51 protein-coding genes, 3 tRNA genes and 1 pseudogene are annotated in these 55,161 nt (G+C 69.3%); 29 read left to right on the top strand and 26 right to left on the bottom strand.

Translation table 11 applies throughout. The features are described from left to right. The 8 genes from AB1K54_RS15285 to AB1K54_RS15250 all read left to right on the top strand — a co-directional run. A partial coding sequence (locus AB1K54_RS15285; protein WP_371203617.1) for an integrase core domain-containing protein occupies window positions 1-127 on the top strand: 127 nt, incomplete at its 5' end. 229 nt (window positions 128-356) lie between these two features. After that, window positions 357-845, top strand: coding sequence for a hypothetical protein (locus tag AB1K54_RS15280; protein ID WP_371203615.1), 489 nt, complete (start codon window positions 357-359; stop codon window positions 843-845). Window positions 846-914: 69 nt separating this feature from the next. Next, complete coding sequence (locus tag AB1K54_RS15275; RefSeq protein WP_371203614.1) at window positions 915-1,148, top strand: AbrB/MazE/SpoVT family DNA-binding domain-containing protein; 234 nt, start codon at window positions 915-917, stop codon at window positions 1,146-1,148. Then, the gene (locus tag AB1K54_RS15270) at window positions 1,132-1,548 is read left to right on the top strand and encodes a PIN domain-containing protein (protein ID WP_371203613.1); all 417 of its coding nucleotides are present in this window, start codon (window positions 1,132-1,134) and stop codon (window positions 1,546-1,548) included. Before AB1K54_RS15275 ends, AB1K54_RS15270 begins: the two co-directional genes overlap by 17 nt. Before the next feature lie 51 nt (window positions 1,549-1,599). Next, complete coding sequence (locus AB1K54_RS15265; protein ID WP_371203612.1) at window positions 1,600-2,280, top strand: TetR/AcrR family transcriptional regulator; 681 nt, start codon at window positions 1,600-1,602, stop codon at window positions 2,278-2,280. Next, a complete protein-coding gene (locus AB1K54_RS15260; protein WP_371203611.1) occupies window positions 2,277-3,110 on the top strand; it encodes a hypothetical protein in 834 nt (277 codons plus the stop codon). The genes AB1K54_RS15265 and AB1K54_RS15260 overlap by 4 nt, the downstream gene beginning before the upstream one ends. Continuing rightward, window positions 3,107-4,918 carry a YhgE/Pip family protein gene (locus AB1K54_RS15255; protein ID WP_371203610.1) on the top strand — a complete coding sequence of 604 codons (1,812 nt, stop codon included), beginning with the start codon at window positions 3,107-3,109 and terminating at the stop codon, window positions 4,916-4,918. Before AB1K54_RS15260 ends, AB1K54_RS15255 begins: the two co-directional genes overlap by 4 nt. 272 nt (window positions 4,919-5,190) lie before the next feature. After that, on the top strand, window positions 5,191-7,881 hold the full coding sequence (locus AB1K54_RS15250; RefSeq protein WP_371203609.1) for a penicillin acylase family protein: 2,691 nt from the start codon (window positions 5,191-5,193) through the stop codon (window positions 7,879-7,881). A gap of 64 nt (window positions 7,882-7,945) precedes the next feature. Here the strand turns inward: AB1K54_RS15250 and mnhG are convergent, their stop codons facing one another. The 6 genes from mnhG to AB1K54_RS15220 are packed head-to-tail and all read right to left on the bottom strand — an operon-like array spanning window position 7,946 to window position 14,165. Further along, window positions 7,946-8,302: a monovalent cation/H(+) antiporter subunit G gene (gene mnhG, locus AB1K54_RS15245; protein ID WP_371203608.1), complete on the bottom strand. Its 357-nt coding sequence runs from the start codon at window positions 8,300-8,302 to the stop codon at window positions 7,946-7,948. Further along, complete coding sequence (locus AB1K54_RS15240; RefSeq protein ID WP_371203607.1) at window positions 8,299-8,568, bottom strand: monovalent cation/H+ antiporter complex subunit F; 270 nt, start codon at window positions 8,566-8,568, stop codon at window positions 8,299-8,301. The genes mnhG and AB1K54_RS15240 overlap by 4 nt, the downstream gene beginning before the upstream one ends. Further along, window positions 8,565-9,149 carry a Na+/H+ antiporter subunit E gene (locus tag AB1K54_RS15235; RefSeq protein WP_371203606.1) on the bottom strand — a complete coding sequence of 195 codons (585 nt, stop codon included), beginning with the start codon at window positions 9,147-9,149 and terminating at the stop codon, window positions 8,565-8,567. The genes AB1K54_RS15240 and AB1K54_RS15235 overlap by 4 nt, the downstream gene beginning before the upstream one ends. After that, on the bottom strand, window positions 9,146-10,702 hold the full coding sequence (locus tag AB1K54_RS15230; RefSeq protein ID WP_371203605.1) for a Na+/H+ antiporter subunit D: 1,557 nt from the start codon (window positions 10,700-10,702) through the stop codon (window positions 9,146-9,148). The genes AB1K54_RS15235 and AB1K54_RS15230 overlap by 4 nt, the downstream gene beginning before the upstream one ends. Next, window positions 10,699-11,235: a Na(+)/H(+) antiporter subunit C gene (locus AB1K54_RS15225; protein WP_371203604.1), complete on the bottom strand. Its 537-nt coding sequence runs from the start codon at window positions 11,233-11,235 to the stop codon at window positions 10,699-10,701. The genes AB1K54_RS15230 and AB1K54_RS15225 overlap by 4 nt, the downstream gene beginning before the upstream one ends. Next, window positions 11,232-14,165, bottom strand: a complete 2,934-nt coding sequence (locus tag AB1K54_RS15220) for a Na+/H+ antiporter subunit A (protein ID WP_371203616.1) — start codon at window positions 14,163-14,165, stop codon at window positions 11,232-11,234. Before AB1K54_RS15220 ends, AB1K54_RS15225 begins: the two co-directional genes overlap by 4 nt. Window positions 14,166-14,318: 153 nt before the next feature. On the opposite strand from AB1K54_RS15220, the gene AB1K54_RS15215 reads away from it, so the two are divergent. Then, window positions 14,319-15,884 carry a hypothetical protein gene (locus AB1K54_RS15215; protein WP_371203603.1) on the top strand — a complete coding sequence of 522 codons (1,566 nt, stop codon included), beginning with the start codon at window positions 14,319-14,321 and terminating at the stop codon, window positions 15,882-15,884. On the opposite strand, the gene AB1K54_RS15210 is transcribed toward AB1K54_RS15215, so the two are convergent. After that, complete coding sequence (locus tag AB1K54_RS15210) at window positions 15,879-16,946, bottom strand: substrate-binding domain-containing protein (protein ID WP_371203602.1); 1,068 nt, start codon at window positions 16,944-16,946, stop codon at window positions 15,879-15,881. The two genes, AB1K54_RS15215 and AB1K54_RS15210, sit on opposite strands and share 6 nt — an antisense overlap. 61 nt (window positions 16,947-17,007) lie before the next feature. Between AB1K54_RS15210 and AB1K54_RS15205 the strand changes: the two genes are divergently transcribed. From AB1K54_RS15205 to AB1K54_RS15175, 7 genes and pseudogenes are all read left to right on the top strand, one after another. Further along, on the top strand, window positions 17,008-18,243 hold the full coding sequence (locus tag AB1K54_RS15205; RefSeq protein WP_371203601.1) for an MFS transporter: 1,236 nt from the start codon (window positions 17,008-17,010) through the stop codon (window positions 18,241-18,243). Between the two features lie 109 nt (window positions 18,244-18,352). Further along, window positions 18,353-19,117, top strand: a complete 765-nt coding sequence (locus AB1K54_RS15200) for an endonuclease (RefSeq protein ID WP_371203600.1) — start codon at window positions 18,353-18,355, stop codon at window positions 19,115-19,117. 132 nt (window positions 19,118-19,249) lie between these two features. Continuing rightward, window positions 19,250-19,582, top strand: coding sequence for a hypothetical protein (locus AB1K54_RS15195; RefSeq protein WP_371203599.1), 333 nt, complete (start codon window positions 19,250-19,252; stop codon window positions 19,580-19,582). 3 nt (window positions 19,583-19,585) lie between these two features. Continuing rightward, window positions 19,586-19,792 (top strand): annotated as a pseudogene (locus AB1K54_RS15190) (endonuclease NucS domain-containing protein); the annotation flags it as partial. A 213-nt stretch (window positions 19,793-20,005) separates the two neighbouring features. Continuing rightward, a complete protein-coding gene (locus AB1K54_RS15185; protein WP_371203598.1) occupies window positions 20,006-20,707 on the top strand; it encodes an HAD hydrolase-like protein in 702 nt (233 codons plus the stop codon). Next, on the top strand, window positions 20,700-21,953 hold the full coding sequence (locus tag AB1K54_RS15180; RefSeq protein ID WP_371203597.1) for a hypothetical protein: 1,254 nt from the start codon (window positions 20,700-20,702) through the stop codon (window positions 21,951-21,953). The genes AB1K54_RS15185 and AB1K54_RS15180 overlap by 8 nt, the downstream gene beginning before the upstream one ends. Before the next feature lie 34 nt (window positions 21,954-21,987). After that, window positions 21,988-24,066: a bifunctional lysylphosphatidylglycerol flippase/synthetase MprF gene (locus AB1K54_RS15175; RefSeq protein ID WP_371203596.1), complete on the top strand. Its 2,079-nt coding sequence runs from the start codon at window positions 21,988-21,990 to the stop codon at window positions 24,064-24,066. Window positions 24,067-24,149: 83 nt separating this feature from the next. On the opposite strand, the gene AB1K54_RS15170 is transcribed toward AB1K54_RS15175, so the two are convergent. After that, window positions 24,150-24,356, bottom strand: a complete 207-nt coding sequence (locus AB1K54_RS15170) for a cold-shock protein (RefSeq protein WP_109208752.1) — start codon at window positions 24,354-24,356, stop codon at window positions 24,150-24,152. Window positions 24,357-24,678: 322 nt separating this feature from the next. On the opposite strand from AB1K54_RS15170, the gene AB1K54_RS15165 reads away from it, so the two are divergent. Then, entirely contained in the window at window positions 24,679-25,320 is a 642-nt protein-coding gene (locus tag AB1K54_RS15165; RefSeq protein WP_371203595.1) for a GntR family transcriptional regulator, read from the top strand. 497 nt (window positions 25,321-25,817) lie between these two features. On the opposite strand, the gene AB1K54_RS15160 is transcribed toward AB1K54_RS15165, so the two are convergent. Then, window positions 25,818-25,901 (bottom strand) — tRNA-Leu (locus tag AB1K54_RS15160). 164 nt (window positions 25,902-26,065) lie between these two features. On the opposite strand from AB1K54_RS15160, the gene AB1K54_RS15155 reads away from it, so the two are divergent. From AB1K54_RS15155 to pknB, 7 genes are all read left to right on the top strand, one after another. After that, window positions 26,066-26,812 carry an FhaA domain-containing protein gene (locus AB1K54_RS15155; protein ID WP_371203594.1) on the top strand — a complete coding sequence of 249 codons (747 nt, stop codon included), beginning with the start codon at window positions 26,066-26,068 and terminating at the stop codon, window positions 26,810-26,812. Continuing rightward, entirely contained in the window at window positions 26,809-27,351 is a 543-nt protein-coding gene (locus tag AB1K54_RS15150) for an FHA domain-containing protein (RefSeq protein ID WP_371203593.1), read from the top strand. The genes AB1K54_RS15155 and AB1K54_RS15150 overlap by 4 nt, the downstream gene beginning before the upstream one ends. Before the next feature lie 15 nt (window positions 27,352-27,366). Further along, window positions 27,367-28,599 (top strand): PP2C family serine/threonine-protein phosphatase, encoded by a 1,233-nt coding sequence (locus AB1K54_RS15145; RefSeq protein ID WP_371203592.1) that lies wholly within the window; start codon window positions 27,367-27,369, stop codon window positions 28,597-28,599. Further along, entirely contained in the window at window positions 28,596-29,990 is a 1,395-nt protein-coding gene (locus AB1K54_RS15140; protein ID WP_371203591.1) for an FtsW/RodA/SpoVE family cell cycle protein, read from the top strand. The genes AB1K54_RS15145 and AB1K54_RS15140 overlap by 4 nt, the downstream gene beginning before the upstream one ends. Further along, a complete protein-coding gene (locus AB1K54_RS15135) occupies window positions 29,987-31,444 on the top strand; it encodes a peptidoglycan D,D-transpeptidase FtsI family protein (RefSeq protein ID WP_371203590.1) in 1,458 nt (485 codons plus the stop codon). The genes AB1K54_RS15140 and AB1K54_RS15135 overlap by 4 nt, the downstream gene beginning before the upstream one ends. Then, a complete protein-coding gene (locus AB1K54_RS15130; protein WP_371203589.1) occupies window positions 31,441-33,177 on the top strand; it encodes a serine/threonine-protein kinase in 1,737 nt (578 codons plus the stop codon). Before AB1K54_RS15135 ends, AB1K54_RS15130 begins: the two co-directional genes overlap by 4 nt. Before the next feature lie 93 nt (window positions 33,178-33,270). After that, entirely contained in the window at window positions 33,271-34,977 is a 1,707-nt protein-coding gene (pknB, locus tag AB1K54_RS15125; RefSeq protein ID WP_371203588.1) for a Stk1 family PASTA domain-containing Ser/Thr kinase, read from the top strand. Between the two features lie 20 nt (window positions 34,978-34,997). Here the strand turns inward: pknB and AB1K54_RS15120 are convergent, their stop codons facing one another. From AB1K54_RS15120 to AB1K54_RS15110, 3 genes are read right to left on the bottom strand one after another with little or no spacing between them, the layout of a single operon-like run. Then, the gene (locus AB1K54_RS15120) at window positions 34,998-35,657 is read right to left on the bottom strand and encodes a gamma-glutamyl-gamma-aminobutyrate hydrolase family protein (RefSeq protein WP_371203587.1); all 660 of its coding nucleotides are present in this window, start codon (window positions 35,655-35,657) and stop codon (window positions 34,998-35,000) included. Further along, window positions 35,657-35,812, bottom strand: a complete 156-nt coding sequence (locus AB1K54_RS15115) for a hypothetical protein (RefSeq protein WP_371203586.1) — start codon at window positions 35,810-35,812, stop codon at window positions 35,657-35,659. Before AB1K54_RS15115 ends, AB1K54_RS15120 begins: the two co-directional genes overlap by 1 nt. Further along, window positions 35,812-36,633 (bottom strand): class E sortase, encoded by an 822-nt coding sequence (locus AB1K54_RS15110; RefSeq protein WP_371203585.1) that lies wholly within the window; start codon window positions 36,631-36,633, stop codon window positions 35,812-35,814. Before AB1K54_RS15110 ends, AB1K54_RS15115 begins: the two co-directional genes overlap by 1 nt. A gap of 53 nt (window positions 36,634-36,686) precedes the next feature. Here AB1K54_RS15110 and AB1K54_RS15105 point away from each other — a divergent pair, with 53 nt between their 5' ends. Continuing rightward, window positions 36,687-36,929: a cell division protein CrgA gene (locus AB1K54_RS15105; protein WP_371203584.1), complete on the top strand. Its 243-nt coding sequence runs from the start codon at window positions 36,687-36,689 to the stop codon at window positions 36,927-36,929. Window positions 36,930-37,079: 150 nt separating this feature from the next. Here the strand turns inward: AB1K54_RS15105 and AB1K54_RS15100 are convergent, their stop codons facing one another. The 3 genes from AB1K54_RS15100 to AB1K54_RS15090 form a co-directional block, all read right to left on the bottom strand. Beyond that, the gene (locus AB1K54_RS15100; protein WP_371203583.1) at window positions 37,080-38,006 is read right to left on the bottom strand and encodes a rhomboid family intramembrane serine protease; all 927 of its coding nucleotides are present in this window, start codon (window positions 38,004-38,006) and stop codon (window positions 37,080-37,082) included. Between the two features lie 44 nt (window positions 38,007-38,050). Next, window positions 38,051-39,289: a hypothetical protein gene (locus AB1K54_RS15095; RefSeq protein ID WP_371203582.1), complete on the bottom strand. Its 1,239-nt coding sequence runs from the start codon at window positions 39,287-39,289 to the stop codon at window positions 38,051-38,053. 173 nt (window positions 39,290-39,462) lie between these two features. Continuing rightward, complete coding sequence (locus AB1K54_RS15090; protein ID WP_371203581.1) at window positions 39,463-40,020, bottom strand: peptidylprolyl isomerase; 558 nt, start codon at window positions 40,018-40,020, stop codon at window positions 39,463-39,465. Window positions 40,021-40,113: 93 nt separating this feature from the next. On the opposite strand from AB1K54_RS15090, the gene AB1K54_RS15085 reads away from it, so the two are divergent. After that, complete coding sequence (locus AB1K54_RS15085; RefSeq protein WP_371203580.1) at window positions 40,114-40,701, top strand: DNA helicase; 588 nt, start codon at window positions 40,114-40,116, stop codon at window positions 40,699-40,701. Continuing rightward, window positions 40,698-41,183: an aminoacyl-tRNA deacylase gene (locus AB1K54_RS15080; protein ID WP_371203579.1), complete on the top strand. Its 486-nt coding sequence runs from the start codon at window positions 40,698-40,700 to the stop codon at window positions 41,181-41,183. Before AB1K54_RS15085 ends, AB1K54_RS15080 begins: the two co-directional genes overlap by 4 nt. A gap of 6 nt (window positions 41,184-41,189) precedes the next feature. Here AB1K54_RS15080 and AB1K54_RS15075 read toward each other — a convergent pair whose 3' ends face one another. After that, on the bottom strand, window positions 41,190-41,615 hold the full coding sequence (locus AB1K54_RS15075) for an NUDIX hydrolase (RefSeq protein WP_371203578.1): 426 nt from the start codon (window positions 41,613-41,615) through the stop codon (window positions 41,190-41,192). Between the two features lie 231 nt (window positions 41,616-41,846). On the opposite strand from AB1K54_RS15075, the gene AB1K54_RS15070 reads away from it, so the two are divergent. Further along, the gene (locus AB1K54_RS15070) at window positions 41,847-42,557 is read left to right on the top strand and encodes a lysostaphin resistance A-like protein (protein WP_371203577.1); all 711 of its coding nucleotides are present in this window, start codon (window positions 41,847-41,849) and stop codon (window positions 42,555-42,557) included. 84 nt (window positions 42,558-42,641) lie between these two features. Here AB1K54_RS15070 and AB1K54_RS15065 read toward each other — a convergent pair whose 3' ends face one another. Further along, a complete protein-coding gene (locus AB1K54_RS15065; protein ID WP_371203576.1) occupies window positions 42,642-44,288 on the bottom strand; it encodes a family 20 glycosylhydrolase in 1,647 nt (548 codons plus the stop codon). A 4-nt stretch (window positions 44,289-44,292) separates the two neighbouring features. After that, window positions 44,293-45,558, bottom strand: a complete 1,266-nt coding sequence (locus tag AB1K54_RS15060; protein ID WP_371203575.1) for an MFS transporter — start codon at window positions 45,556-45,558, stop codon at window positions 44,293-44,295. A 141-nt stretch (window positions 45,559-45,699) separates the two neighbouring features. Here AB1K54_RS15060 and AB1K54_RS15055 point away from each other — a divergent pair, with 141 nt between their 5' ends. Then, the gene (locus AB1K54_RS15055; RefSeq protein WP_371203574.1) at window positions 45,700-46,275 is read left to right on the top strand and encodes a TetR/AcrR family transcriptional regulator; all 576 of its coding nucleotides are present in this window, start codon (window positions 45,700-45,702) and stop codon (window positions 46,273-46,275) included. Window positions 46,276-46,510: 235 nt separating this feature from the next. Here AB1K54_RS15055 and AB1K54_RS15050 read toward each other — a convergent pair. The 8 genes from AB1K54_RS15050 to dnaN all read right to left on the bottom strand — a co-directional run bounded on the left by AB1K54_RS15050 (window position 46,511) and on the right by dnaN (window position 54,997). Continuing rightward, window positions 46,511-46,583, bottom strand: a tRNA-Ala gene (locus tag AB1K54_RS15050). Window positions 46,584-46,598: 15 nt separating this feature from the next. Further along, window positions 46,599-46,672, bottom strand: a tRNA-Ile gene (locus AB1K54_RS15045). 82 nt (window positions 46,673-46,754) lie between these two features. After that, window positions 46,755-47,159, bottom strand: coding sequence for a DUF3566 domain-containing protein (locus tag AB1K54_RS15040; RefSeq protein ID WP_371203573.1), 405 nt, complete (start codon window positions 47,157-47,159; stop codon window positions 46,755-46,757). Continuing rightward, window positions 47,156-49,792, bottom strand: coding sequence for a DNA gyrase subunit A (gene gyrA, locus AB1K54_RS15035; RefSeq protein ID WP_371203572.1), 2,637 nt, complete (start codon window positions 49,790-49,792; stop codon window positions 47,156-47,158). Before gyrA ends, AB1K54_RS15040 begins: the two co-directional genes overlap by 4 nt. A 40-nt stretch (window positions 49,793-49,832) precedes the next feature. Then, complete coding sequence (gene gyrB, locus AB1K54_RS15030) at window positions 49,833-51,878, bottom strand: DNA topoisomerase (ATP-hydrolyzing) subunit B (RefSeq protein WP_371203571.1); 2,046 nt, start codon at window positions 51,876-51,878, stop codon at window positions 49,833-49,835. A gap of 122 nt (window positions 51,879-52,000) precedes the next feature. Continuing rightward, window positions 52,001-52,522 carry a DUF721 domain-containing protein gene (locus AB1K54_RS15025; protein WP_371203570.1) on the bottom strand — a complete coding sequence of 174 codons (522 nt, stop codon included), beginning with the start codon at window positions 52,520-52,522 and terminating at the stop codon, window positions 52,001-52,003. Next, window positions 52,515-53,708 carry a DNA replication/repair protein RecF gene (gene recF / locus AB1K54_RS15020; protein ID WP_371203569.1) on the bottom strand — a complete coding sequence of 398 codons (1,194 nt, stop codon included), beginning with the start codon at window positions 53,706-53,708 and terminating at the stop codon, window positions 52,515-52,517. Before recF ends, AB1K54_RS15025 begins: the two co-directional genes overlap by 8 nt. Before the next feature lie 140 nt (window positions 53,709-53,848). Then, entirely contained in the window at window positions 53,849-54,997 is a 1,149-nt protein-coding gene (gene dnaN, locus AB1K54_RS15015) for a DNA polymerase III subunit beta (RefSeq protein ID WP_371203568.1), read from the bottom strand. Between the last annotated feature and the right edge of the window lie 164 nt (window positions 54,998-55,161).

Genomic DNA, 55,161 nt, shown 5'->3' with positions numbered 1-55,161 from the left:
AGACCAGCAGCGAGCCGCAAGCTACCCCGCCTGGCTGCACCACTACAATCACCATCGACCCCACACCGGCATCGGAGGCCAAGCACCCATCGACCGCGTCCACAACGTCAATGGGAAGAACAGTTAGAGCGCCGCTCCGCGGCTCTGGTGGGAACGCTACCTGGATTCGTGCCCGAGCCCCACGACACCTGGAGTTGTGACGGGTAGACGCGTAAGGAACCGCTGTGCGTCGTCATGCTGGTGGGCGCCGCGGGCGCGGTGGGGTGGTCCGGGGCATCCGTGTCGGATGGGTGGGGTGAAGTCGCTCCCGTAGCGTGGAGCTGTTCGTCAGGCGACGTGTGAGGGACCATGTTCGTATGCGACGGATCACCACGATCACCGCGGGCTGGTTGTGGTTGGTCGCCGCATACCTGCTGCCAGTCCTCGTCGGCGCAGTGTCGTACCTGGCCTACTACACCGCCGGGTGCCAGGACACCGCTCACGCGATCACACCCTCGCTCCAGGGCCTCTGCGCCGCGGGCGGCGCGGCTGACACCGTCCGGTGGGGAACGCTTGTCGTGCTGCTGCTGATCTGGAGCGGAGGCCTCATCCTGAGCTTGGTGACGGCGATCAGGAACCTTCGCGCGCCACAGGCCTGGGCGCTCCTGGCTACCGCCGCCATAGCGACAGCACTCGCGGTCATCGTCGGGGCCCGCGCGCAGCGCCTCGACACGTTCATCGTGCTCATCTCGGCGACTGCCGCGAGTATCTGCATCCTCGTCGTGGGCCCATTGGGTGGCGGCGTCGCGAAGTACGTCACTCATCACCGCGAGCGCCGTCGAGACGAGTTGCGCGAGACCCCCTGAGGTCCGGACTGGAGCCTCGGGTCCTGGCCGTGCGTGTGACGTGTGATGTGCACATGGTATTCTGATGCCATGCAGTCAACCATCGACAAGGCAGGTCGCGTGATCATCCCCGCCGCCGTGCGAGCGCGGCTGGGGCTCGTGCCGGGGCCGGTCGACATCGTCGTCGAAGGCACCGGCGTGCGCATCGAGGCCGTCGCGCCCGACAACCTCGCCGAGCGCGACGGCCGACTGGTGATCGCGGGGGACGGACCCTCGATCAGCGCCGACGACATCCGTGAGCTGCGCCTTGCCGACCAGCGCTGACCTGCTGCTCGACACGAGCGCGGCAATCGCCCTCGTGACGCCGACCGCCGAGACTCACGATGCCCTCACCGCTCGGACGCGTGGCGCCGTGTTGGGCCTCGCGGGGCACGCGGCGTTCGAGACGTACTCCGTGTTGACCCGCCTGCCCGGTGCCCTGCGGCTCAGCGCCACAGGCGCACGCCGGGTCATCGACGCGAACTTCCCGAGGAGCGTGTTCCTGCCGCCCCGCGACGCCGCGCGCGCACTCGCCACGCTCTCGGAGGCCGGCATCGCCGGGGGCGCGGTCTACGACGGGCTCGTGGCGCTGGCTGCGACATCCGCTCGCCTTCCTCTTCTCTCGTGCGACCGGCGCGCGCAGTCGACGTACGCAGCGCTGTCGGTGCCGGTGGAGCTGCTGTGAATCCACTCGACTAACTTGCACAGTGATGTGCAAGTTGCATAGCCTGGATGCATGACCCCCGAGACCGAAGTCCGCCGCCCGCGCCGCGATGCGGTCGAGAACCGGGCCGGCATCCTGGCTGCGGCGCACGTCGCTCTCGCCAACGATCCGCGCGCGTCGGTCGACGCCATCGCGCGGCAGGCGGGCCTCTCGCGCCGAGCGCTGTACGGACACTTCGACGACCGCGACGCCCTCGTGCGCGAACTGGTCGCGCAGGGCGCGGAACGCTTCAACGCCATCGCGACCGGCATCGACGACACTGACGCGCGCATCGCGCTCGCGCGGCTGGCCGCACGCCTGTTGGACGCGGCCGCGCACGTGCAGGTGCTCGCGGCCATCGCCCTCGACGACGCGCACGTCGCCGAGACGGCCGACGCGCTCGCCCCGCTGCGACGCACCGTCGCGCGGATCGTCCACGACGGGCAGGGCGAGCACGTGCTGCGCGAAGACGTCGCCGCCCCCACGCTCGCGCGCCTGGTCGAAGAGACCGCGCGCACGGTCATCACACGAATGGATGCCTCGGCCCCCGAAGCCGGGCTACTCGCGGTGCGAGCGGTGCTGAGCATCGCCGGCCTCTCGTGGCGCGAGTCCGAAGAGCTGCTCGGCGCGCATCCCGAGGTGCTCGAGTCGGCCAGCGCCCAGGCCGAGGCGCCCGAGGCGGCAGCCGCGCCGGTCGAGGCGGCGAGCGCGTGAAGGTCGTTCTCGACGGCGTCGCCAAGGGCCGCCGCGCGCACGCGCTGCCGGCGACCTCGCTCGCGTTCGAGTCCGGACGCGCCACCCTCGTCACCGCCGAGACCGACCAGCGGCCGACCGTGCTCGGGCTCATCGCCGCGGGACGCATGCGCCCGAGCGTGGGCCGGGTCGAGGTCGACGGGCGGGCGGATGATCTCGATACGCGTCGGCGCGTTGCGCGCGTCGGCGCACTCGATCCGGCGGCCGCGGCGATGCGCCGCCGCATCGCGCTGGTCGACGCCCCCGGCGTGTCCGATCCCGAGCCGAACGTGACGCTCGCCGGCGTCGTCGCCGAAGAGCTGATGTTCGCCGGACGCCGGTCGGACCCCGTGGCCGTGCGCCGCTGGCTCGACGAGCAGGGACTCGGCGGCGAGGCATCCGTCCCCGTCTCGAACGTTGCGCCCGCCGCACGCGTTCGTGCCCTGTGCGAGCTTGCGGTGCTGCGCCCGGGCGTCGAGGGCGTCGTGCTCGTGTCACCCGACCGACACGGGGGCGAGCCCGGCGACTGGTGGACGATCGCCGAGTCGCTGGCGGCGCACGGGTACGCGGTGCTCGTGATCGCGGGGCGGGCATCGCAGTCGGTGCTCGAGACCACGCCCCGTCGAGACCGCGGTTCCTCGCCGAGCGACCACGCCACCACCGCGAACGACACGGTCGTTCGGCGAGAAACTGCGGTCTCGGCATCCGTCCGCACGCCCGACCACCCAAGGCCGAGCCGCGTGCGGCTGCGCCGCGCGACCGCCAGGCCCACCGCCCGCACGACCGCCCGCACGAAGGGCGGCCGCGCATGAAGGTCCCCCAGATGATCCTCGCCGAGCTGCGCCGGCTCACCTCGACGCGCATGTCGGTCCTCGCCCTCGTCGCGCTGATCGCCGTGCCGATCCTGTACGGCGGACTGTACCTGTGGGCGAACCGCGACCCCTACGGCCAGCTCGACCAGGTGCCCGTCGCTCTCGTCGTCGCCGACACCGGCGCAGAGCTCAACGGCACCGACCGCAACCTCGGCGACGAGGTCGCGCAGGAGCTCATCGAAGACGGCACGTTCGACTGGCACCGCACGACCGCCGACGCGGCCGACGCGGGCCTCGACGACGGCGCGTACGACTTCGCCGTCGAGGTGCCCGCCGACTTCACGGCATCCATCGCCTCGCTCACCACCGCCGCTCCGCACACCGCCGACATCGTGCTGCACACGAGCGACGCCAACAACTACCTCGCCTCGACGATCGGCACGCAGGCGGTCGAGAAGATCCGCGCGACGGTCACCGAGAAGGTGGTCGCCGAGGCGGGTCTCACGATGCTCGATGCCCTCGACACGATCCGGGTGCAGTTGACGGATGCCGCAACCGGCGCCTCGCAGCTGGTCGACGGTCTCGCGCAGGCGGGCAGCGGCGCGTCCCAGCTCGCGTCGGGCTCGGCCGCCCTCGCCGACGGCACAGCCCAGCTGCGCGACGGAGCCGCGCAGCTCGCCGGAGGCGCCGCCCAGGTGGCAGACGGCACGGCGCAGCTCGACGCCGTCGCCGATCGTGTGGGCGCGGCATCCGCTCAGGCCATCGGCGCGCTGCCGCAGGCGCGCGCCGACATCGCGGCCAAGCTCGCTGCCGCTGGCCTCGACCAGACGCAGATCGACGAGGTGCTCGCGACGCTCAACCCCGTCGGCGACCGACTGCGCACGGTCGATCAGCGCGTGCAGGACGCCGTCGCGCAGGTCGACCAGCTCGACGACGGCGCCCACCAGGTCGCCGCGGGTTCGGCCACGCTCGCATCGGGCACCACGGCCGCCGCCGACGGCGCCGCGCAGCTGCGCGACGGTGCGGCCGCGCTAGGTGGCGGTCTCACGCAGCTCGAAGACGGGGCGACGCAGCTGCGCGACGGCCTCGCCGACGGGGCGGCCGAGCTTCCCGCGTTCGACGCCGACACACGCCGCGCGCAGGCCGACACCCTCGCGGCGCCGGTCGAGGTCGAGCGCTCGTCGCTCACGCAGGCGCAGAACTACGGCGCGGGGCTCGCGCCGTTCTTCGCCGCCCTGGCCGGATGGATCGGCATCTACGCGCTGTTCCTCATCGTCAAGCCCGTCTCGAAGCGCGCCGTCACAGCGCTGCACTCCCCCATCCGCATCACACTGGCGGGGTGGGCGACGCCGGCCCTCCTGGGCGGCGTGCAGATGATCGGCCTGTTCGGCGTGCTGTCGCTCGCGCTCGGCTTCTCGTTCGCGCATCCGCTCGCGACGCTCGGAATCCTGCTGCTCGCCTCGGCGACGTATGCCGCGATCGTGCTCGCGCTGAACGTGTGGCTCGGCTCGGTCGGACAATTCCTCGGACTCGTGCTCATGGTGCTGCAGCTCGTGACCGCGGGCGGCACGTTCCCGTGGCAGACACTGCCGGCCCCGCTCGCGGCCCTGCACCACGTGTTGCCGATGGGCTACGTCGTCGATGCGATGCGCCAGGTGATGTACGGCGGCAGCACCGGCCGGCTGTGGCTCGACCTGTCAGTCCTCGCCGTGTGGCTCGTCGGCGCGGGCGCCGTGGCGGCGGTCGGCGTCACCCGCATGACGCACTTCCGCACGCTGCGCGACCTGCAACCGAGCATCATCGGGTGACCGATGCCCGCCCCGCGGCCCCGCGGGATCGGTCACCGAATCAGGTGATTTCACCGGCTTAGGCCCCCGCCACCCCACCGCGTCATACCCCCGGTGAACTCACCCGACGACGAGCGGATGCCGCGACTCGCGCCCACACCCAGCTTTTTGGCGCCGGTGGGGCGCCGGGTTAGGATCCCCGGACAGTGCTCTCGCGCGACCGAACGCGCGACACCGAGGATCGCGGTGCCTGGCATCGAGTTCCTCCGCCGAAACTGGAAAGGACTTCGATGATGAAGACCGTACCCTCACCCGACGCCGGACAGAGCGCTCCGGCCGAAGCCGAGCGCCCGCGCAAGCGCACCGTTGGCCGTACGATCGGCCTCGCCGTGTACGGCATCGTCGCGGGCGTCGTGGCGATCGCGCTGATCGCCGTCGGCGCCATCGCCTTCACCGTGCAGCGCTCGTTCCCGCAGCTCGGCGGCGAAGCCGCCCTGGCCGGACTGAACGCGCCGGTGACCGTACAGCGCGATGCGCTCGGCATCCCCACCATCACGGCGACCGACACGCACGACCTGTTCTTCGCGCAGGGCTTCGTGCACGCGCAGGACCGCTTCTGGGAGATGGACTTCCGCCGGCACCTCACAAGCGGCCGACTGTCAGAGCTGTTCGGCCAGTCGCAGCTCGGCACCGACCAGTTCCTGCGCACGCTCGGCTGGCACGACATCGCCGAGCAGGAGTACGAGCTGCTCGACGACACCACGAGGAACTACTACGATGCGTACGCCGAGGGCGTCAACGCGTATCTCGCCGACCACCAGGGAGCGGATGCCTCGCTCGAGTACGCCGTCCTCGGCTTGCAGAACTCCGACTACGAGATCGAGCCCTGGACCCCTGCCGACTCGATCGCCTGGCTGAAAGCCATGGCCTGGGACCTGCGCACCAACGTCAAGGAAGAGACCGAGCGCGCGATCGCCGCCGAGACGTTCACCGAGTCCGAGATGGCGGAGCTGTACCCCCGCTACCCGTTCGACACGAACCCGGTCATCGTCCCGAAGGTCACCACCGACGCGCCCCCGCCGACCGCGAGCGCGGAACCGGCTGAGGCCGGCACCGGCGACCTCGCCTCGGGCGACACCGCGGGCGGCGGGGATGCCGCAGGTGTGGGTGCCGACGCCGTCACCGCGACCGCTTCGGTGGACTGGCATGAGGTCTCGGGTGTCGTGGCCGCCGTCGACGCCCTCCTGGGCGCCGCGGGCGAGGGCATCGGCTCGAACTCATGGGTCATCTCGGGCAAGCTCAGCGAGACCGGAGAGCCCCTGCTGTCGAACGACCCGCACCTCGGGGCGGCTCTGCCGAGCGTGTGGTACCAGGTGCAGCTCACGTGCGCGAACGTCGGCGCGGACTGCCCGTTCGACGTGGCCGGCTTCAGCTTCTCGGGCCTTCCGGGGGTGGTCATGGGCCACAACGACCGTATCGCGTGGGGCTTCACCAACCTCAGGGCCGACGTCACCGACCTGTACCTCGAGAAGGTCGAGGGCGACCAGTACTGGCGCGACGGCGCACTCGTTCCGCTCGACGAGCGCACCGAGACGATCAAGGTGGCTGGTGGCGACGACGTGCCGCTGACCATCCGCTCGACCGCCAACGGCCCGATCGTGTCCGGCCTCACGGGCGAGTTCACCACGATCGCCGACGATCCGTACGTCGGCACCAGCGGCCTCATCGCCGAGCCCGCGAACCCGCCGACCGGCGAGTACGCCGTGAGCCTCAAGTGGACCGCGCTCACCCCCGGCATGGCCCCTGCGGCCCTTCTCGCCATCGACCGCGCGCAGAGCTTCGCGGACTTCCGTGCCGCGGCGGCGCTGTTCGAAGTGCCCGCGCAGAACCTCATCTACGCCGACGTCGACGGCAACATCGGGTATCAGACGCCCGGCAAGCTGCCGATCCGCGGCGCCGGCGACGGCTCGATGCCGCAGCCCGGCTGGGATTCGGCCTACGACTGGCAGGGGTACATCCCGTTCGAGGCGCTTCCGGTGGTCTACAACCCCGAGAGCGGGTACATCGTCACCGCGAACAACGCCGTCATCGCCGACGATGACTCTGACCTCCGCACGCCGGACTGGGACATCGGCTGGCGTGCGGCGCGCATCGCCGACCTGATCGAGCGCCGTTCGGCGAACGGAAAGCTGACCGCCGACGACATGCGTGACATCCAGGCCGACAATGAGTTGTGGATCGGCAAGCGCCTGGCTGCCGCGTACGCGCAGATCAAGACGGGCGATGACAAGACGGATGCCGCCCTCGCGCTGCTCCACGACTGGGATGCGCAGAACGACTCCGACTCCCCCGCTGCCGCGTACGCGAACGTCCTGTGGGACACGCTCGCGCAGAGCATCTTCGTCGAGGGTCGCGACCGCCCCGCCTCGGTCTCGGGCCAGGCGCGCCTGTTCCTGGTGGTCGATCGGCTGCTTGAGAACCCCGACTCCGACTGGTGGAAGAATCCGGCGATCTCGGTGACCGGCCAGCAGGAGATGCTCGTGCACGCGGCGCGCACCGCCTACGACCGGCTGGCCGCGCTGCAGGGCGCGAGCCCGTCGAATTGGAAGTGGGGCACGCTGCACGCGCTCACGCTGCGCAACGGCAGCTTCGGCGAGTCGGGCATCGCGCCGATCGAATGGCTCTTCAACCGCGGCCCGTACCCGGTGGGGGGCGGGGCGTCGATCCCGAACGCGACGGGCTGGGAGATCGGCACGGACTTCTCGACCGTCACCGTGCCGTCGATGCGCATGATCGTCGACCTGTCCGACTTCGACGCCTCTGGGTGGAACCACCTCACCGGAGCCAGCGGCCACGCGTTCCACCCGAACTACGTCGACCAGACCGCGACATGGCAGGCGGCAGACACGACGCCGTGGGCCTACTCGGCCGACGCGGTCGCCGCGGCCACGACCGACACGCTGACGCTCGTTCCGGCATCCTGACCCCCTGGGGCGTGTCCCACTTCTTCGGCTGAGTGCGCCCGTCCAGCCGAAGAAGTGGGACGCGCTACCCGCCGGAGGCCGGAGGGGTGCGGCGGGACTCCGCGAGCTCGTCGACGAGCAGCGAGCGGGACTCGATCGTGCCGTTGCGGTAGGCCTGCCGCGCGACCATGTGCGCCGACAGCGGCGCGGCCGCGAACTGGATCAGCACGACCGGAACGAGAAACGCGACCACCGGCCACGACCGCAGCGAGAGCGCGATCGCGCTGCAGATGAGCAGGACCCCGAGAACCTGCGGCTTGGTCCCCGCGTGCAGGCGCGACGGCACGTCGCGGAACCGCAGCAGGCCGATCGCGGCGGTCAGGCACAGCAGCGCGCCCGCGAGGATCAGCACGAGCACGACGACGTCGATCCAGTCGTTCATTTGTCCTGCGCGTCCCTTCTCGCCACGAACCGCGCGATCGCGATCGAGCCGAACACGCCGATCGCCGCGATGATCAGCAGCACCGGCAAGGTCTTGGTGTGGTGATTGATCGCCATATCGGCGCCCAGCACGCACATCACCTCGGTGAGCAGCACATCCGATGCCACGGCCCGGTCGAGAATCGAAGGGCCGACGACCACGCGCCACAGCGTCAGCAGCGCGGCCGCTGTGAACACGGCGTACACGACGATCAGCAGAATGCTCATGCGGCCCGCCTCTCGGATCGGATGCGCTCGAGCTGGGCGCGCGAGCCGACCGCACGCACGATGCGCGCCTCCCACCGCAGCACGCTCGCACGCTGCTTCTCGATGTCGGCGCGGTCGCGCACCCCGATCACATGCAGGTAGAGGATGCGCCGGTCGCGGTCGGCCTCGAGAATCAGCGACCCCGGGATCAGCGACGCGGTGACGGCGGTGTGGGTCATGATGAGGTCGTCGTCGATGTGCATGTGGACGGCGATGACGGCACTGCGCGGCGGACGGCGGGGGTCGAGCACGAGCCATGCCACCGAGAGGGCGCCGTGTACGACCGCGCCCAGGAACGCCAGCACGAACACCAGTCCCCACCACAGGTTCACGCGCCCCGAGAGCTCGACCGGCGGAAGCCGGAACACGCGAGTCACCGCGACTGCGGCGATGAGTCCGGTGAAGAACGCGGTCCACGTGAACTGCCCCCACAGCATCATCCACAGCAGGATCAGCCACACGAAGAACGGCAGCTGACGCCACACTCGCACGAGGGCGATGCGCGCACGCTCGGCGGGCGTGGCATCCGGAGCAGGGCTCATGACGCCACCTCCTCTTCGAGCTGCACCAGCGTGACCCGCTCGAACAGCGCCTCGCCGATGCGCGCGCACAGGTGGAACAACGGCCCGGCGAACAGCGTGAGCGCGATGGTCACGGCGACCATGCCGGCAGTCGCGGCGGTCATGATGCGCGGGATCATGCGCCGCTCGGTCTGCACCGCGGCGGCGGGGGCGGCGCCGAGGTATTCGATGCGCGCCTCGGTCTCGGCCGAGTCGTCCTCTTCGCGCCAGAACGACAGGTTCCACGCGCGCATGAGCGCGTAGAGGGTGAGCAGGCTGGTCACCACGCCGCCGACGATCAGCACGATCATGATGGGCGTGCCGACGGATGCCGCGGCTTCGAAGAGCGCGAATTTTCCGATGAACCCCGAGAAGGGCGGGAGCCCCCCGAGGTTCACCGCGGGAATGAAGTAGAGCACGGCGATCACCGGGGCCGCGCGCATGAGGCCCTTCACCCGCAGGATCGAGGTGCTGCCCGCGCGGCGCTCGACGAGCCCCACCGCCAGGAACAGCGTGGTCTGCACCACGATGTGGTGGACCATGTAGTAGATCGTCGCGCCGATGGCCGCGGGCGTGCCGATCGCGAGTCCGAAGATCATGTACCCGATGTGGCTGACGAGCGTGAACGACAGGATGCGCTTGAGCTCGGCCTGCGCGACCGCGCCCAGCACACCGACGATCATCGTCGCGAGCGCGGCGATCATCAGCACGAAGTTGACGTCGTTGCCTTGGAACAGCTGGGTCTCGGTGCGGATGATGGCGTATACGCCGACCTTGGTCAGCAAGCCGGCGAAGACGGCCGTGACCGGCGCAGGCGCGGTCGGGTACGAGTCGGGCAGCCAGAACGACAGCGGGAAGACCGCCGCCTTGATGCTGAACGCGAGCAGCAGCGTGACGTGCAGCACGAACTGGGTCTGCTGCGGCAGCTCGACCATGCGCTCAGAGATCTGCACCATGTTCACTGTGCCCAGCGCCCCGTAGATCATCGCGATCGCCGACAGGAACAGCACCGACGACACAAGTGACACGACGATGTAGACGACGCCGGTGCGGATACGCGACTCCGTGCCCCCGAGCGTGATGAGCACGAAAGAGGCGACCAGCAGGATCTCGAACCCGACGTACAGGTTGAACAGGTCGCCGGCGATGAACGCGTCGAAGATGCCCGCCGCGAGGATCAGGTACGACGGGTGGAAGATCGACACCGGAGTGTCGTCGTCTCCGTCTGCGGCACCCTGCCCGACCGAGAAGAGCAGGACCGCGAGCAGCACGATGCTCGAGACGACCACCAGCAGCGCCGCGAGCCGGTCGACGTAGAGCACGATGCCCACCGGCACGGGCCATCCGCCCACCGACACCGCGAACGGGACGCCCCCGTTGTCGACCGCGAACAGCAGCACCGCCGCGATCACGCAGACGACGCTCAGCGTGATGATCGACACCACGATCTGGGCGCGGCGGTGCCGACCTGCGATCAGCGCGATCGCCGCGCCCAGCAGGGGCAGCACCACCAGCAGCGGTACGAGCGCGTTCATGAGCCCCCACCCCCGTCTCGCGGCTCGTCGCGGTCGTCGGTGGGCGCCTCGTCGCGCAGCCCGGGCACGTCACGGGCGTGCAGCACCACGATCGGGGCGGTTTCGACGCCGACGAAGTCGGTCGTCGCGTCGTCGTCGGCGTCTTCGATCTCGGTCTCGTCGTCCATGGTCACTTCGACGGTGCGGGCGCGCAGCGCGACATCCTCTTCGTCGTCCTCGACGGTGTCGGCCTGGCCCAGCTGCCACGACCGGTAGATCAGGGCCAGCAGGAACGCCGAGATCGCGAACGTGATGACGATCGCCGTGAGCGTCAGCGCCTGCGGCAGCGGATCGGACATGTCTTCGGGGGAGGCCTCGCCGAAGAAGGGCGCGGGCCCGGGCTGTCCCATCACGATGAGCAGCAGCAGGTTGGTCGCGTTGCCGAGCAGCAGAAAGCCGATCAGCACACGCGTGAGGCTGCGCTCGAGCATGGCGTACACGCCGCATGCGAACAGCACCGCCATGACGACGATGAGCACGAGCGACACGTTCATGCGCTGACCTCCCGCTCCCGCGAAGGGGTCGGGGATTCAGTCGTCTGCCGATCGACCTCGGCGCCGAGGCTGCGCAGCACGTCGAGCACGAGCCCGATGACCACGAGGTACACGCCGATGTCGAACACCGTCGACGTCACGAACTCGACGTGGCCGAGCAGCGCGACCTCGCCCTCCCACGAGTAGCTCGTGAGCGGCGGGTCGCCGAGGAACACCGGCAGCACCGCGCACGCGACGGCGATCGACATGCCCACTCCGAGGAGGCGCCCCGCGTCGGTGGGCGCGGCTGCGCCCAGCTCGTACCGGCCGCCGGCGATGTAGCGCATGACCAGCGCCATGCCCGCGACCAGTCCCCCGGCGAACCCGCCGCCGGGCAGGTTGTGGCCTGCGAACAGCAGATAGAGCGACACGACGATGATCGTGTGAAAGAGGATCCGCACGACCACCTCGAGCATGATCGAACGGTTCTCGGGCCGCACGCGGCGCCCGCCCACAAGCCACGCCATGCGTGCGCCGGGGGCTTCGCGCCGCGTCTTGAGCCCGTCGTCGGTCTCGACCAGCGGCGCCCGCGCGCGCCCCGCACTCCTCGGGAGGGCCGCCGTGCCCGAGAGCGTGTCGGCGCGATGGGTCACGAAGACGAGGGATGCCACGCCCGTCGCCGCGAGGATCAGCACCGACAGCTCACCCATCGTGTCCCACCCGCGCAGATCGACGAGAGCCACGTTCACGACGTTGCGGCCGTGACCGAGGTGATACGCCAGATCGGGGAACGCGATCGAGTCGGACTGATCCTGCCGAGCGGAGGTGGCCACGATGGCCACGATCGCCATCGTGACACCAACCGCTCCGGCCAAGATCGCGCGTCCGATGGGCGCGGCCGATCCGTTGTGCTCACCGAGTCGCGAGGGGATCCGGCGCAGCACGAGCGCGAAGGCCACCAGGGTCACCGTCTCGACGAGGATCTGCGTGAGGGCGAGATCGGGTGCGCCGCTCGTCGCAAACAGCAGCACCATGCCCAGGCCCGTCACCGACACGAGCACCACGCCGGTGTAGCGCTTGCGCGCGCGCACCGCGATGAAGCCGGCGAGGATCATCACGGGCGCGACCGCGAGCTGCACCGGCGTCTGGTAGGCATCGAGCGCGGCCTTCCACTCCGAGCCCGCCAAGATCACGGTGCCTTCGGCGGCGATCAGCACGACGAAGATCGTCCCGACGTACACCGGCAGCGAACCGCGCTGCGTCAGGCTCGTCGTCACCACCGAGGCCCGCGCGATGCCACGCAGCATCGTGTTGTACACGTCGCTCGCGGTGAACGGCAGCATGCGCTTTGCCCACGAGCGCATCGCGGTGAGCCAGAAGACGCCGAACCCGACGACGATCGCGGTGAGCGAGATCCACAGGGCCGGCTCGAACCCGTGCCACAGCGCGAGGTGCGCCGCGTGACCGGGAGCGGGCACGCCCGCCGACGCGGCCGGCGCGGTGTCGGCGTACGGCGCCAACGCGGTGTCCAGCAGCGGAGCGCACAGCCCCGCGATCAGGCCGAGCGACGACAGCACGACCGGCGCGGCGACGAATCCGATCGGCGGATCGGGCCACGCGGTCGCGGTGCGCGCGACGCCCGAATCCTTCTTCGTCCAGAACGCGCCCCACAGGAACCGGATGCCGTACGCGGCGGTGAGCACGGACCCCAGCGCCACTCCCGAGACCGCCACGATGCCCCACGGCGCGCCGTGCTGCGCCTCGTAGAGCAGCGCGGCGAGGGCTGACTCCTTCGCGACGAACCCGATGGTGGGGATGATGCCGGCCATCGAGGCGACAGCGAGGAACGAGAAGGTCGCCAGCACCGGCGCCTGGCGGCCGACGCCGCTGAGCTCGCCGATGTCGCGCGTCGAGAGCTGCCGGTCGATCACGCCGACGACCAGGAACAGTGCGGACTTGAACAGCGCGTGGCCGACCAGCAGCGCCAGGCCCGCGAGGGCCGCATCGCGCGTGCCGTAGCCGAGAACGACCGCCAGCAGGCCCAGTTGGCTCACCGTGCCGAAGGCCAGGATGCGCTTGAGATCGGCCTCGCGCAGCGCCTGCAGCCCGCCGAGGAGCATGGTGAACACACCCAGCGAGATCACGATCGGCCGCCAGGTCGGCGCGACGGCGAACACCGGCGCCAGACGCGCGATGAGGTAGATGCCCGCCTTCACCATCGCGGCCGCGTGCAGGTAGGCGCTGACCGGCGTGGGCGCCGCCATGGCGCCGGGAAGCCAGAAATGGAACGGGAAGATCGCCGACTTGCTGAGCGCGCCGACGAGGATCAGGACGAGTGCCGCATCCACCACCGGTCCGGTGGGAGCCTCGGCGAGGATCGTCGAGAGGCTCGACGTGCCGGCGTCGACGACGAGCAGCACCACCCCGATCAGCATCACGAGCCCGCCGAGCGTGGTCACCAACAGCGCCTGAAGCGCCGCACGGCGGCTCGCGGCGCGGCGATGGTAATACCCGATGAGCAGGTAAGACAGCACGCTCGTGATCTCCCAGAACATCACCAGCACGATGAGGTCGTCGGTGAGCACGAGCCCGTACATCGCGCCCGCGAAGGCGAGCAGCACCGCCGAGAACTGCCCGACTCCCTCGGTCTTGTCGGCGAAGTACCAGCGGCAGTAGACCATCACGAGCGCGCCGACGCCGGTGACGATGATCGCCATGACCCAGCCGAGGGCGTCCATGCGCATCGACAGAGAGACGCCGAGGGCGGGGATCCAGTTGTATTCCTCGAACGGAATCTGCCCCGACAGCACCTGCGGGGTCAGCATCACGGCGTGAACGAACGCGGCCAGCGGAACGACCGCCCCGACGAAGAACGCGCGAGCGCCGATGCGCGACACCAGCCATGGCAGCGCGAGCGGGAGGATCGCGAACGCTGCAAGGACGGCCAGCATCATCGGGCCTCCTCGAGAGTCGTCGCAGCGCGGGGGTCGCTGTGCGGGCGGTCGGGGTCGTCCGGACGAGTCTAGCGGTCGGTCAGACCCGCCGAAGCGCCAGATGTCACGACCTTCGCGTCTCTCGCGCTGCGCGCGTGCCAGAGTGGTGCCGTGGTCGCAGCATCCGCTCTGGGCCTGCCGCGATGGGCGAGGGAATGCGTCGCGGGCGCGGTCGCGACGGCGCTCGCGGTGATCGTGGTGGGCGCACTCGCGGCAGGCGATCGGGCAGAGGTGCTCTTTCGCGACGCCGATTCGCTGTTCCCCGCGCTGCTGGTGAACTCCCTCGCCGCAGGCCAGCCCCAGGACTGGGCACTGTCGCCCGCCTTCTTCATTCCCGAGGTCGCCCTCTTCGCCATGCTGAGGCTCATCGCCGCGCCGCTGGGAGTGGGGCTCGAGGGCACGCTCGCCATCAACGGGGTCGTGAACCTGGTCGCGCTGTACGGCGCGATGCGGATCGCCTCGGGCTCTGCTCGCGTCGCACGCGCCCCCGTGGCCGGCGCGCTTCTCGCCTTCGGCGCGTTCGCGCTGCTCGCCATCACCGAGACCACCGCGGTGCGCGACTCGTTCCAGTTCGCGTCGATGGTCGCCTTCACGACGTACTACAGCGCGACCGCGATCGGCGCGGTGGCGGTCGTGGGCCTCGCGCGGCGCGCACTCGATCGCATCACCACCGGATCACGGATGCCCCTCCCCCACCTGCTCGTGATCGGGGCGGTGGCCGCGGCATCCGTCTTCAGCAACCCGCTGTTCGCGGTCTGGGCGACCTTTCCGGTCACCGTGCTCGCACTGGGCGTCGCCTTCTGGAGACGTATGCCGCACCAGTTATGGATCGTCGTGGCCGTCGTCGGCGGCTCGGGCGCCGGGTATCTGCTGCGCTACACGGTTGCCCGCTGGATCGCCCCGACCACGGCGCCCTACGCCGAGCCGGACCGCTGGCGGGACACGATCGGCTATCTCGGCGGGCTCCTCGGCGACCGCGCGACCGCTCCGTGGGGCTGGGCCGGCGCTCTGCTCGTCGTCGCGATGCTCGCGACCGGTGTGGTCGCCACGGTCGTGCTGGTGCGTCGCCGGAGCACCGGCACCGCGTTCGTCGCGGCCTACGCGTGGACGGCGCCGCTGCTGATCGCCGTCGGGGCCGTCGCCGTCGGCACGCACGCGGCCCGCTACCTGCAGCCCTTCGCGTTCGCCTCAGCCCTCGCGCTCACGGTGCTTCCCGACCTCGTCGCGGCACCGGTTCTGCGCCGCAGTTCCGCGGCGATCGCCGCCACCACCGGGGGAGTGGCGCTCGCTGTGCTCGCCGGGTTCGGCGTCGTCGGCCTCACCGGCGAGGCCGACCGGCCCGACGCCGATCTGGCGTGCGTCGTCTCGTGGGTCGAGGCCTCCGGTCGCACGGGTGCGGGGCAGTTCTGGACCGTCCGGCTGCCGAAGACACACCTCTCCGACCCCCGGGCGCTCGTGCAGGTCGATCACCGGCTCAACGGGTACGCCTGGATCGTCAACCGCGACGACTTCACCGTCGGCGAGGTGTCGTTCCTGGTGCTCGACGACCAGTCCGTGCCCTTCGACCTTCCCGGCGGGCGCACTCTCGACGAAGCCGGCCTGGTCTCGTGCGGCCGCTACACGATCGCGGACTTCGGCGCCGGAGGCGCCGTGCCACTCGGCCCGCAGCGGTCATAACGTCGGCACGGATGCCGTCGTATTGCCCTCCCGGAATATGCACGTGAAGCGAACGGAATCGGCCTCTTCCTCGGCGAGCATCGCCGCCACCGCGGCGCCCGCGGCGCGACCCTTCTCGGTGGCCGGCTGCACGAGCGTGGTGAGTTCGTACGGCGCGAGACCGTCCACCACGATCCCGTCGAACCCGGTCACGCTGACGTCGACTGGCACGCGCAGCCCCGCCTCCTCGGCCGCACGCACGACCCCGGCGGCGAGCAGGTCGCTCTGCGCGATCACCGCGGTCGGACGGCGCCGCGGGTCGGCGAACAGCTCGCGGCCGGCCGCGAGGCCCTCGTCGATGAAGCTTCCGGCGGCAGCGTAGGCCGGGGCATCCGGATATATGTCGCGCACCCCCGCGAGGCGCTCGCGCGTCACCTCGACGCTGATCGTGCGCTCGTCGGCCTCGCTCATGAGCCCCCGGCGCCATCCTGCGCGCGTGGGCAACGTGACCGTCGCGACCCTGGTGTGCCCGAGCGAGCGCACATGCTCGGCCGCGCGTCGCTGCGCCTCGCGGTTGTCGAGTTCGATGCGGGGCACGCCCTCGCCCGCGTCGCCCTCGATGACGACCACCGGTATGTGCCGCGCGCGCACCGCGTCGAGCGACTCGCGCAGCACGCCGCTGCAGCCGATGAGCACGGCCGCGTCGAGGGGAGCGGTCATGAGCGACGGCGCGGGCTCGCTGACGGCCGAGGTCGGGTTCTGGTCGCGCAGCAGGAGCAGCCCCGCGCCGAGAGGGGCGACAGCTTCGGCGAGGCCGTCCATCATGAGCGTCTTCACCGGGTCGAGGAACGCCGTTCCGAGGTGCTCCTCGAACACGACGCCGACGATCCCCGACCGCCCGCGGCGCAGCGAAGCCGCGCGAGGATCGGGACCGGTGTAGCCGAGGTGCGCCGCGGCGTCGAGCACGCGTCGGCGCGTGGCATCCGAGACCGGCGTCTTGCCGCTGAACACGACGGAGGCCGTCGACGGCGAGACTCGCGCCTCGCGCGCGACGTCCGAAATGGTGGCTCGGCGCAGGCTCATCCCGTAGATCGTAACCTGTCTGTGTTCCCGCCGGTCGAATCGATTCGGTAGGCTGGCCCGCATGGTGTCTTCGCTCGCGCGATCCCAGCTCGTGCGCTGGCGGAGCGCCATCTTCGCGATCTTCCTCGCGAGCGGCCTGAGCATCGCCACGTGGGCCTCGCGCGTGCCCGCCATCAAAGACGCGATCGGCGTGGATCGCACGCAGCTGGGCCTCATGCTGCTGGTCGGCGGCCTCGCCTCGATCGTCGGCCTCTCGCTGAGCTCGCTCGTGCTCACGCGCTGGGGAGCACGGCGCGGCATGCTCACCATGATGATCGTGTTCGCGATCGGGGTCGCCACGATCGGGGTGGGCTCCGACGTCCTGCGGTCATTCGGCGTCGTGACCGTGGGGCTCGTGCTGTGGGGCTTCGGCAACGGATGCCTCGACGTGATGATGAACGTCGAGGGCGCGGCCATCGAGACGCACATGCACAAGACGATCCTTCCGCTGTTCCACGCCTTCTTCAGCTTCGGCACCGTCATCGGCGCGGGGCTCGGCTGGCTCGCGATCCACGTCGGCCTGAACGTGCTCATGCACCTCGTGATCGTGGCAGTGCTGATCCTCGTGGTCGCCTTCGTCAGCGTCGCGAACGTCCCCGCAGACGAGGCGATAGACCCCGCGACGCCCACGCAGAAGGCGGGGTGGCGCGACCGTCTATCGCTGGCACTGTCGGCGTGGAAGGAGCCGCGCACCTATGCGTTGGGCATCGTCATGCTCGGGATGTCGTTCGCCGAAGGCGGCGCGAACGACTGGCTCGCGCTCGGGATCGTCGAGGGCCACGGCGCCGAAGAGGCGTACGGCGCGGCGGGCCTGGCGGTCTTCTCGGTGAGCATGACGGTCGTCCGCGTGCTCGGCAGCCCCCTCGTGGACCGCTTCGGCCGCGTCGCGACCCTGCGCGTGCTCTCGGTCACGGCCACGGCGGGCCTGCTGCTGTTCATCCTGGCGCCGACCATTCCGCTCGTCTTCGTCGGCGCGGCGCTGTGGGGCGCAGGCGTCTCGCTCGGCTTCCCGCTGGGCATGTCGGCCGCCGCCGACGACCCCGCGAAGGCCGCGGCGCGCGTGAGCGCCGCGGCGACCATCGGCTACGTCGCGTTCCTCGCCGGCCCGCCGGTGCTCGGCTTCATCAGCGAGCAGATCGGCCTGCTGAACACGCTGTACATCCTGGTCGCGCTGATCGTGGCATCCGGAATCGCGTCCTCTGCCGCCAAGCCGCTGCCCGGCTCGCACGTCGGCGTCGGCACGGGGCGCGCCCAGTGAAACCCCTCTCACAAGCTCCTCGACGAGCCAAGACACGCCGACCCGAGGAGCGTGCGCACGGCACGTCTGGACGCGTCGTACCGCGGCCTGCCGCCGGTAGGCTCGTCGGATGCGTCTTGTCATCGCCCGCTGCTCGGTCGACTACACCGGCCGACTGACCGCGCACCTGCCGCTCGCGACCCGGCTGCTCATGCACAAGGGCGACGGCAGCCTGCTGGTGCACTCCGACGGCGGCTCGTACAAGCCGCTGAACTGGATGTCTCCGCCCTGCCGCCTCGACGTCGAGGAGCCCGACGCCGACTCTGCCGCCGCGGGCGTGGTCGAGCACTGGCGCGTGACCCACGCCAAGACGGGGGATGCTCTGCTGGTGCGCATCTACGAGGTGCTCCACGACTCGTCGCACGAGCTGGGCGTCGACCCGGGGCTGCAGAAGGACGGCGTCGAGGCCGACCTGCAGCGCCTGCTCGCCGAGCAGGTCGGGGTGATCGGCGAGAACCTCACCCTCGTGCGCCGCGAGTTCCCCACCGCGATCGGCCCGGTGGACCTGCTGCTGCGCGATCCGGCAGGCGGCACGATCGCCGTCGAGGTCAAGCCGCGCGGCGACATCGACGGCTCGATCTCTTCTACGCCTGTTCCCGGCCACGTGGCCGTCGAGGTCAAGCGCAAGGCCGGGATCGACGCTGTCGAGCAGCTGACTCGATACCTTGATCTGCTGAACCGCGATCCGCACCTTCGCCCGGTCAAAGGCGTGCTCGCCGCGCAGTCCTTCGCACCGCAGGCACGCACGCTGGCCGCCGACCGCGGGATCGACTGCGTCGTCCTCGACTACGACGCGATGAAGGGCGTCGACAGCGGGTTGCCGACGCTCTTCTAGAATCCAGGCGTGCTGATCACATCGCGTTCCGGGGACGTCATCGAGCTGCGCATCACCGCGTACCAGTAAGGCAAGTCGCCGTCGGCACCGGCGGGCGGATGGGACGAGAACTGGCTCAACGTGGCTGGGCGAGTGAAGTACGGCGAAGAGTCCTGGACGTTCCACGAGCCATGCCTGACCTCTTGGGAAGCACAGGAGTTGCTGACGTGGCTGCGACACGTCGGTCAGCAGACTCCGAGCGAGGTCGAGTTCACAGAGCCGAACCTCGCATTCGCCGCGCGCCCGGATGCCGAGGGCGGGACGACGATTGTCGTCACGCTCCAGGGCGAGTCAGCTCCGCCCGATACCTCCGACGCGGACCGCTGGGGCGCGGGCCGGGAGATCTCGTTCCGCGTCTCCGCGGACGCCCTCGTCGCTGCCGCTGAGGCCTGGGAACGTGACCTGACGGAGTTCCCTATCCGGTGAAGCGGCGACATCGACGGCGTCGAGCAGCTCACCCGCTACCTGGAGCTGCTCGGCCGCGACCCGCACCTCACGCCGGTGACGGGTGTGTTCGCCGCGCAGGAGATCAAGCCGCAGGCCAAGGTGCTCGCCGCGGATCGCGGCATCCGCTGCGACACCCTCGACTACGACGAGATGAAGGGCGTCGAGTCCGGCGCGCCGCGCCTTTTCTGACGCGCTCCGGGTCAGTGCGAAGCCTTGATGCCGAGCGCGGGCGAGATCGATTGCCGGCGCGCAGCGTGGTGTATCGAGACCCGGGCAATGGCCACACCACACCGCGGGACTTGACCGCTGCCGTTCCCTCTCTTCGCGCCCGCACGCCCCGGCTGATCACGCCAACGCGGCCGCACCGAGATCATCGACGGATCGAGGCTTAGGCTGGTGCCCATGTCGAGTCGATCGCCGTGGACGTGTGTGCTGTGGGACGTCGACGGCACGATCGTGGATGCCTCCGACGGCATCCTGCGTCGGCTCACGATCACCCTCGAGCACTTCGGCAGGCAGGCGCCCACCCGTGCCGAGCTGGTGCACTGGATCGGCCCGCCGATGTTCGAGTCGTTCCAAGTCACCGGAGGAATGACCCCCGACGGGGCGGCCGAGGCGGTCGCGTTCTACCGGGCACTCGGCAAGGCCGACGGGTACACGACGGGCGCTCGCCTGTTCGACGGCGTCGGCGGGCTCATCGAAGAGCTCGCCGCGGCGGGCGTCCCGCAGGCGACGGCGAGCTCGAAGCCTGAGCGGCAGGTTCTCGCGCTCATGGAGCACTTCGGCCTCGCGCCGTGCTTCGCGGCGATCGCGGGCGCCACCGACGACGAGCGCACGCTCGCCGGAAAGGCGCAGATCATCGCCGAGGCGCTGCGACGCCTCGAGGCGCTCGGCATCGACACGAGCCGGCCGGTGCTCGTCGGCGACCGGCACCACGACATCGACGGTGCGGCCGAGCACGGCATCCCGACCATCTTCGTGCGGTGGGGCTTCAGCTGGCCGCACGAGTCCGAGGGCGCCCAGGCCGCGGTCGACACGGTCGCGCAGCTGCGCGATCTGCTGCTGGTGACCGATGCCGCGCCCGAGGTCCCTGCCGATGGCTGAGCTCTTCGGCCGGATCCTTCCCGCGCTCGTCATCTTCGGGGTCACCGCACTGGGGGTCGCCGCGCTCGCGTGGGCGATCCACCGCGCCCGACGCTCGCCCCGGGCGCGCGCGGCCGCCGAGGCGGTGCGCCAGCGCGCCGGCTCGGCCCTCGTGCGTCTCGATGACGCACTCGACGAGCTCGAGATCGAGGTCGGCCTCTCGGGGGCGCTCTACGGGGGAGATGCCCCGACCTCGCTGCGCCGCGCGCGCATCACCGCGCAGCACGTGCGCGACGCCGCGTTCGAGCAGTTCCACCAGATCTCGACACCCAGCGCCCTCCCCGTCGACATCCGGCACACGTCCACGCAGATAGAGCGTCGATGCGACGAGGCGATGGCCACCATCGACCGCGCCCGCACCGAGCACCGTGCGTGGATGACGACGAACGTGTCGGCCGCCGCGCAGGTGGCCGCTGCGCGGGCACGCCGCGACGCGCTGCGCACTTCGATGGGCGACACCGCCGCGCTCGTGTCAGACCTCTCGGCCCGCTTCGCCGACGACGAGTGGCGCGAGGCGTCGCGCGCGGCACGCGCAGCCGGCGACGCGCTGCACAAGGCCGACGCGATCCTCGCCGAGGCCGCCGCGCACGCCGCCGACCCCTCGCGCACGGCGCTTCCCGAGCTCGCACGCGCCGAGCGCCTGCTGCGCACGGCCGAAGTCGAGTCCCGCGTGCTCGAAGAGCAGCATCGCCTCGTGACCCAGGCGGCGCTGGCGGTCCCGGGCGAGGTCGAGTCCGCCCGCGCCGCGCTGCAGCAGGCCGTCCTCATCCGCGAGCACCTCGAACCGGTCGACGCCGAGCGGCTGGGTGCCGAGCTGCGGGCGATCGACGGCGCGCTCACCGCGATCGAGACGGATGCCGCGCGCCACCCGACCCGCACGATCGACGCCCTCGCACGCGTGCGCAGCCGCCTCGACCTCGCCCTGGGCGACGCCCGCACCGCGCAGCAGCGACTGCGCGGAGCACGCACGGCACTGCCCGGAACCCTCGCCGCCGCGCGCGCCGCGGTCGCGCAGGCCGAAGCATCCGTCGCCCTCTCGCGAGCCGGTGCCGACGCCCGCTCGCGGCTGCTCTCGGCGCAGCGCGAGCTCGCCTCGGCACGGCAGTCGCAGGACCCCGTCGAGGCGCTCGACGCCGCGCGCCGCGCGATGCGCGACGCCGAAGACGCGAAGGCGCTCGTCGACTACGCCCAGCTCGGACGGGTCTAGTAGCGGTCACGACCCCGTCACTATCGTGAGGGGCATGACGACGGATGCCGCCACCCGCCCCCGCAGCGCGTTCGTGGTCGTCGTCGGGAGGCTGCCGGCGACGCTGTCGATGATCGTCGCGATCCTCGTCGTCGGTGTCGCGAGTGCGGGACTGTGGTCGCCGTTCACCCAGAGCCCGCTGTGGGATGCCGTGGCCTACGGTCTTCCCGCGCTCGAAGCCGGAAGGTGGTGGACGCCGTTCACCGGCACGTTCTTCGTGAACGAGCCGTGGGTGTTCATCCCGACGATCATCGGCTTCTTCGGCATGGCCTACCTGGAGTGGAAGCGGCGCTGGGTCGTGGCGCTAGCCTACTACTGGATCGGGCAGCTGTTCGCGGTGCTCGCGACGGCCCTGCTGCTGTGGGGGCTGTCGCAGTTCGAGTGGCAGTGGGCGCAGACCCAGGCCGCCGCCCTCGACGTCGGCGCGTCGGGCGGCACGATGGCCTGCATCGCGGCGGCGGTGGGGCTGTTCGTGGCCCCGTGGCGGGTGCGCGGCTGGCTGGTGCTGCTGTCGTTCGTGTTCGTGACGATGCTGTTCTGGGGCTCGCTCGACGACATCGAGCACCTGGTGGCGGTGCTGCTCATCTTGTTCGTCGACCGTTCGCTGCACGTCCAGCGCACTACCGTGCGAGAGCAGCGCCTCATCGCGTTCATCGCGATCGTCGTGCTCGGCCTGATCCAGATCATCACCGCGCTGGTGCCGACCGATGGGCCTTTCGGGCCCACCGATCCCGCGTCGGGCGGCGCGCTGGACATCGCCATCGACACGGTGGTGATCGCGGTCGTCGCGAACGGTCTGCGCCGCGGGCGGTTCTGGGCGTGGGTCGTCTCGGTCGTGATCGCGTCGCTCAACCTGGTGTGGGGCGCGTTCATCCTGGCGCTCATCTCCGCGTTCAGTCAGGTCGCCGTAGAGCAACGGATCGACGGCGAGACCGAGCTCGCCCTCGCGAGCGCGGCGCTGTGGGCGGTGATGCTCATCTATCTGATCTGGGTGCGGCGCGCGTTCCGCGCCAAGCGCCGCTCGACGCTCGGGCACGAGCCCGTGCCGACGGTCGCCGATGTCAAGGCGGCCCTCCACGCGCACGGCGGCGGCACGCTGTCGTGGATGACGACGTGGGACGGAAACGAGTACGCGCGCGCGGGGGAGGGCATCGTCGCCTACCAGCGACGCGCCGGCGTCGCCCTCGCTCTGGCTGACCCCATCGGTGCGGAGGCGTCGCGCGAGGCATCCGTGCGCGAGTTCATCCGCAACGCGGAATCGGCGGGGCTCGTGCCCTGCTTCTTCAGCGCCGACGAGGCGACCCGCGCGGCGGTGCCGTCGACGTGGCGCAGCATGATCGTCGCCGACGACACGATCGTCGACCTGCCGGGGCTCGAGTTCACCGGCAAGCGCTGGAACTCTGTGCGCACCGCGCTCAATCGCGCCGGACGCGAGGAGATGACGTTCCGGATGACGCGACTGACCGACGAGACGTGGGGGATCAAGGCGCAGCTGCGCGGGATCTCGGAGATGTGGGTCGGCGACAAGGGCCTGCCCGAGATGGGATTCACCCTCGGCACCCTCACCGAAGCCGCCGACCCCGAGGTGCGCCTCGCCCTCGCGATCTCGCCCGATGGCGACGTCGACGGGTTCCTGTCGTGGCTGCCCGTCTACGGCGAGGGCGGCCGCGTGCGCGGCTGGACGCTCGACCTCATGCGCCGCCGCGAGGGCGGCTTCGGACCCGTGATGGAGTTTCTGATCGGCTCATCGGCACGCCAGTTCTCAGACGAGGGCGCCGACTTCGCGTCGCTGTCCGGCGCGCCGCTCGCGCACGACTACCCACCCGATGCGGGCATGATCGCCGCGCTCAGCGACAGGCTCGCCGAAGCGCTCGAGCCGGTGTACGGCTTCCGCTCGCTCCACCGCTTCAAGGAGAAGTTCCACCCACGGTACGAGACGCTGTACCTGCTCTACCGCGACGAGGCCGATCTCACACGCATCGGCGCGGGACTGACGCGCGCATTCCTTCCGGATGCCACGCTGCGCCAGTTCGCCGAAGCCGGGATCGGCCTCGCGCGCGGCGAACACGATTGACACGCGTTCCCTCGACCCCCGAGTGAACGCGTGGGTCGCGGCATCCGCCTCATGTGGCGAGCAGATGCCGCGGGCCGCGCTGCTTACAGCGGGCGGATGTTCTCGGCCTGGAGGCCCTTGGGGCCCTGTGCGATCTCGAACTCGACGCGCTGGTTCTCTTCGAGCGAGCGGTAGCCGCCCGACTGGATCGCGCTGTAGTGCGCGAAGACGTCTGCGCCACCCTCATCGGGAGCGATGAAGCCGAAGCCCTTCTCGGAGTTGAACCACTTGACAGTGCCCTGCGTGCTCATGAAATGCCGTTCTTTGCTTGCCCGCGCCACCTGCACGAGTCCTGACCCACGCTAGTGCGCGAGCATGGCCGGGGGCGAGAGTCATTTCGGATGGTGACAGAAATGTTGCACGGGACGTGATACGGCGCCTCGACGCGACGCCGGCCCATCGTACGCCCGGGCCGAGCGAACTCGAGGCCCGGGCGTCGACGGATCCCCCCGGATAGGCCACGCCATGCGTGACAGCGTCACTTTACCGAGATTCACGAGCCGAGGCGAGAGGAGTCTCCTGCCAACGAGACTCCGTTCGGCCAGAGGGTGGGTGTGTGCTTATAATCCGCGCGTGCCAGAAACGCGGACGACGGCGAAGGATGCCACATCCCGCGCACTCGGCGACGACATCCACACCCTGATCGGCGAGGCGATCCTCGACGGACGCCTGCCCGAAGGGGAGCGTCTGCGCGACCACGAGCTCGCCAAGCGCCTCGGCGTCTCCCGCACGCCGGTGCGCGAAGCGCTGCAGCGGCTCGAGGTCATCGGCCTGGTCGAGGTCGCTCCGCACCGCTACACGCGCGTGTCGAGTCCGACCGCCCACGCGAAGGCTGAGACCGAGGTGTTCGTCGTGCTCACGATGGGAAACGCCTCGCTGCTCGCCGCCCGGCGCGCCGACGACGCCGCCCTCGCGAGAATCGTCGCACTAGCCGATCGGCTGGTGGAGGCATCCCGCGCCGACGATCCGGCGGCCGTGCTCGAGGTCGGCTACCCGCTCTTCGCCCTGATCACTCGCGCCGCCGCCAACCCGGTCATCTCACGCGTGATGCGCGAGGCGAAGTTCGCGCTGCGGCGCAACCTCGTCGGGTGGAGGTTCCCGGTCACCGACCGCGACGAGCGGACGTCACGGTTCGAGCAGTTCCGTGACGCCTTGGCCGCACGCGACGGCGCCGCGGCCGAGCTCGCGCTGCGACAGGCCAACGGCTTCGCCTGAGCATCCGGCCCATCCTCAGGCGGCCAGTCTCTGCCATCTCAGCCCCGTCCAGGCGAGCCCTCTTCTCCTGCGGATGCGCGACCGCGCTGTGCTCGAACCGCACGGTGAGAAGCGGGGCGCGCGGTACCTGTTGCCGGGGACATGAACGCTCTGTTCGCTGCGCGGTGGAGGAATCCGCCGCTTCGCATAGAGTCCTGGCGCCGAGACCGCCGCTGAGTACCGCGGAGACAGGCGTGTTCGCCTTCGTCGACCGCAATGGCCGCATCGATGTCGTCCGCATCCTCCACCAGCGAATGGACCCAACGCGTCTCACGTGAGCCCGGCCTCGCCCCCGTCGAAGGCCTCTGGCAAAGATCAGGATGGGCGGGATGAGGATGACACGCCCGAACCCATCCACTCTTTGGCCGATGACCCGTAGCACACAGATCAGCACGTCGCACCGGAAACGACTGAGCCCCCGGCCGGTAAATACCTGGTCAGGGGCTCAAATCGTTCTGTGCGCGAGGGGGGAGTTGAACCCCCACGCCCTTTCGGGCACTGGCACCTGAAGCCAGCGCGTCTGCCTATTCCGCCACTCGCGCGAGTCGTTGCCCAAACGAACTACGAACTCAACTTCCCGAGGATATCACGCCGTGCGACCACGGCCGAATCCGGTGCGGCGGGCGCGCACTTCGCGAGGGTCATCCATGGTCAATTCAGCCGGTGCAATTAGCATGTACCCACCGACGCCTGCCTGAGGAGACGTGTGGGACTACTTGACAGCTTCGAGAAAGGTCTCGAACGCGCAGTGAACAGCGCGTTCGCCAAGACCTTCCGCAGCGGCATCCAGCCTGTCGAGATCGCCTCTGCCCTGCGCAGCGAGCTCGACAAGAAGGCCGCGGTCGTCACGCGCGACCGCATCCTCGCGCCGAACACGTTCACCGTGCGTCTCTCGCCGTCGGACGACGCGAACATGCGGGCGATCGGCCCGGCACTCGGCGACGAGCTCGACGCGCTCGTGCACAAGCACGCGAAGTCGCAGGGCTACACCTTCGCCGGCCCCGTCACGATCTCGCTCGTGCAGGACGACCAGCTCTCGACCGGCACCCTGCGCGTGGACTCGTCGACCGCACAGGGCAAGGTGTCGTGGCGGGGTGTCATCGACGTCGAGGGCAAGCGGCATCCGCTCGTGAAGTCCCGCACCGTGATCGGCCGCGGCTCGGATGCCGACATCACGATCGCCGACGCCGGCACCAGCCGCAAGCATGTCGAGATCCTGTGGGACGGCGAGCGCGCGATGGTGCGCGACCTCGGCTCCACCAACGGCACGCAGCTCGACGGTCGCCGCGTCGCCGAGGCGCCGCTGCCGGCCGACTCGACGATACGCATCGGACGCACCGACATCGTGTTCCACGTGATCGCCCAGGCGGCCCCGGCCGCACCGCCGCGTCCGCCCCTGCCCGACGACGCCACCCGCGCGTTCGACACCCGGGGCGGAGGCTCTCGCCCATGAGCGAACTCACGCTGCTGCTGCTTCGCATCGGGTTCCTGGTGCTGCTGTGGTTCTTCGTCTTCGCGGTCGTCTACTCGCTGCGGGCCGACCTGTTCGGCGTGAAGGTGCGACGGATGCCGGAGCCCGCGGCAGCGGCATCCGCAACTGCAAGCGCAACCGCCGCGGCTGCCGCAGCGAACGCCACCAAGCCCGCCGTGGCCAAGCCCGCGCAGGCGGCGACGGGCTCGAAGGCACGGGCGACCACCGCTTCGGCTTCGCGGATCGTGATCACGAGCGGCCCCAAGAGCGGGCTCGAGCTGCCCCTCGGCAACGAGCCCCTCACGATCGGGCGGTCGAGTGAGTCGGGCCTGGTGATCCGCGACGACTACACCTCCAGCCACCACGCGCGCCTCGTGCTGTGGGGCGACCAGTGGATGATCCAGGACCTCGATTCGACCAACGGCACCTGGCACGACGGCGCGCGGGTCGCAGCCCCGGTGCCGGTGCTCATCGGCGCGCCCATCAAGGTCGGAGCGACCACCTTCGAGCTGCGGAAGTAAGCGCGGGTCCCGTCGATGGTCTTCCAAGGCTCGAGTGCCGCCATCTCGCACACCGGCAAGGTGCGATCGAACAATCAGGACTCCGGGTACGCCGGCTCCAACCTGTTCGTCGTCGCCGACGGCATGGGCGGGCACGCCGGCGGCGACGTCGCGTCGAGCATCGCGATCACGCGCATCGCCGAGCTCGACCGCCCGTTCGAGTCGACCTCGTCTGCCGAGCTCGCGCTGCAGGAGCGCATCACCGAGACCGCCGGCGACCTGATCGACACCGTCCGCTCGCGGCCCGAGCTGGCCGGTATGGGCACGACGGTGAGCGCCCTGGTCATGGTCGACGACTACGCCGTCATCGCCCACATCGGCGACTCGCGCATCTATCTCTATCGCGACGGTGCGCTCACCCAGATCACGACCGACCACACCTTCGTGCAGCGGCTCGTCGACTCCGGCCGCATCACGCCCGAAGAGGCCCGGTTCCATCCGCGGCGATCGGTGCTCATGCGCGTGCTCGGAGACATGGATGCCGAGCCCGAGCTCGACACGTTCATCATGCCCACTCAGCCCGGCGACCGGTGGCTGCTGTGCTCCGACGGCCTGTCGGGGGTCGTCGACGACGCGCACGCCACGAAGACGCTCGCGCTCGGGCTGGCTCCCGGCCGCACCGCCGACCAACTGCTCAAGCAGGCCCTCGACGGCGGTGCGCCCGACAACGTCACCATCGTGATCGTCGATGTCGGGGGGCAGCATCCGCTCTTCTCCGGCACCCCCACGGTCGTCGGGTCGGCGTCGAACCCGATGGGGGTCGAGGTGCCCGCCGCGCGCGCGAGCCGCGGGTGGCTGCACCCCGTCCGGCAGGCGGCGAACGAGCCGACGCACTTCGAGCCCGCTCCCGAGTACCTCGAGGAGCTCATCGAAGAGGACCGCCGCCGCGCACGCCGGCGCCGCATCGGCTGGATGATCGGGCTCGTGCTGGTGCTCGGCCTTCTTGTGGCGAGCCTGTTCGCGGCGTACCAGTGGACGCAGACGCGCTACTTCGTGGGAACCGACCAGGACTCTGTCGTCATCTACCGCGGCATCCAGCAGGACATCGGCCCCATCAGTCTCTCGACGGTCTATGTCGACACCGGCATAGACCTCGACGACCTGTCGCTGTTCGACCGCGTCACCGTCGAGGGCACCATCACCGCGCGCTCCCTCGAGGACGCCAAAGAGATCGTCGACCGGATCCGTGAGAGGGCGGAGGCCCGATGACGACCAAGCCGCCCGCCGAGACCGCGGCGATCAGCACCGACACCTCGGTGCTGCGTGCGCTCCGTCGCATCCGCGTGCCGCAGATGCACCGCAATCGCGAGCTGTTCCTGCTCGTGTTCGCGTTCGTGCTGACCGGGGGCGCGCTCATCCTCGTGCAGTACGGCGTGGACGATGCGCTGGATGCCTCATTCCTGCTGATCTGCGGCGGGCTGACGCTGCTGGTCGTCGCGCTGCACGTGATCCTGCGGCTGCGGGCGCGCGACGCCGACCCGTTCGTCGTGCCGATCGCCACCCTGCTCACGGGCCTGGGCATCGCGATGATCTACCGGCTCGACCTCGCCGCGGACCGCACGGGCTGGGATGCCTACTCCATCCGCCAGATCGTGTGGGCGGCGATCGCCGTCTCGATCGCGATCGCGGTGGTGATCCTGCTGCGCAACTACCGTGTGCTGTTTCGCTACACGTACGTGTTCGGCTTCGTCGGCATCGTGCTGCTCATCCTGCCGATCATCCCGGGACTGTCGGGCGGCGGCAACGCCGACGTGTGGGTCGACGCGGGCCTGTTCACCTTCCAGCCGGGCGAGCTCGCGAAGATCTCGCTGGCCATCTTCTTCGCCGGCTACCTGGTGCGCACCCGCGAGAGCCTGACCTCGGTCGGCAGCAGGTTTCTCGGCATGACCTGGCCGCGCGCGCGGGAGCTCGGGCCGGTCGTCGTGATCTGGCTGATCTCGCTCGGCATCATCGTGCTGCAGCGCGACCTGGGCACCGGTCTTCTCATCTTCGGCATGTTCATCGCGATGCTCTACGTCGCTACCGGCAAGACCAGCTGGGTGCTGATCGGCGTCGTGCTCGCCACAGCCGGCGCGTTCGTGGCATCCCGCTTCCTCCCCTATGTGCAGACGCGGTTCACGATCTGGCTCGACGCGTTCAACCCGAATCTGATGGACAACGACAGCTACCAGCTCGTGCAGGGGATCTTCGGCCTCGGACAGGGAGGCCTCATCGGCACCGGGCTCGGGCAGGGCAGGCCGTACCTCACGCCCGTGGCCGAGAGCGACTTCATCCTGCCGGCACTCGGCGAGGAGCTCGGACTCGTGGGCGTCTTCGCGATCCTGTGCCTGTACATGGTGTTCACCAGCCGCGGCATCCGCATCGGGCTCGCCGGCCAGGACGACTTCGGCAAGCTGCTGGCGACCGGCCTGTCGTTCACGATCGCCCTGCAGGTGTTCATCATGGTCGGCGGTGTCACTCGGCTCATCCCGCTCACCGGTCTCACCACACCGTTCCTCGCCGCAGGCGGGTCATCCCTCATCGCGAACTGGATCATCGTGGCGCTGCTCTTGCGAATCTCGGATGCCGTGCGCCGCCAGCCCCGGGTGGTGATCGGATGACCCGGGAGCTTCGACGGCTCAGCATCCTGATGCTGCTCATGTTCATCGCCCTGTTCGCCTCATCGAGCTGGATCCAGGTGGTGGAGGCGGACGCCCTCGCCGAGAATCCCGAGAATCGGCGCGCCCTCTACGACTCGTACGAGGTGCAGCGCGGATCGATCATCGCCGGAGGAATCCCGATCGCGACCTCGGTGCCCTCCACCGACGTGTTCTCCTGGCAGCGGCAGTACACCGACGCCCCGCTGTGGGCGCCGGTGACGGGCTGGATCAACCCTGCCGTGGGGCGGGCGACGGGCATCGAGCAGGCGCTGAACCAGGCACTCAGCGGGAACGCGAACTCGCAATTCCTCACGCGGATCGAGCGGATCGTGTCAGGCGAGCCACCGCGCGGGTCGAACGTCGTGCTGACGCTCGACCCCGAGGTGCAGCGTGCCGCGGCGGAGGCGCTCGGCTCCCTGCAGGGCGCCGTCGTGGCCATCGAGCCGGCCACGGGGCGCGTGCTCGCGATGGTGTCGAGCCCGAACTTCGACACGAACCAGCTCGCGCAGCACGACACCGAGGCTGCCGTGGGCTATTACGACGCTCTGGACGCCGACCCGACGCATCCGCTCTTCAACCGCGCGATCGAGGGGGACCTCAACCCTCCGGGGTCGACGTTCAAGCTCGTGGTCGCCTCAGCGGCCCTCGCGTCGGGCGACTACACACCGGAGTCGACGCTGCCGAACGTCGCGTCGTATCAGCTTCCCGGGACCACCACGTCGATCTCGAACGCCGGCGGCGGCACGTGCGGCGGCGGTGACGTGGTCACGATCGCCGACGCGCTGCGCCTGAGCTGCAACATCCCGTTCGCTGAGCTCGCCGTCCAGCTCGGCGACGACGCGATCCGCGCAGAGGCGGAGAAGTACGGGTTCAACCTCTCGTTCGATATCCCGCTCACCACGACCCCTTCGGTGTACCCCCGCGCCCTGAGCGACGACAGGACCGCGCTCAGCGGATTCGGGCAGGGCGACGTGCGCGCGACCCCGCTGCAGATGGCGATGGTCTCGGCCGGCATCGCGAACCGGGGTGTCGTGATGATGCCCCGCATGGTGGACCGCGTGATCGCTCCGAACCTGTCGGTGATCGAGGCGTTCGACGATGCGGAATTCGGACGGGCGCTGAGCGATCGCCTGGCCGCCGAGATGGCCCAGATGATGGTGGCCAATGTCAGGGACGGCGCGGCGTCGGGTGCAAGAATAGACGGGATCGACGTGGGCGGTAAGACGGGAACCGCGGAGAACGGACCTGACGAGCCATACACGCTGTGGTTCACCGGGTTCGCACCCGCAGACAATCCCCGGGTCGCCGTCGCCGTCGTCGTCGAAGACGGCGGAGGCCGTGGTCAGTCCGGCAGTGGGAATACGATCGCAGCGCCGATCGCGAAGAGGGTCATGGAGGCGGTGCTGGAACGATGAGACCGACGCAGGGAGTGACCTTCGGAGGCCGTTACGAGCTTGATTCGCGCATCGCGATCGGCGGCATGGGCGAGGTGTGGGAGGCCACCGACCACGTCATCGGCCGCACGGTCGCGATCAAGATCCTCAAAGACGAGTACATGGGCGACCCCGGCTTCCTGGAGCGCTTCCGCGCCGAGGCCCGGCACGCGGCACTGGTCAACCACGAGGGCATCGCGAGCGTCTTCGACTACGGCGAAGAGAACGGCTCGGCCTTCCTCGTCATGGAGCTCGTCCCCGGCGAGGCGCTCTCGACGATCCTCGAACGCGACGGCTCGCTCTCGACCGACAAGACCCTCGATGTGGTCGAGCAGACGTCCGCAGCGCTGCAGGCCGCGCACGCGGCGGGCCTCGTGCACCGCGACATCAAGCCCGGAAACCTGCTGATCACCCCCGACGGCCGGGTCAAGATCACCGACTTCGGCATCGCCCGCATCGCCGACCAGGTGCCGCTGACGGCGACCGGGCAGGTGATGGGCACGGTGCAGTACCTCTCGCCCGAGCAGGCGTCCGGCCACCCGGCATCTCCCGCCACCGACATCTACTCGCTCGGGATCGTCGCGTACGAGTCCCTCGCCGGCAAGCGCCCGTTCACCGGCGAGTCCCAGGTCGCGATCGCGATGGCGCAGATCAACGAGCAGCCCCCGCCGCTCGCGCCGACCATCGCGGTGCCCGTGCAGAACCTGGTCATGGCGATGATCGCCAAAAAGCCCGAGGACCGCCCGGCGTCGGCATCCGCCGTCGCCCGCGGCGCGGCCGCGCTGCGACGCGGCGACCTCGCAGCCGCCGCAGCAGCCGTCCCGGCCGTCGCGGCAGGCGTCGTCGCAACCGAGGACGCCACCCAGCTGCTGAGCTCGGCCACCGGCTCGACGCAGCTGCTGTCCGCCCCCGAGCCGGCCGCGGCGGCGACCGACGTTGAGCAGAAGAAGCGCAGTCCGTGGACGTGGCCGCTGATCGCGCTCATCGTGCTGCTGCTGCTCGTGCTCGGCGGCACGATCTGGGCGCTGTTGGCCAACAACAAACCCACGCCCAACCAGACGACCCCCACCACCACCACCACATCGCCGCCGCCGCCGACCTCGCCGACTCCGCCCCCGCCGACGGAGAAGCCGATCGATCTCGGCGCACTCAACCTGCTCGGCTCGAACTGCGACGACGCCTTGGTGAAAGCAACCGAGGCGGGACTCCACCCGACACGGACTGCGGGATCTCCTGCACCGTCTGCCGGACAGGTCGGCACCGTCGAATCGACCGATCCGTTGGGCGGCAACCTGCTGCGCGGTGCGGCCGTGAGCATCAAGTGCTACAGCGACCAGACGAGCATCCCCGGCCCGGCGAACGGGCCGAGCATCAACGACGGCGCTCAGCCGGTGCAGGGCACGACGGTGGACCTCACGTGGGAGAGCGCCAGCTGCCCGAGTGGAACCGGGAGCCTCAGCGGCTTCAGTGTGACGATCACAGGAGCGACGTTCCTGGCGGATGGCACGGGATCGCGCAAATTCGGCGTGAGTGAGTTGAGCGCGGAGATCTCGATCGTGAACCAGGCCAACGCGCAGGTTACTGCCAAGTACTTGTTCTATTGCAGCGGCGGCGGTGGTGGCGAACAACGCTCGTCAGCGGATTCGCCGATATCGAGCACGACGACGATCTCTGCTCCTCCCCCTCCGACACCGGGGCCAACCGACGAACCGTAGCCGCAGCGCGCAGGGTCGCCGAGGGGTCAAGCCCCGGCAGAGTGCGACGCGAACGGTCGGATAGGCTGACTCTGTCCGACCCAGGGAGTGACCGTGACAAGTGAGCCGCGCGTGCTTTCGGGGCGCTATCGCGTCGATGAGCCGATCGGGCGTGGCGGCATGGCCACCGTCTACCGCGGGTACGATCTCACCCTCGGCCGGCAGGTCGCGATCAAGATCCTCGACCGCGAGCTCGCGAACGACAATGCGTTCCGCACGCGGTTCCGGCTCGAGGCACAGGCGGCCTCACGCATGGCCCACCCCGCGATCGTGCGCGTATTCGACGCGGGGGAGGACTCCGAGACGACGCCGGAGGGCGGCATCCGCTCGGTTCCCTTCATCGTGATGGAGCTCGTCAGCGGCGCGCTGCTGAAAGACATCATCGCCGCGGGCCCGGTTCCGGTGCCCGATGCCGTGCGCTACGTCGACGGCATCCTCGAAGCGCTCGAGTACTCGCACCGCGCGGGCGTCGTGCACCGCGACATCAAGCCCGGCAATGTCATGGTGACCACAGCCGGACAGGTCAAGGTCATGGATTTCGGCATCGCGCGAGCGGTGTCGGACGGTTCGGCCACGGTCGCCGAGACCACGCAGATCCTCGGCACCGCCGCGTACTTCTCGCCCGAGCAGGCCAAGGGCGAGCCGGTCGACGCGCGCGCCGACATCTACTCCACCGGCGTGGTGCTCTACGAACTGCTCACCGGTCGCCCCCCGTTCCGCGGCGAGACGCCGGTCGCTGTCGCGTACCAGCACGTGAGCGAAGCGCCGGTCACCCCGTCGCACGTGAACGACGCGATTCCTCGCGCGCTCGACGCGGTAGTCCTGCGTTCGCTGGCCAAAGACCCGTTCCAGCGCTACCAGGACGCCGCCTCGTTCCGCGAGTCCCTCGACGCGACGATCGGCGGCAAGAACCCGTCGAAGCGCCAGGTCGGCGCGCTCACGAGCGAGCTGTACGGCCCCGATCCGCGCCAGGCGGCCGAGACCGCGCGCTCCCTGCGCCAGCTCAGCACCGACTCCACGATGCGGCGCACCCAGGCAGGACCCCCGGTCGCCTGGATCTGGGCGGGCGTGGCCGTGCTCGCGATTCTGCTCGTCTCGGTGCTCTTCTGGGTCCTGACGCTGCGGCCCGCTGACGAGCTGCCCGCCACGACCCGCATCGTTCCAGATGTGATCGGCCTGGAGTACGACCGCGCGACCGTCGCGATCGGCGACGCCGACCTCATCGCCCAGCGCTTCGACGAGCCGAACGGCGAGGTGCCCCCGGGCGATGTCATCCGCACCGATCCCGCGGGCGGAACCAGCGTCAACGCGGGGCAGGAGGTTCGCGTCTACGTCTCGACCGGGCAGGAGAAGACGACCGTCCCCGCGCTCGAGAACCTGGCGACGGATGCCGCGACCGCCGCGCTCTCCGACGCGCGACTGAGCCTCGGCACGATCTCGTCCCGCAACGATCCGAACCTCGGCGCAGGGACCGTGATCTCGTCCGACCCGGCGTCCGGCACCGAGGTGGGCATCGGCACGACGGTGAACCTCGTCGTGGCATCCGGAAAGGTCACCATCATCGACTACCGCGGGTACTCGGTCGACGGGGCGCGCAGCGCGCTCGAGGCGCCCGATCTCGCGCTCACCGTCGAGACGGTCGAGGATCCGGGCTGCGCGGCGACGGACCCCGCGTCGGTGTCGCAGCAGTCGCTCCCGCCGGGCGACGTTCCGGTGCACTCGACGATCACGCTGACCCACTGCACGGGCCCGACGCGCTGAACACCCGGCCCCGGGGCGGATCAGCGCCGCGGGTGAAGCGCGGCGCCGCGGGTCGCGGCATCCGTGAAGCCGACCGAGGCGAGCCAGTTGCCCAGCAGCCGGTGACCGCCCTCGGTGAGCACGCTCTCGGGGTGGAACTGCACCCCCTGGATCGGCAGCTCGCGGTGGCGCACGCCCATGATCACCCCGCTGTCGGTGCGACTGGTCACGAGCAGTTCTCGGGGAACGGAGTCCGGCACGATCGCGAGCGAGTGGTAGCGCGTGGCGACGAAGGGGTCGCTGAGCCCGTCGTAGAGCGGTTCGCCCTCATGACGCACGAGCGACGTCATGCCGTGCATGAGTTCGGGGGCGTGGTCGACGGTGGCACCGAAGGCGGCGCCGATCGCCTGGTGGCCGAGGCAGACACCGAGCAGTGGGATGCCTCGCCCCGCAGCCGCCCGCACAACGGCGATCGACGCGCCGGCCCGCGCGGGCGTGCCCGGTCCCGGTGACACCAGCACAGCCCGGTAGGGGGCGATCGCGTCGGTCGCGCGCACGGGGTCTATCGTGTCTGCCTCGACGAGGTCGGTGTCCGCGCCGAGTTCGTGCAGATAGCCGACCAGCGTGTGCACGAAGCTGTCGTGGTTGTCGACCACCAGCACCGGTGCGGGGCGCGGCTCGCGGGCCGCGCCATCGGGCATCACTGGACCGTGACCTCTTGCGGGTTGACGAACTGGCTGACCCAGGGGAACACGTAGAAGAACAGCCCGTAGATCACCGCCGCGAGCAGCACCAGCAGGATCACCACCCTCAGCCACGCGGGTCCGGGCAGGATCCTCCAGAGGGACGCGTACATCAGACTCCCGAGGTGAGGGCGGCGGGGGCGCCGGCGGTTCGCGGGGTGAATGAGTCGAACACGCTGTAGGCCACGATGCGCTCGGCCATCGAGTACATCGGGCTGCAGCTGGTCATGGTGAGGTAGGCCGTCGTGGCCTGCACGTCGAGCTGCTGGGGCACGGGCAGCAGAACCTCGACAGCGTCGGGCGTGACGTACTCGAGCGTGCGGAAGCGGTACGTGTACCAGCCGTCGGGCGTCTCGATGACGATCGGGTCGCCGACGTGCAGTTCGGCGATCTGGTTGAAGGGCTTCCCCCACGTGGTGCGGTGCGCGGCGACGGCGAAGTTGCCCGGCTGACCGGGCATCTGGGTGCCCGGGTAGTGGCCGATGCCGATGGTGTCGAGGGTGCCCGAGCGGCTGACGCCACCGGCCATGGTGACGTGGTAGTCCGGGCCGAAGCGCGGGATCCACATGATGCCGAACTCCTGCGTGTCGGCGGGCTCGGCGATGATGACCGGCGCGGCGGCGGCCGGCTCAGGTGTGCCCTCGCCCGCCAGGTTCGTCGCCTCGGGGCCGGGGATCTCGGGAAGGGATGCCTCGTACTCCGCCTGCCACTGCTGCGAGAGCTCCTGCCCCTGGGCGTTGCGCTCGGCGCCGTAGATCATGTCGCCGATCCACAGCTGCCACGCGACGTACAGAAGCGTCACGGCTCCCGCGGTGAGAAGGATCTCACCGATCACTCCGACAACCGAGACCCGGCGCTTCGAGACGTTGCCCTCGCGCCGCGCACGTCGACCGTCGGGGATCGGGCCCCCCGTCTGAACGCGGGTATGACTCATAAGGCGAGTCTATGAGTGACACCTGTGGCGCGCCTGACAGTTAGAATGTCGGAATGGCACGCGCAGGCAGAGACGACGACGCACTCGTCGACCGCGGTGAGGGCGACTCGACGCCCAACCCGGTGTGGTTCAAGCCCATCATGATCGGACTCATGCTCGTCGGTCTGGTGTGGGTTCTTGTCTACTACCTGAGCGGCAGTCTCGGTCTTCCCATCCCCGGCATCGGCGGGTGGAACCTCGTCATCGGCTTCGGCATCGCCTTCGTCGGCTTCCTCATGACCACGCGCTGGCGCTAGCGGCGGCATCCGTTCTTCACACCCAGAAGCACCACCCGAAGGGGCGGTGCTTCTGTCATTCCGGCAAGCTGTCCACCGGACTGTCCACCTGTGGGTAATTACACCGGTGTGATTCATCCCCACTTGTGGATGAACCTGTGGATAAGTCCGTCAGACGTAGAAGATCACGGGGATCGCAAGCAGCGCGAGCAGCGCGACGGTCAGCCCGACGAGAAGCCAGATCTGCATCGTGCGCTGGCGCAGCGCGCGCGTACGCGCATAGATCAGGCCGACCAGCGCACCGACGACGAGCCCACCGACGTGCGCCTGCCACGAGATGCGGATCGCCTCGAGCGCGCCGAGGAACGATCCCGAGCCGATCGCGCCGAACAGGGCAAGCACGAACGGGAGCGCCAGGTTGATGCCGATCACGATCGCGATGCCGCGGATGTTCGCGCCGATGTGCCGCCCGATCACCAGGAGCGCCCCGAACAGCCCGAAGACGGCGCCCGAGGCACCCACCACCCAGGTGAACGGTGCAAGCAGAGACACGGCGACCGATCCGCCCAGCCCGCTCAGCAGGTAGAGCACGAGGAACCGCCATCGGCCGACGAGCGGTTCGAGACTGCGGCCGATCATCCACAGAGCCAGCATGTTCAAGCCCACGTGCCAGAAGCCGCTGTGCACGAGCAGCACCGTGACCAGTCGCCACGGCTGGAACGGCAGCGGCCCTCCTGGCAGCACCAGTCCGCTGTTGAACGCGAGCCAGCCCTGCACCTGCGTGCCCAGACCCGGGATCAGGGTGACGAGGAACACCAGCGCGGTCACCGCGATGATCCCGTAGGTCACCAGCGGTCGGGTGTCGATTGAGCGCACCGCCCGCGGGCGCGACCACTGACGCTCGGCCTTGCGCTGCGCCGTGGTCAGCCCCTTCTGCTGCTGGCGCAGGCACTCGGGACAGATCACGCCGACGGCGGCGGGAATCTGGCACTGCGGACAGATCGTGCGCAGACACCGCTGACACAGCACGAAGCTCTGGCGGTCAGGATGCCGGTAGCAGAAGTTGTCCGTGTTGCGGCGGAACTCGTCCGTGGTCACGGGGCCGGTCGCTCGCGCGCGTCAGAATCGTTCACCGAACAAGGCTATCGTCGCCGGGCAGTGCGGCGATCGTGTTCGTTCCCACGGGCGGCGAGGGGACGAACGGATGCCGCGACCGCCGCGATCACGCCACCGGCCAGCAGCGCACCGCCGAGCACGATCACCGGCAGCAGGTCGATGCCGCTCTCGGCCAGCACGCGGACCTCGCCGGCGGGGATCGGCGCGACCGGAGGCGCCGTCGTGAAGTCCACGCCGCCGCGGGCGATCACGACGCGAACGTTCTCGTGCCACTCATCGGTCGTCTCGTCGTAGAAGCTCGCCATGACGCTCGCCTCGATCGTCATCCGATGCCCAGCGGTCGCGAGCCCGCCGACGTCGAGCGTCATGTCGTCGGTCGTGCCCACCTCGGCGTCGTCGACGAACACCGTGTAGGTCACGGTGCGTGGGTTGAAGCCGGACACTCCGGTCGCCCCGCCGTACACGGCAGGCCACGCGAAGCTCGCGCTCGTCGGAGTCGTGGTCGTGACCGTGGGCGACATGCTGCCGACCTCGACCGGCACCTCGACCCGCTGGCCGAGAAGCTCGTACGCGTAGGTGTGGCCGGGAAGCACCGAGTGGTCGGTGAACTCGGTCGCGCCCGCGGGGAGGGGCGCCCACCATGCGGGGCCGCTGATGCCGCCGTCACCGTCGGCGAGAGGCGGATCCCAGGTGAGGTGAACGGTCGTCGGCCCCGTTGCCACCCCGCTCAGATCGAACGACGCCAAGGTGGTGAACTCGACCCATCCCCGGCCGACGATCTGCTCGGCAGGACCGACCATTCCCCAGGCCTCGATGTCCACGCGATAGTCGACGCCGGGCGTGAGATTCGTCAGGCGGAGGGAGTTGGTCCACTCATGCGCCGGCAGCTCGGTCGGCTCCCTCCCGTCGGAGAGCCGCACGACGAATCGGTCGGCGCCGGGCACCGGCTCCCACCAGGTGTTCGCAGCGACCGCCCCGACGCTGGAGGTGTGGACGCTGAAGTCCACGGTGACCGCCGCCACCTCTGGCGGCGCCTCGATCGGCGCTTCGACGGCGTCAGGCGTGGCCGGGGGCGGGGCCGGAGCGTGAAGATCGACCTCGAGCGCATCGATGCCGAGCGACGCGGCGCCGGCATCATCAGAAACCGGGACGGATTCCTCGGCGACCGCGCCGGCGGTCGCACCGCCGAGCCCCATCATCAACGCCGCGACCGACGCGATGAGCGCGCGCCCTCCGATACGACGCCACCCTCGACGCACGTCCATTCCGACCAGCTCCCCGAGCCCGACGCGCCGGACCGTTCCCGGTCCGGCGGTTCGTCGGCTCGGTCACCCGGGCGGCGTCATTGACTATGAGTCACATTAGAAGGCGCAACAGCGAGTGGCCTGACCACAGGCTGGAAGATTGCTCGGAGCGGCCGGCCGCCGGGCCGTCCGACTCAGACCGACGCCACCTCGATCGACGAGATCACGACCGGCTCGATCGGGCGATCACCGGCGGCGGTCGGCACCGCGGCGATCGTGTCGACGACCGCGCGCGAGTCGTCGTCGGCGACCTCGCCGAAGACCGAGTGCTTGCCCTGCAGCCACGGAGTCGGGTCGGTGGTGATGAAGAACTGCGAGCCATTGGTGCCCTCGACGGCACCGGTGATCGCGTTGCGCCGCGAACCGGCGTTCGCCATCGCGAGCAGATAGGGCTTCTGGAACGTCAGTTCGGGGTGGATCTCATCGTTGAAGTTGTACCCGGGGCCGCCGACGCCCTGACCGAGCGGGTCGCCGCCCTGGATCATGAAGCCGGGAATGATGCGGTGGAAGATCACATCGGTGTAGAGCGGACCCTCGCCCTTGGCGCCCGTCGCCGGGTGGGTCCATTCCTGAGTACCGTCCGAAAGGCCGATGAAGTTCTGGACGGTGCGCGGCGCGTGGTCGCCGAACAGGTTGACGACGATGTCGCCGTGGTTGGTGTGGATGGTCGCTACCGCGGTGTGCTGAGGCATGGCGACATTCTCTCAGAGTTCTCTGCAAGCCCTTCCGTAACGGCGTGGGTCTGGCAGGATGGGGAGACCGACAGCCCATGCGAGGAGGGCCCCGTGAGCAAGACCCGCAAGCGCAAGAAGGAACTCCGCAAGCTTCAGGAGCAGGCGAACACCCTGTGGGAGTCGCAGCAGGTGCTTCTGGGCGAGGCGGCGTCCGTCGCACGAGAGGCCGGGCGCCAGCTGGGCAACTTCAGTCGCGAAGAGCTCGTGCCGCAGGTGAAGCAGAAGTACGGCGAGTACGCCGCACCCTACGTCGACAAGGGTGTCCGACTGTCGAAGCAGGTGCTCAACGAGAGGATCGTTCCGACGGCCGGGGCGGTCGTGGGCGCGGGACTGTCGGTGTGGGATGCCGCGAACGACACGCGCGCTCGCATCGCAGCAGAGCGCGGCGTCGACGCCCTGAAGGCGGCGGTCTACGCGAGGGGCGCCGACCAGTACGGCAAGAAGGCGGGCAAGGTCGTCGCCGCGAGGCTCGCCGCGGTCGAGCCGACGCGCAAGAGCGGCATCGGCGCGGGCGGCGTGATCGCGATCATCCTCGGCATCGCCGCAGCGATCGGCGTCTTCTACGCCGCTTGGCAGACCCTGCGCGCCGACGACGAGCTCTGGGTGGCGGACGACCCGCTGCGCGCGCCCGACGCGTGAGCTCCGCAGGAGCCGATCCGCTCGATCGGGCGCGGGGCGCGGCATCCGCCCTCGGTCTCGATGTCGAGTTCCGCGAACGACCCGTCGCCAACAGCCTCCACGAGGCCGCCGAGTTGCTCGGCATCTCACCGGCCGGCGTCGTGAAGACGCTGGTGGTCAAGCGCAGCGATGACACGTATCTGTTCGCGCTCGTCCCCGGCGATCGGGCGATCTCGTGGCCGAAACTGCGCGCGGTCGTGGGGGTCAACAAGCTGCAATTGCCGGATGCCGCGCACGCCCTCGCTGCGACCGGCTACGAGCGGGGCACCATCGTGCCGCTCGGCAGCACGCATCCGTGGCCGGTGTTCGCCGACGAGCAGATCCTCGGGCAGCGCATCGCGATGGGTGCCGGCGCCCACGGCTACAGCATGTTCGTCGACGCCGACGCGCTCATCGCCGCGCTCGGCGCGACGGTGGCAGATATCTCTCAGCCCACCGACTGACCCCGCTCACGCCAGGTCGGCCATGCCGAGCCCGATGTCGACCAGCCGAACACGCTGCAGTCCGTCCAGCCGGTCGAGGGCGAACCACTCGGCGCGATCGGTCGAGCCATCCGTCTCGTGCCGCAGCCGGCCCCCCACCACAGTGGCCCGGTACACGACCCTCAGCGTGTGCAGCGGATCGCTCTCATGGGGCGTGAGGCGGCGAGCGGCGGGGATCACCCGTGAGTGGATGCCCAGAAGGCGGTCGACCCGCACACGATACCCGGTCTCTTCCGTCACCTCGCGGCGCACCGCGTTCTCGGGATCCTCACCCGGCTCGAGCCCGCCGCCCGGCAGCGTCCAGCCCGACCGCCCGGACTCGTTCCAGTGCGCGAGTAGCACGCGGCCGTCATCGTCGGTGATGACGGCGTAGGCCGCGACGCGCAGATCCACGCGATCACCCTACGGGCTATGGGGGTGCGGCACACGCGAACGAGCCTCTCGCGTGGCCGAACGCGTCGGCGTTCACCCTGCGGATGACGGCTCATCCTGCGAGACTGTGATCAGGCCTCGCGGAAGGGGCAGGAGATGAGCGCATCCCAAAACCCGGCCCGATCAAGCAGCATGAGGGTCCGACCACGGGTATGGATAGGACTTGCGGTCTGGTTGGGTTACAGCGGGCTCGTGCTGCTGATCCAAGTGCTCTCGGGCATTCCCTACCCGCAGTTCGGCGCAAGCGCCTTCAATCTCTTCTGGGGCGGGGGTCTCTCGCTGATCGTCGGGACGATCGCGCTCGTGATCACCACGACGCTGCTCGGCTGGTGGAGGCCGGCGATATTCGAGCGGCAGAGGAGTCGCCACAGGTGGCCGATCATCGCCCCGCTGCTGTTCGGACTGCTGGCTCTGGCAAACCTGATTCTGACCGATTGGGCATCGTACAGCCTCGCGTTCTTCGGAGCTTCGCTCGTGCTGCTGCTCGTGGGCTTCACCGAAGAGCTCACCGATCGCGGGCTGCTGGTCGTCGCCCTTCGGAGCCGACTCTCCGAAGTCTGGGTCTGGTTCCTCAGCTCACTGCTGTTCGGAGCGTCGCACCTGATCACCCTCCTGCTCGGACAGGACGTTCTCCCGACGATCGTGCAGGTGTTCGACGCATTCCTCGCCGGCTCCGTGCTGTACATCGCGCGGCGCGTCACCGGCAGTCTCGTGCTCTCGATGGTCATACACGGGCTGTGGGACTTCTCGGCCTTCGCGCTACAGCACGGTGTCGAATCGGAGTACGCACCGATCGTCCTCGGAACCCACACCGCCGTCATGCTGCTCTCGCTCGCTGTCGTCCCCTTCGTGATTCGGGGGGCGAACGAACGCATCGCGGCACCGGCCGATCGCACGAGCTGAGAACCGAGACGCGCCCGTGGCGACCGGTTGCGTCCGGTCGGGCCGGACGCGGGCGGTTGCGTCCGCGATCACGCCCGGTCGGCATCACGCCCAGTCGACGGTGTCTGCCCGGTACCACCTCCAGCCGCGACGGGTCCATACGACCGACTGGCATGCGAGCCGCTCACGGTACTCGTCCCAGTCGGTGCTGCCGGCCGCAGACCAGGCCTTCTCGGCGGCACCGGGCAGACGAGGCAGCAGCAGCAGCTCGAGGTCGTCGCGGCCGGTGACCGTCTCGCACCACAGGGCCGCCTCGACCCCCGCGACCTGGTCGTCGCTCGTGACGTGCTCGACGTCGGCGACGGGGTCCCATTCGACGCCCGACCGGATCGTCGCGGGCGGATAGACCGGCATGCCGAGTCGGGCGCGCACGCCGTTCTGCAGATCGTCGGTCGACGCGTCGCCGTGCGGGCGGTCGAAGTAGAGGCGGGCGCTCGGCGAGACGATGACGCGGGCACCGCGCTCGAGGGCGCGGGGCACGTCGTCGACCGCCGACTGCAGGTTCCCGATGAGCACGTCGAGGAACACGTCGGGCACGCGCCCGCGCAAGGTCTCGGCGTCGGCTGCGCGGATATCGATCCAGTGCTGCACGATCATGTCGGCATCGAGATCGGCGCGCGCAATCTCCTGCCAGCCGACGACCCGACGGCCGCGGTCGCGGACGAGCGCGATCGCGCGCTCGACGAACGCCGCGTGCTCGTCGTGGTCCATGCCGAACGCCTCGTCGCCGCCGATGTGCACGTACGCGCTCTGGGGGAACTGCGGGAGGACCGCATCGAGCACGTCTTCGACGAAGCGCCACACCTCTGGGCGGGTCGGGTCGAGCGTCCCGGCCGCGACGGCGGCGCCGTGGCTCGGCAGGTCGGCGGCGGCGACGCGCGGCCCGAGTTCGGGATAGGAGCGGAAGATCGCCGCCGCGTGGCCGGGCATCTCGATCTCGGGCACGAGCGTCACGAACCGGTCGGCGGCGTACGCGACGAGCCCGGCGACCTCCTCGAGCGAGTAGAACCCGCCGGGGCGATCGCCGACCGCGCCGGCACTCCCTACCTCGGTCAGCGCCGGCCGCGACGGGACCTCGAGGCGCCAGCCCTGGTCGTCGCTGAGATGCAGGTGCAGCACGTTGATCTTGTAGAGCGAGCACATGTCGAGCACGCGCTCGACGGTCTCGACGTCATGGAACGTGCGGACGACGTCGAGCGAGAGCCCGCGCCACGCGAACCGCGGGCCGTCCAGAACGCGGACGGCCCCCACCAGGGCGCGCCCGTCGGCCGCAGAGGCCGCGACGAGCTGGCGAAGGCTCGTGAGCCCGCGGTGCACCGCTTCGGGCGTGGCACCCCATACGAGGATGCGCTCGTCCGAGACATCCAGGCCGTAGCGTTCGTCGGCTGCGCCGGTGATGGATGCTCCGTCGGCGCGCATACCCGCGGCCACGGGCACCGCGTCGAGGTCCGTGCCGCGAATCGAGACCTGAACGGCGGGGCCGGGCGCCTCGTGCGAGACGGTCAGCCCGATGCCCGTGTCGGCCTCGACGTCGGCTGCGAAGCGTCGGACCACGTCCTCAAGGCCGGGGTCCGACGCGTCGGCGCCCGGTGATTCCACGACGACCCGCGTCGCCCCGCAGAAGAGGAAGCCCTCGCTCCGGCCGACTTCGAGGACGGCCGGAGCGGGAACGATCAGCGGAACGCGCGTCATGACCTCAACGCGCCGACTTGATCGGAAGGATGCACAACGCGCCGACGACCGCGAGCACGAGGCCGGCCGGGAAGATCGGGGCGTAGCCGAACGTCACGACGATGAAGCTGCCGATGAACGGACCGATCGACTGGGGAAGTGTCGCCGCGATGTTGAGCACGCCGAGGTCCTTCGCGTAGGTGTCCTTCGACGGCAGGAGCTCGCTCATGAGTGCCGCATCGACGGCGAGGTAGGCACCGAAGCCGAAACCTGCGATGCCCGCGTAGAGGAACATGCCGCCCACGGTCGGGAGGAGGAACGGGATCACCATGCCGATGCCCATGAGGAGGGCCGCCGCGATGACGAGGGGCTTGCGGCGGCCGATCCGATCGGACACGGGGCCCGAGATCGCGAGCGAGACCAGCGCAGAGACGAGTACGACGAGGCTCAGCTTGGGCACGGTCTCGACGGCGTCCTCGCCGAGGCCGATGTGATCCTGGAGGATGTACAGCGTGTAGCCCTGGATCAGGAAGTAGCCCGTGAAGAGGGTGATGCGACCCCAGAAGCCCCACGCGAAGTCGGGGTATTTGCGCGGGCTGACCCAGAACGTCTTGAGGAAGACGCCGAGCGAGAACCGCTCGTTCACCTGATCCTTGGACGAGGTGTCGGGTGCGGCGAGCACGAACGCGACGATGATCAGGATCAGGACGCCCGGGATCAGGAAGTAGCCCGCGGCGATGTTCTTCGCCATGACGGCGCCGTAGATCGAGCCGCCGAGTGTGCCGAGCATGAGACCGATGCCCGCGAGCGTCGAGAACACCCCGCGCGCGGCGACCGGCACGCGTTCGGGCAGGAGCGCCGTGAGCGGGCTGATGATGAAGTTGACGGCGATCTGCACCATGATCCAGCCGATGAGCAGCTGGATGAATCCGTTCGCGACGCCCATGAAGACCAGCGAGAGACCGGTCAGCAGTGCACCGCCCACCAGCCACGGAGTGCGCCGGCCGAAGCGCGAGCGGGTGCGATCGGAGAGCAGGCCGAGCACCGGGCTGGCCAGGATGGCGACCGCGGCGCCGACACCCGTGATGACGCCGAGGTTGAGCTCCTTGTTCGACGCGTCGAGCGCTTGCAGCTGCAGGGGGAGGAAGATGCCGGGCACGGCCCCGACGATTGTGTAGATGACGATGTTGACCGGGACGATGAAGCCGAAGAGCCGCTTGACGGGGGGTGCGAGCCGCTGCTTCGCGGGTTCGGTCGCTTCGGGTGCGACCGACGGGGAGTGGTTCGACATGGAACGGGATCCGCCTTATCTGACAGGAGTAAGATAGCGGAATACTACGGTGGAGCGCGCATGGTGACAACCCCCTCGTCGATACCAGCAGAAGCGGGCGCCGAGTCGCCCGTTCCGCGGCATTCGTCCAAGAATGGACGAATGCGACGACGACTGAGTGCCGAGGCCCGGCGGGCCGAGATCATCGAGATCACACAGCAGGCCATCGTCGAAGACGGGTACCGATCGCTGAGCTTGCGAGAGATCGCGCGTCGCTGCGGGATGTCGACGCCCGGACTCATGCACCACTTCCCCGATCTCACGACGCTGCTCGAGGCTGTGCTGGGACACCGCGACGAGCTCGACCGAACGGCCATCATGGGGGCGAGCACACTCGACGCGTCCCTCCTCGAGACCCTCGACGCCGTGCGGCGGTACTACGGCGCGCGCTCCGACGAGGTGCGCAGTTTCGACTCCCTCGAGGCTGAGGCGCAAGACCCCAACCACCCCGCGCACGACTACTTCCGTCGGCGAGACGAGCTCACGTTCGACGTGCTCGGTCGCCTCATCGACCGCGAGTTCGAAGACCCCGAGCATGTGTCGCGCGTGCTCCGGCTGCTGCTCGACGGTCTGCGCGTCGAACGGCTGCGCTCGGTCGGCCGCGCGGCCGACACCGGCGCCCAGTGGGACGCGATCGAGCGCGTCGTCGACGCGCAGCCCCGAAAGACCGGGCGCTGACAGTTCGCGGCGCATCTTGCGACCGCGAAGATAGCCGCGGCCGTCGCGACAAGCCCGCCCGGGTGGCATCCGTGGCAGTCGTGCCGCTCGATGCCGGCGCGAGTGCCCTTCGACTCCGGCAGAAGTGAGTGGTACTGCGAGGGACGACAGGTGATCGCATCCGATCGCGCGAGATCGGATGCGCCGCCGCAGCTCACGCACTTGCGGCGCCGGGCGGATTCCCTGAAGGGAGTTGTGGAGCCTAGGAGATTCGAACTCCTGACATCCTGCTTGCAAAGCAGGCGCTCTACCAACTGAGCTAAGGCCCCGGGACTTGCGTGAAGTGGGGCTACCAGGACTTGAACCTGGGACCTCTTCATTATCAGTGAAGCGCTCTAACCGCCTGAGCTATAGCCCCGTCTGCGTCGCACTCCGTGCGCCGCAACCTCCAAGACTTTACCTGACGCGACGCGATTTCACGAATCGGGCCAGGTGCGCGGTCAGTTGGAGGTGAAGCCGACGAGCAGGCCGCCGGTGACCTTGACGGCCAGGTTGTAGATGCCGGCGACCACCGCGCCCATCACGGTGACGACCACGAGGTTCAGGATCGCCACGATGGCCGAGAACGCCATGACCTGCGGCAGTCCGATGAACTGCCTGATCGACACGCCACCGTCGGACAGGCTCGTGAAGAACTCGTCGACCTTGCCGATGAGGCCGGTGGTGTCCACGACCAAGTAGACGAGCAGGAACGAGACCACGGTCACGATCGCGATCGCGATAGCCGCCAGGAACGACAGCTTCAACGCCGACCAGAAGTCGATGTACACCAGGCGCAGGCGCACCTGCTTCGAGCTGGATTTCTGGCTGGACTTGCGGGCGAGCTTGTCAGCAACAGTGGTCATGCGTCACTACTTCCGTCGGGGGCCTCGGGGGAAGACCCTTCGTGGGGTTCGGGGGCCGGATTCTCATCAGCGGCGGTGGCCGATTCGGCGGCTGCCTCGGCCTCTTCGGCCAAGCCCCGTTCTCCGTTGCGCGCGATCGCGATGATGCGGTCGTCGTCGTCGGGGCGGGCGAACACGACACCCATGGTGTCGCGGCCCTTGGCGGGCACCTCGGCCACGGCAGAGCGTACCACCTTGCCGCTGGCAAGAACCACCAAGACCTCGTCCTCCTCGCCCACGATGAGACCGCCCGCGAGCACGCCGCGATCCTCGTTCAGCTTGGCGACCTTGATGCCGAGCCCGCCGCGGCTCTGACCGCGATACTGCTCGACCGCGGTGCGCTTGGCATACCCGCCCTCGGTCACGACGAACACGTAGCCGTCGTCGCTCACAACGGATGCCGAGAGCAGACTGTCTCCGTCGCGGAACGCCATTCCCTTGACGCCTTCGGTGGACCGGCCCATCGGGCGCAGCGCCTCGTCGGTAGCGGTGAAGCGCAGCGACATGCCGTGCCGGCTGATCAGCAGGATGTCGTCGCCCTCGTCCACGAGGAGCGCGCTGACCACCTCGTCGCCCTCGGCGACATCGACGGCCTCGTCGGCATCCGTGTCGCCGGCGCCGCCGCGCAGCCTGATCGCGATGACCCCGCCCTGGCGATTGGTGTCGTACTCGGTGAGCCGTGTCTTCTTGACCAGGCCGCCGCGCGTGGCGAGCACGAGATATGTGGCGACGTTGTAGTCGCGGATGTCGAGGATCTGCGCGATCTCCTCACCCGGCTGCAGCGCGAGCAGGTTCGCGACGTGCTGACCCTTGGCATCCCGCCCGGTCTCGGGCACCTCGTACGCCTTCGTGCGGTACACGCGGCCCTTGGTGGTGAAGAACAGCAGCCAGTGGTGGGTGGTGGTCACGAAGAAGTGCTCGACGACATCGTCGGCGCGCAATTGCGCGCCCTTCACGCCCTTGCCGCCGCGATGCTGAGAGCGGTAGTTGTCGCTGCGCGTGCGCTTGATGTAGCCGTCGCGGGTGACGGTGACGACCATCTCCTCCTCGGGAATGAGGTCTTCGATCGACATGTCGCCGTCGAACCCAGGGAGGATGTGCGTGCGGCGCTCGTCGCCGTACTTGTCGACGATCCCGGTGAGCTCGTCGCGGATGATCGTGCGCTGGCGGGTCGGATCGGCGAGGATCGCCTTGTAGTCGGCGATTCGCAGTTCGAGCTCGGCGGCCTCATCGATGATCTTCTGGTGCTCGAGCGCGGCGAGACGACGCAGCTGCATCTGGAGGATCGCGTCGGCCTGCGTGCCGTCGATCTCGAGCAAGGTCTTGAGACCCTCGCGCGCGTCGTCGACCGTCGCCGATCGGCGGATCAGCGCGATGACCTCGTCGAGCGCATCGAGCGCCTTGAGATAGCCGCGCAGAATGTGCATGCGCTCTTCGTCCTTGCGCAGGCGGAACTGCGTGCGCCGCACGATGACCTCGACCTGGTGGTCGATCCAGTGCGAGACGAACCCGTCCAGCGGCAGCGTGCGGGGCACGCCGTCGACGATCGCGAGCATGTTCGCGCCGAAGTTCTCCTGAAGCTGGGTGTGCTTGTACAGGTTGTTCAGCACGACCTTGGCGACGGCATCCCTCTTCAGCACGATCACCAGGCGCTGCCCGGTGCGATCGCTGGTCTCGTCACGGATGTCGGCGATGCCGGTGATGCGGCCGTCGCGCGCGAGGTCGCGGATCTTCAGCGCGACGTTGTCGGGGTTCACCTGGTACGGCAGCTCGGTGATCACCAGGCACGTGCGGCCCTGGATCTCTTCGACGCCCACCACGGCGCGCATCGTGATCGAGCCGCGACCGGTGCGATAGGCATCCTTGATGCCCTTGGTCCCGAGGATCTGCGCGCCGGTCGGGAAGTCGGGGCCATGGACGCGAGCCATCAGCGCTTCGAGCAGCTCTTCGCGCGTGGCATCCGGATTCTCGAGCGCCCACAGCGCACCCTCGGCCACTTCGCGCAGGTTATGCGGCGGGATGTTCGTGGCCATGCCGACCGCGATGCCGACCGAGCCGTTGACGAGCAGGTTCGGAAAGCGCGCGGGCAGGACTGTGGGCTCTTGCGTCTTGCCGTCGTAGTTGTCCTCGAAATCGACGGTCTCTTCGTCGATGTCGCGGACCATCTCCAAGGCCAGCTGCGCCATCTTGGTCTCGGTGTACCTGGGGGCGGCGGCGCCCTGGTTGCCGGGGGAGCCGAAGTTGCCCTGGCCGTCGGCGAGCGGGTAGCGCATCGACCACGGCTGCACCAGGCGTACGAGAGCGTCGTAGATCGCCGAGTCGCCGTGCGGGTGATACTGACCCATCACCTCGCCGACCACGCGGGCGCACTTGTTGAACGACTTGTCGGGGCGGTATCCGCCGTCGTACATGCCGTAGATCACGCGGCGGTGCACGGGCTTGAGCCCATCGCGCACGTCGGGAAGCGCGCGCCCCACGATCACACTCATCGCGTAGTCGAGATAGCTGCGCTGCATCTCGAGCTGCAGGTCGACCTGGTCGATATTGCCGTGATTGTGGCCGGATGCCTCAGCGGGCCGGACGTCGTCAGTCATGTGTTCTCAGTTCCGTGTCTCGATACGCCGTACGGCCCGATCAGATGTCGAGGAAGCGCACGTCCTTGGCGTTGCGCTGGATGAAGCCGCGGCGGGACTCGACATCCTCGCCCATCAGGATCGAGAAGATCTCGTCGGCGGCGGCCGCATCGTCGATGGTCACCTGCAGCAACGTGCGCGTGCTGTGGTCCATCGTGGTCTCCCACAGCTCTTTCGGGTTCATCTCGCCGAGACCCTTGTAGCGCTGGATGCCCGAGTCCTTCGGCATCCGCTTGCCGCTGGCGAGCCCGTCGGCCAGCAGCGCGTCGCGCTCCTTGTCGCTGAAGACATACTCGTGATCGGAATTGGACCACTTCAGGCGGTACAGCGGGGGCATGGCCAGATAGACAAAGCCCGCTTCGATGAGACCGCGCATGTAGCGGAAGAGCAGGGTGAGCAGGAGCGTCGTGATGTGCTGTCCGTCGACATCGGCATCCGCCATCAGGACGATCTTGTGATACCTGGCCTTGGCCACGTCGAAGTCCTCGCCGATGCCGGTTCCGAAGGCAGAGATGATGGCCTGGATCTCGTTGTTGCCGAGAGCGCGATCCAGCCGCGCCTTCTCGACGTTGAGCACCTTGCCGCGCAGCGACAGGATGGCCTGCGTCTCGGGATCGCGGCCGCGCACGGCCGAGCCGCCGGCAGAGTCTCCCTCGACGAGGAAGATCTCGCTGATCGAGGGGTCTTTGCTCGTGCAGTCCTTGAGCTTGTCGGGCATGGACGCCGACTCGAAGACGCTCTTGCGGCGGGCAGTCTCGCGGGCCTTGCGTGCGGCGAGGCGCGCGGTGGCGGCGTCGATCGCCTTGCGGACGATGCTCTTGGCCTGCGCCGGGTTGCGGTCGAACCAGTCGCCGAGCTGATCGCCGACGACCTTCTGCACGAAAGCCTTCGCCTCGGTGTTGCCGAGCTTCGTCTTGGTCTGCCCCTCGAACTGCGGCTCGGACAGCTTGACCGAGATCACCGCGGTGAGGCCTTCGCGCACATCGTCGCCCGAGAGGTTCTCGTCTTTGTCCTTCAGGAGGTTCTGCGCCCGCGCGTATTTGTTGACGAGCGTGGTCAGCGCGGCACGGAAGCCCTCTTCGTGCGTTCCGCCCTCATGCGTGTTGATCGTGTTGGCGTACGTGAAGACGTTCTCGGTGTAGCTCGTGGTCCACTGCATCGCGACCTCGAGCGAGATCTTGCGATCGGTGTCTTCGGATTCGAAGTCGATGACCTCGTCGTTGACGTGCTCGGCTTTGCGCACCTTGTTGAGGTACTCGACGTAGTCGACGAGTCCGCGTTCGTACAGGAAGCTGTCGTTCGGCTGCTGCAGCACGACCTCACCGGCTTCGACCTCTTCGTCGAACGCCGAAGCGGGACGCTCGTCGCGCAGATCGATGCGCAGACCCTTGTTGAGGAACGCCATCTGCTGGAACCGCGTGCGCAGCGTGTCGTAATCGAAGTCGACCGTCTCGAAGATCGAGGCATCGGGCCAGAAGGTGATCGTCGTGCCGGTCTCGTCGCTCGGCTCACCGCGCTCGAGTGGCGCCTCGGGGGTGCCCCCCTCGCGGAAGCTCTGGCGCCACACGTAGCCCTGACGCTTGATCTCGACCTCGAAACGGGTCGACAGCGCGTTCACGACCGACGAGCCGACGCCGTGCAGACCACCCGAGACCGCGTAGCCGCCGCCGCCGAACTTGCCGCCGGCGTGCAGCACCGTGAGCACGACCTCGACGGTCGACTTGCTCGGGTCAGACGCGTGCGGGTCGACCGGGATGCCTCGACCGTTGTCGATGCAGCGGATGCCGCCATCCGGCAGGATCGTCACCTCGATGGCGTCGCAGAAGCCCGCCAGTGCCTCATCGACCGAGTTGTCGACGATCTCGTACACCAGATGATGAAGGCCGCGCGGCCCCGTCGAGCCGATGTACATGCCGGGGCGCTTGCGAACGGCCTCGAGGCCCTCGAGCACCTGGATGGCGTCTGCCCCATAGTCACCGGGAGTCTTCTGCTGGATGGGCCGCGAATTCGACTCCTCGGACACGCTTTCAGGGGTGGCAGGCGTCATATGTTCTCGAGGCTCCAAACTGTCCTGGACGACGTCTTCAGTCTACCCTGAACAGCCTCCTCGCCGGGCCCTCTACGCCGCTGTGAAGCCCGCAAATCGCTCCGGGGGGCCGTTGACGTGTCTCACCCGTAGGTATCGCGTGGGCCGCGTCCTGGAATCGTTCTGGGACCCCATTTCCACGAGGGGACGTCCGGCCCGATGAAACGCACTCCCGTCACCCCCGCCTCCGGGTACCTGCGCACGATCTCGGTCATGATGTGCGCGCGCATCAGCTGAAGCTGCTTCGCCCACGCCGTGGAGTCGGCCTGAACAGTCAGTGTCCCGTCGGTGAAGGCGACCGGCCGGGTGTGTCGCGCCGTGTCTTCGCCGGCCACCTCGTTCCACGTGCGCACCACGTCTTCGCGTGCCAGCTGCGGGTTCCACCCCGCCTCGCGGGTGAGCGCCGCCAGCACGTCGTCGAGTCCGCGCGGGTCGCGGCCCGACGTGAACGGCGCGTTGTCGTCATCCGACTCGTAGCGGCGTCGGCGGCGGCGCACACCTCGCGCGCTCGGTTCGAGGCCGCGCAGACGAAGGTAGGTCGAGATCGTCTCGGGCACGTCGCCCGACGCCGACTCGCCCCCGGCGCTCGTCGAAACGTCAGGCATCGGCGCCCTCCAGGATGCGCCCCGCCTCGACGCGGATGACCTTGGCGCGCAGCGCCTCGGGGACGTCGTTCTCGACCGCGGCGGTCACGATCACCTGCTCGTACTGGCTCGCCAGGGCCGCCAGCCTGCTGCGGCGCTCCGCGTCGAGCTCGGCGAACACGTCATCGAGGATCAGGATCGGGTCTCCGAGCGACGACTCGGCCCGAAGCAGCTCCGCCGAGGCGAGGCGAAGCGCGAGCGCGACCGACCAGGACTCGCCGTGCGACGCGTACCCCTTCACCGGAAGTCCGCGCAATCGCATGACGAGATCGTCGCGGTGCGGCCCGACGAGCGTCACGCCCCTGTCGAGCTCGGCGGCGCGGCGGGCCTCGAGCGCGGCACGGAAGTGGGCCGAGATCGCGGCGGGCGCGGCATCCGTCGCCTGAGTCTGGCCGTTCTGCGCCGGATCGGGTGCCCGCGCAGAGGGCGATTCGAGATCGGGGTCGACCCCACGCACCGACAGAGCCCATTCGAGCCCCGGCTCGTGGTCGTCGCCGACGATCTGCTCGTACGCGCGGGCGAGCGGAGCAGTCAGCTCGCGGGCGAGCTCGAGTCGGGCCACCACCACCTCGGTGCCCAGAGCGACGAGCTTGTCGTCCCACACGTCGAGCGTCGAGAGCGAGTCGCCGCGGATGCCGCGCGCCCGCGCCGACTTGAGAAGTGCGGTGCGCTGCTTGAGCACGCGGTCGTAGTCGGCGAGCACCCCTGCAAGACGCGGCCGCCGCTGCACGAGCAGCTGATCGGCGAAGCGCCGGCGAGCCGACGGGTCGCCGCGCACGATCTGGAGGTCCTCGGGGGCGAAGAGCACGACCTGCGCGTAGCGCGGCAGCTCGGCGGTGCGCACCGGAGAGCCGTTGACACGCGCCTTGTTCGACCCCTGCCGATTGACCTGCACCTCGAGCTGCACGCGGCGGTCGCCGTGCGCCAGCCGCGCGCGGACGATCGCGGCCTCGGCGCCGTGTCGCACCATCGGCGCATCGGACGACACCCGGTGCGAGCCCAGTGTGGCGAAGAAGGCGACCGCTTCGGCGAGGTTCGTCTTGCCCTGGCCGTTGCGGCCGACGAACACGTTCGGGCCCGCGTGCAGCGAGACGTCGGCTTCGGCATAGTTGCGGAAGTCGACGAGGTTCAGCTGCTCGACGATCACCCTGTCACCCTATGCCGCCCCCCGGACAACCTGACCTGCGCTGAACGTGAGCGAAGCGGTGCGATGCCCTCGGAGAAGCTGGCATCGGGCTCGGCGGGAGTGTCTTCTCCGACGCATGCCACCGTGGAGCGCCCGCGCGATCAGCGCAGCAGCAGGTTGGGCTGCAGCAGGTACTTGAACGAGTCCTCGCCTGCCTTGTCGACCGAGGTCTGCGGGGTGATGAGCACCGGGCTCAGCTTGTTCGCGTTCTCGCTCGAGGTGAACGTCACGCGCGTGAACTCGCTCCGCACGGCCGAAAGCGCCTCGAGCAGGTACTGCGGGTTCAGACCGAGAGTCACATCCTCGCCGACGAGGTTGGCGTCGACCGACTCCGAGGCGCGGGCCTGCTCGGTGCCCGAGGCATCCATCGACACGCTGTCGGTCGTGAAGGTGAACCGCAGCGGCGCGGAGCGGTCGAGCACGAGAGACACACGGCGCACGGCTTCGCTCAGATCAGCGGTGTTGACCACGGCGTGGTGGTCGGTCGCCTCGGGGAACAGCCGCCGGACCGGCGGGAAATTGCCCTTGATGAGCAGCGAGGTCACGGTCTTGTTGCCCGCGGTGAACGCGATGATCTCGCGGTCGCCGGCGCCCGAGAACGACACCGAGATGTCGCCGCCGTGCGCGAAGGTCTTGCCGACCTCGGTCAGCGTGCGCGCGGGCACCAGGGCCGCGGTCTGCTCGTCGGATGCGGCGGACCCGCCGTCCCACGGGATCTCGCGCACGGCAACCCGGTAACGGTCGGTCGCCACGAGGCTGAGGCGCGTGCCGGTGACTTCGAGCTGCACGCCGGTGAGGACGGGAGTCACGTCGTCGCGCGACGCGGCGAATGCGACCTGGGCGATGGCGGTGGCGAAGTCTTCAGCCGGGACGAGTCCCGAGTCGCCGGTGACCTCAGGGATGGCCGGGTACTCCTGGACCGGCATCGAAGCCAGCGTGAAGCGGGCCGATCCGCACGTGAGGACGATGCCGTCGTCGTCGACGGCGACCTGGATCGGAGCGTTCGGCAGGCGGCTGGCGATGTCGGAGAGGAGGCGGCCGTGCACGAGGATCGTGCCGGGCTCGTCGATCGTCGCCTCGATCGTCGTGCGGGCCGATGCCTCGTAGTCGAAAGCGGCCAGAGACAGCCCCGCATCGGATGCCTCGATGAGCACGCCCGCGAGGATCGGCTGGGGGTTGCGCTGCGGCAGGAGCTTCACGACGAACGAGACGGCTTCGCTGAACACATCGCGATTGACGTGAAACTTCACGGACGCTCCCTCGACATCGGACTGGGGTTACCCATGCTAGTTGTTCTTCCCACGGTGGTTGTGTGCAGCGTGGCGTGATGGGGTAGGGCGAGGACCTCCGGTATCGATGTGGGTTACCACACTCACTCGATCCACGGAGGTCCTCGTGTCTTACGTTACCCATG

It is taken from the genome of Microbacterium sp. BWT-B31, from assembly GCF_041379855.1.
Lineage (GTDB): Bacteria > Actinomycetota > Actinomycetes > Actinomycetales > Microbacteriaceae > Microbacterium.
The sequence above is the reverse complement of the archived record's forward strand: the minus strand, read 5'-3'. Positions and strand labels throughout refer to the sequence as shown.

Bases quoted from the DNA above. Each gene is read 5' to 3' on its own strand.
- AB1K54_RS15280 (WP_371203615.1), top strand. From the start codon at position 357: ATGCGACGGATCACCACGATCACCGCGGGCTGGTTGTGGTTGGTCGCC.
- AB1K54_RS15275 (WP_371203614.1), top strand. From the start codon at position 915: ATGCAGTCAACCATCGACAAGGCAGGTCGCGTGATCATCCCCGCCGCC.
- AB1K54_RS15265 (WP_371203612.1), top strand. From the start codon at position 1,600: ATGACCCCCGAGACCGAAGTCCGCCGCCCGCGCCGCGATGCGGTCGAG.
- AB1K54_RS15255 (WP_371203610.1), top strand. From the start codon at position 3,107: ATGAAGGTCCCCCAGATGATCCTCGCCGAGCTGCGCCGGCTCACCTCG.
- AB1K54_RS15250 (WP_371203609.1), top strand. From the start codon at position 5,191: ATGAAGACCGTACCCTCACCCGACGCCGGACAGAGCGCTCCGGCCGAA.
- mnhG (WP_371203608.1), bottom strand. From the start codon at position 8,302: ATGAACGACTGGATCGACGTCGTCGTGCTCGTGCTGATCCTCGCGGGC.
- AB1K54_RS15240 (WP_371203607.1), bottom strand. From the start codon at position 8,568: ATGAGCATTCTGCTGATCGTCGTGTACGCCGTGTTCACAGCGGCCGCG.
- AB1K54_RS15235 (WP_371203606.1), bottom strand. From the start codon at position 9,149: ATGAGCCCTGCTCCGGATGCCACGCCCGCCGAGCGTGCGCGCATCGCC.
- AB1K54_RS15230 (WP_371203605.1), bottom strand. From the start codon at position 10,702: ATGAACGCGCTCGTACCGCTGCTGGTGGTGCTGCCCCTGCTGGGCGCG.
- AB1K54_RS15225 (WP_371203604.1), bottom strand. From the start codon at position 11,235: ATGAACGTGTCGCTCGTGCTCATCGTCGTCATGGCGGTGCTGTTCGCA.
- AB1K54_RS15220 (WP_371203616.1), bottom strand. From the start codon at position 14,165: ATGCTGGCCGTCCTTGCAGCGTTCGCGATCCTCCCGCTCGCGCTGCCA.
- AB1K54_RS15210 (WP_371203602.1), bottom strand. From the start codon at position 16,946: ATGAGCCTGCGCCGAGCCACCATTTCGGACGTCGCGCGCGAGGCGCGA.
- AB1K54_RS15205 (WP_371203601.1), top strand. From the start codon at position 17,008: ATGGTGTCTTCGCTCGCGCGATCCCAGCTCGTGCGCTGGCGGAGCGCC.
- AB1K54_RS15200 (WP_371203600.1), top strand. From the start codon at position 18,353: ATGCGTCTTGTCATCGCCCGCTGCTCGGTCGACTACACCGGCCGACTG.
- AB1K54_RS15185 (WP_371203598.1), top strand. From the start codon at position 20,006: ATGTCGAGTCGATCGCCGTGGACGTGTGTGCTGTGGGACGTCGACGGC.
- AB1K54_RS15180 (WP_371203597.1), top strand. From the start codon at position 20,700: ATGGCTGAGCTCTTCGGCCGGATCCTTCCCGCGCTCGTCATCTTCGGG.
- AB1K54_RS15175 (WP_371203596.1), top strand. From the start codon at position 21,988: ATGACGACGGATGCCGCCACCCGCCCCCGCAGCGCGTTCGTGGTCGTC.
- AB1K54_RS15170 (WP_109208752.1), bottom strand. From the start codon at position 24,356: ATGAGCACGCAGGGCACTGTCAAGTGGTTCAACTCCGAGAAGGGCTTC.
- AB1K54_RS15150 (WP_371203593.1), top strand. From the start codon at position 26,809: ATGAGCGAACTCACGCTGCTGCTGCTTCGCATCGGGTTCCTGGTGCTG.
- AB1K54_RS15145 (WP_371203592.1), top strand. From the start codon at position 27,367: ATGGTCTTCCAAGGCTCGAGTGCCGCCATCTCGCACACCGGCAAGGTG.
- AB1K54_RS15140 (WP_371203591.1), top strand. From the start codon at position 28,596: ATGACGACCAAGCCGCCCGCCGAGACCGCGGCGATCAGCACCGACACC.
- AB1K54_RS15135 (WP_371203590.1), top strand. From the start codon at position 29,987: ATGACCCGGGAGCTTCGACGGCTCAGCATCCTGATGCTGCTCATGTTC.
- AB1K54_RS15130 (WP_371203589.1), top strand. From the start codon at position 31,441: ATGAGACCGACGCAGGGAGTGACCTTCGGAGGCCGTTACGAGCTTGAT.
- AB1K54_RS15120 (WP_371203587.1), bottom strand. From the start codon at position 35,657: ATGCCCGATGGCGCGGCCCGCGAGCCGCGCCCCGCACCGGTGCTGGTG.
- AB1K54_RS15115 (WP_371203586.1), bottom strand. From the start codon at position 35,812: ATGTACGCGTCCCTCTGGAGGATCCTGCCCGGACCCGCGTGGCTGAGG.
- AB1K54_RS15110 (WP_371203585.1), bottom strand. From the start codon at position 36,633: ATGAGTCATACCCGCGTTCAGACGGGGGGCCCGATCCCCGACGGTCGA.
- AB1K54_RS15105 (WP_371203584.1), top strand. From the start codon at position 36,687: ATGGCACGCGCAGGCAGAGACGACGACGCACTCGTCGACCGCGGTGAG.
- AB1K54_RS15095 (WP_371203582.1), bottom strand. From the start codon at position 39,289: ATGGACGTGCGTCGAGGGTGGCGTCGTATCGGAGGGCGCGCGCTCATC.
- AB1K54_RS15090 (WP_371203581.1), bottom strand. From the start codon at position 40,020: ATGCCTCAGCACACCGCGGTAGCGACCATCCACACCAACCACGGCGAC.
- AB1K54_RS15065 (WP_371203576.1), bottom strand. From the start codon at position 44,288: ATGACGCGCGTTCCGCTGATCGTTCCCGCTCCGGCCGTCCTCGAAGTC.
- AB1K54_RS15060 (WP_371203575.1), bottom strand. From the start codon at position 45,558: ATGTCGAACCACTCCCCGTCGGTCGCACCCGAAGCGACCGAACCCGCG.
- AB1K54_RS15055 (WP_371203574.1), top strand. From the start codon at position 45,700: ATGCGACGACGACTGAGTGCCGAGGCCCGGCGGGCCGAGATCATCGAG.
- AB1K54_RS15040 (WP_371203573.1), bottom strand. From the start codon at position 47,159: ATGACCACTGTTGCTGACAAGCTCGCCCGCAAGTCCAGCCAGAAATCC.
- gyrA (WP_371203572.1), bottom strand. From the start codon at position 49,792: ATGACTGACGACGTCCGGCCCGCTGAGGCATCCGGCCACAATCACGGC.
- gyrB (WP_371203571.1), bottom strand. From the start codon at position 51,878: ATGACGCCTGCCACCCCTGAAAGCGTGTCCGAGGAGTCGAATTCGCGG.
- AB1K54_RS15025 (WP_371203570.1), bottom strand. From the start codon at position 52,522: ATGCCTGACGTTTCGACGAGCGCCGGGGGCGAGTCGGCGTCGGGCGAC.